This is a genomic window from Enterobacter sp. UPMP2052, from assembly GCF_053709675.1.
Genome location: NZ_JBSKJR010000001.1, coordinates 1,036,453 through 1,093,542, shown reverse-complemented (window position 1 = coordinate 1,093,542; position 57,090 = coordinate 1,036,453). Strand labels below are relative to the sequence as shown.

The following is a 57,090-nucleotide window of genomic DNA, read 5'->3' as shown; positions in this document are numbered from 1 at the left end:
GATCCACTGCAGTTTATGCTGGACGAAGCCCATAAGCGCGGTATGAAAGTTCACGCCTGGTTCAATCCTTACCGGGTATCCACCAACGTAAAACCGTCAACCGTTGCCGAACTCAACCGCACCGCATCGCTGCACCCTTCCAGCGTCTACGTGCAGCACCCCGAGTGGGTACGCGTTTCCGGCGATCGGTTCGTGCTCGACCCCGGCATTCCTGAGGTCAGGGACTGGATAACCCAGGTAGTGTCCGAGGTGGTCGCGCACTATGCCATCGACGGCGTGCAGTTTGATGATTACTTTTATACCGAAACGCCCGGCTCAACCCTGAATGACGCGCAGACTTACCGGCAATATGGTCAGGGATTCAGTTCGAAAGCCGACTGGCGTCGTCACAACACCCATCAGCTTATCGTTCAGGTCTCCAGAGCCATTAAGCAGCTTAAGCCGGACGTTGAGTTTGGCGTAAGCCCGGCAGGCGTGTGGCGCAACCGTTCGTACGACCCGGCCGGGTCCGACACGCGCGGGGCGGCGGCTTATGATGAGTCCTACGCTGACACGCGTCAGTGGGTGCAGCAGGGGCTGCTGGACTACATTGCACCGCAGATCTACTGGCCATTCTCGCGGGATGCGGCGCGCTATGACGTGCTGACAAAGTGGTGGGCCGACGTCGTAAAACCGACCCATACTCGCCTGTATATCGGCGTTGCGTTCTATAAGGTGGGCGCACCGTCCAAAAAAGAGCCAGACTGGACGGTGAATGGCGGCGTGCCGGAGCTGAAAAAACAGCTCGATTTGAACGATTCGCTGCCTAACGTCAACGGTACCATTCTGTTCCGCGAAGACTATCTCAATCAGCCTCAGACGCAGGACGCGGTGACGTACCTCAGGGGCCGCTGGGGACGTTAAGACAAAAATTAAGCCAAAAAAGGCAGGCAGAAACGTCCTGTTTCTGCCTGAGTTGATTAGGGTTTAGGCCCGAACATCGCCTCCAGCTGTTTCTCGTCCGGCATTCCTACCACCTGCTGTAGCTCGTTATCGGCGTTGAGATAATAAATCGCGGGCGTGGCATTCGCCCCGAGGCTGTCCATTAACTGCTGATGCTGCTGTAACAGCGCAACGGTCTCACGCGACGCCTTGCCCTCGTTTTTCGGTAATTTTTTGCCACCGGAAAGCTCATACTCTTTCCAGGCGTTGACCGGGTCACTGGCATTGAGGATCAGGGACGCGTTACGCCCGCTTTGAGGATTGAGAAACGCAACCAGCAGCGTATTCAGCTGAACCTTGTCCGCCTTCACCCACGGCTGCGCGGCAGACCAGAAGGCTTTGCAGTACGGACAGAACGGATCGGCGAACACGAATACTTTGCGCGGCGCGGTATCCGCCCCCTCTTTCAACGGCTGCGCGGCGTTCAGCTTCTTCCACATCTCCCGGCCCAGCGGAGCGTAGATCTCCTTCTGGAAATAGTCCTCGCTGAGGTTTTTGCCCTTATCATCATACAGATAACCGGAAATCACGTGCCTGCCGTCGGGCGTTAAAAAGAGGGTCACGCCCATATCCTGATATTGCCCAAGCCAGGCCGGTGCCCCACCGGGGGCATCGATTTTCTTGATGATCGTAATGTTTTGCTGCTCGCTGAAGTGCTTAACCACCTCCGGCACGGCCTCAGCGGCCTGCGTCAGGCCGGATGCCATCAGCAGTGAAAGTAACAGTCGTTTTTTCATTTTCCTCTCCGGAGTGCGTCGCTGACGATTTCATCGAATTGTTCATAGGGAACCCAGCCGGGCAACAGGACATCACCGATGAGCGTTGCGGGCGTACCCTGAATACCGAGTTTTTCCGCAATCAACAGGCTGCGTTTGATCGTAACCAGGCTTTCGTCATCCGGGGCCGTGATGTTGACCCCCGCCCGTTTCTGGGCCTCCTGAATACTGGCGTCGTCGTGGTAACCCTTTTTCGCCATCAGAGTATCGTTAAATTTCATAAATTGCCCGGGATGGCTGCGCCAGAGGGTTAAGGCGTCACGAGCCGCCGTAACGGAACTCTCAGCGCGGTATGGCAGAAACTTATACACCACTGCCACCTCCGGATGTTTTTCTACAATCTTTTCCAGATAAGGATCGAATTTTTTGCAGTAGGGGCAGTTGTAATCAGTGAACACCACCAGCGTCAGCTGAGGTTTTGTAGCCCCGATGCGCGGGGAATTCGGATCGTTAAACAAGAAGTCAAAGACGATCTTCTGCGCGCGCTGCTCCTGCGCCTGCTCCGGCGTAAGCGCATCTGCGGCCATCGCCTGAACGGAGGTAAAAAGCAGCAGCAGCGTAATCACTAATTTTTTCATCATGTTAACCTTTGGCGTTATTCAGCGTGGCGATCAGGTCGCGTTTATCGAGCAGCGGCGAGAGGATCACGCCGTCGGGCTTGCCGGGGCCGGAAATCTCGTTGAACGGGATGGCGTAGCGGTTTCGTCTGGCGAGGAAATCGGCAATCAGCGGCGAAGGCTTGCTCCAGTCACCGCGCAGGGCCACCACGTCCGGCTCACTCAGGGCGGCAATCACCTCAGGCTGATTTAAAACCCGATGTTCGTTGACCTTGCAGGTCACGCACCAGTCGGCGGAAATGTCCACGAACACGCGTTTCCCCTGCGCCAGCGCGCGCTGAATAGCCTCCTCGGTTAAGGGTTGCCACGGGATCGCTGCTCGGCTGGCCTCGCTCCGGGAAGCAGGCTCAGCGAGCACCAGCCCACGCAGCTGGTAGCCGCCAAAGACTGCCAGCGACATCACCACCAACCAGAAGATCGGCGCGTTTTTTTGCCCAATTCGGGCGTAAATCACGATCGCTACCACGATCATGACAAGCATGATGACGTGGTTTATAACGTTACCTAAATGCTGCTGGAGCAGCGTCGCCAGCCAGAGACTGGACGCCAGCATCATCGCCCCGAGAATGATCTTGAGCGTATTCATCCAGCGACCCGGATGTGGCAGCAGCATGGCGGTTTTCGGGATCAGCGCGACAAACAGCCACGGCAAGCTCATCCCCACGCCAAGCATCAGGAAGATCAGCCACAGCGTCGGCAGGGGTGACGCCAACGCAAAGGCCACGGCGGTCCCCAGGAATGGCGCGGAGCACGGCGTGGCGAGCAGCGTGGCGAACACGCCCTCACAAAAACTGCCCGTTAAGCCTGAGCCACCCGCCGTTGCCAGCCGACCGGCTGCGGCAGAAGGCAGCAGCATTTCAAACGCGCCAAACAAATTCATCGCAAAAATGAATGTCACCGCGACCATCAGGCCGATAAACCAGGGATTCTGGAACTGAATGCCCCATCCGAGCGATGCGCCGGTCAGCTTCAGGGCCGTCACCATCGCGGCCAGCAGCGCAAAGGAGGTCAGAATACCGGCGGTCGTCGCCAGGAAACGTACCCTGATCTTGCGCCTGTCGGAGCCAGCGTGCAGCACGCTGCTCAGCTTCATCCCCATAACCGGCAGTACGCAGGGCATCAGGTTCAGGATCACCCCGCCGAGCAGTGCAAAGGCCAGCATGCTGAAGAGGTTCGTCGAACGGCCCTGAGCGGCGGGTTCCGCGCCCACGGTCATCACGGTTTCCTGAGCCTTGTCGCCGTTGGTCAGCACAAACGACAGTTTTTTTCCCTCAAGCGTAGCGGGCTTATCTCCCCACTCATCGGTCACCGGCACCGTGACGCGCAGCTGATTGCCGGTGTGCTTAATCACCGGCTCGCCGGGCAGGATATCGCCCTCCAGCGGGTCAAAGTAGATCCCAGGATTATGCCACTCGCCGTCCGTCGTGCCCGTCACCACCAGTTTGTCGCCGGATAGCCAGGCCTCAAGATGGGAAGAAACGCCCGAGTCCCCCGGTATGGCGCGCATGGCATCGTCAAATGCGTCCTGGAACCCCGCATCAACGGGCGCGTTGAAATCCAGGTGCAGCTTGTAGTCCGTCAGCAGACAGACATTGCTACAGGTAGAGAGCGTCAGCGTGCCATCCAGCGTGTCGCTGTTCAGGCCGGTCAGGGTCATCGGGATGACGACTTTATCGTGGAAACCCTGGGTGGTCAGGCCCGAGATGTCAAAGCGCGAGGGAACGGGCCAGTGCCAGGTGTCCTGGACGCCTTTCGGCCAGTTAATTTGCGGGGCAACGCCGCCCTCGCCCGGCGAACGCCAGTAGGTTTTCCAGCCGGGCTGCAGCTCGACGGTAAGTAATGCCACTGTGTCGTGCTGGCGCTTTTCCGCCTGGACGCGAACCCGGGCGTGATCGTTTTGTGGGGAGGTTAACCAGCCTGTGTCTGCCGCATGGGCGATGCCAATGCAGGACAGCAACAGGAGGACAAAGCCCCTGAAGACGTTAAACATGTTTTACTCCGTGATTAGTGAAAATTATCGTGTGGTCACGATGTTTTCACTCACGGAAGACGCAGTTTTTGAGGTGTATTCGGGGAGGCGGGGCCTGAACAGGCTGTTCCCGGTAAACCCACGCACGCGCCTGGGTAACCAGATACAGCAGCGCGAAGAAAATCACGATGGCGGGCAGCGCGCCGTCGAAGAACAACGGCTGGGCGCACAGCAGTGAGTGTGCGCCAAGCTGACACGGTGATGGGCCAGACTGCTCTGAGTCGGAGGTGTTATCCGCCCCGTCAGTCATCAGTACCGTTTGCGCCTGCTGATCCAGCCCCTGCAAAAAATGGTTGAGATAGACCGCCCGCTGAACCAGGCAAAGCGCCATCGCCAGACAGGTGATTATCAGAAGCCATTTACCGAGAAGCGGACGGTTGCGCATAAGTTTCCATAATGATTGAACGCTTGGATCATAAACGATAGCGATGAATCTACAAGCCCCGGTGTGTAAGGTTTTGTCTGGCGACGCGTTTATGTACGCGTCAGCGCATCATATGCGGCCAGTGAATGTCCCCTACGCCGTTCAGCTGAGGGCGGGCAAACAAGAACCCCTGGAAACGGCGAATGCCCGCCGATTCGAGCCAGCACCACTCTTCCAGCTTCTCGATGCCTTCCGCCACCAGGGTGATTTCCAGATCGGTGCAGCAACTGACAATCGATTTCACGATGGCCTGCTTCGGGCCGCTAAGGTGGATATCGCTGACAATCTCGCGGTCGATCTTGAGTTTATCCGGCTGGAATTTCGTCAGCAGTGACAGCCCGGCATACCCGGAGCCAAAATCGTCAATTGCCAGACCAATGCCCTCTGCCCGGAGCTGTTTGATGGCGCTGTTAAACTGGTTGAAACCGGAAATGATCTCGTTTTCCGTCACCTCAATCACCACCTGCTCCGGCTGAAGCCCGTGGATCTTAATTTGATCCACCAGAAATTCGACCGCGCCGGGCACTTTGACGAGTGACATGGGCAGCAGGTTCACGGCGATTTTATGCCCGCCTATTCCCAGCTTTTCCGCCAGCGCAAACGCATAAGCTTTTGTCTGGAGGTCAACTTCGTAGATTTTTTCCGGATCGAGCGTCTGAAAGAAATGTTCCGGGCTGCCGCCGTCGTTGCCGCGTATCAGGGCCTCGAGGGAGCTGATTTTACCTTCGGCAGGCTCCACGATCGGCTGGAGAGCAAACTGGCAGGACTGATCGGCCAGCAGGCCCACGTCGGTGGCAAACGGGGCGCGCTCCCGGGACAGCGTCCATTGGCTGGCATCAAATGTCGTGCCGGGATTTGCCGTCCCTTTTCGGTTTATAAATGACTGGATGAACTTAAAGACCCGGTCCCCGGAGGCGAGATAGCTTTCCAGCTTGCTGTAGTGCAGCACCGACTGGAGAACGTCCTTCGGGGATTGCACCTGCAAATTAAACAGCAACATGCCGACATGCTCGAACCGTCTGCGCGGACCATAGTCACGCATCAGTTCCACAACATCGCAGTGGCGTTTGTCCTCCCGAATCTTGAGGAAAAGCGTAACGACGCTCTCTTCCTTTCCTTCAAGGATTTGCAGAATTTCATGCCCGCTGGAGAGCAAAATGCCGGTGATGTTCAGACCCGTATTGCGGATCTTAGCCTGCTCAACCAGCGTGCCCAACTGAGCGGCATCACAGGATGAATGTAACCGGCTTCGATAAATGAGTGTAGTCAGCACAGCAACGGGTCCCGATAGTTAAGAAACGCTGAAAGCGAAGCTCCAGCATACTGCAAGCGGCTGAACTAATACATATACATAAGTCAGGCAAATGTTTAATGACTTTTCGCCGGCTCGCTCAGCGTATCAATGCGCCCCTGCATATAGCTGTAGAACGGATTAGAGGTGACGCGCATCAGCGCCTCTTTACCCACGCTCAGCACCGAGGTTTCGCCCCACAGCGCAATGGTCCCGAGGCTGATGCCATAGCGGTTCTTCACCTCAGGCTGACGGCCATAGAGATCGTCATCCGGCGGGAACGGCACCGCCACGTGCGACAGCGAGTAGACGTCTTGCGGGTAAGGCAGCGACAGCGCCACGGACGTTTCAGCCGTACGGCCTGCTGGCGTGGTTTTCGCCACGGTATTGAAACTGTGCGGGCCGTCATTCGTGATAACTGTGACAGTGTAACGCCTTACTGCCGGAGGCAGGAGTTCAGAGACAGCGGTCCAGGACGAGGGTTTGAACAGTGGACGGAAGCTCGCGGCCTGGTTGATGTCAAACATCACCAGCTCGCTGCCGTTAGCCGGAAGCCGATCGAACAATTCGGTCACCACGGCGAGGGTACTGACCGTGGAATCCATCACCGACTGAAACGCCAGCACGGGCGGCAGTGCATCAAGCCTGTTCTCTTTGCTGGCGCGGGTCAGCTGCTGCTGCAGAGCCTGGGTCAGCAGCCAGGACTGACGCGCGGCGTTAACCGGAAACGAGTTGTATTTATAAGGATTATATTCCGGCGCTATGTTAAGCCAGGCCGCCTTGGCAAAGGCGGGGAGCATTGCCGGTAGCCCGGCTAATCCGGCAAATCGGGCAAACGCGGTCACGCCAATCATCGGCGACAGCAGGACCAGTTGCTGGGGTTTACGAAGCTGCGGGTTGTCCAGCGCGTCGAGGGCGTATTTCATCGCCAGCGCCCCGCCGTTGGAATAGCCCACCAGATGCAGCGGAACATCGCCACCAAGACGGGTAGCCTCACGCACGGCAAGGCGCGTGGCGGCCAGCCACATCTCCCAGTCCACATTCGTCAGCGCGCCGGGGGCCGTGCCGTGACCGGGCAGACGCGGCACCACCGCCACAAAGCCGTGCTGCTGGTAGCGAATGGCCAGATGCCTGACGCTATAGGGCGAGTCCGTCAGCCCGTGCAACAGCACGACGGCTCCGCGAGGCTTCCCGGCAGGCATCAGAACCATGGAACGGTTGGCATCAGGGGTGAACTGCCCGGGCCAGACAAGGCTCTGGCGGGCGTAGCGGTTAAGCGGCGTGCGCTCTGTCGCGTCGGTCTTCGACGTTACCTCGGCATCCAGGCTGGCGAAAATGGCGTTTTCGCGGGTGAGGTACTGCGCAAATGTGGCCTTATCCATCTCAGGGGCTGACAACTCATCGGCGCGCCAGGTATGCCAGAGATGCAGCGCCGGGCCTTGCTGCGAGAGATAAACCCGCACCGCGAGGAGCACAATCAGCACGATCCCCAGCACCAATGCCACTTTTTTTGCAAAAACGATCAGACGCACGCTGACACGCCAGGGCAAATTCGCCATGCCGATATCCCTTTGATAATCACAGTTTTACTATCTTAACAAAAAAGCGAAACGTCTGGAGTATTGATGAGGTGTATGAAAGGCGGATGAGAGACAGGAAAAAGCCGGGCATCGCCCGGCTCTGACTTAGTTCAGCGTGTAATCAAGGGTGATTTCCGCTTTCAGCACCTGCGATACCGGGCAGCCAGCTTTGGCTTTCTGAATGATGCCGTCAAACTGCTGAGGATCGATGCCAGGCACCGTGACTTTGCTTTTCAGCGCGATTTTGCTGATTGCGAAACCACTGTCGGTCTTGTCGAGCGACACGTCCGCCGTGGTGTCAATGGAATCCGCCGTGTAGCCGCTTTCGCCCAGCATCAGCGACAGCGCCATGGAGAAACAGGCCGCGTGTGCCGCGCCAATCAGCTCTTCCGGGTTTGTGCCCTTTTCCCCTTCAAAACGGGTATTAAAGCCGTAAGGTTGCTGGTTAAGGACGCCGCTCTCTGTGGAAACCGTCCCTTTGCCGCGCTTAATGTCGCCAGACCAGTGTGCTGAACCGTGCTTATGAATCGTCATTCTTGCTCTCCTTTTGGCTTACAAAGAGATAAGTATAGGACGCTACGCGTTTTCTGCAGGAAAGACAGACGAGTCTGACAGGGGTGCCAGATATGCAGCCAGCGCATCGAGGAACACCCGCTGCGCGGCGGGCTGGTAGTCACGCGACTGATAAATACCGAAAATCCCGATCGCTTTGGGCGTGTAGGCGCTCAGCACTGGCACCAGTTGCCCCGTCTGTAAGACGTCTCGCGCCTCACGCTCCGGCAGCATCGCAATGCCGCAGTGGTTAATGGCCGCCTCCATCAGCAGCGACGAAATGCTGGCACTCAGATTGCCGCTTACCGCTGTTGAAACCAGCTCCCCCTGTGGGCTGACAAAGCGCCACGACTGCCCGGCGAAAAAGCTGTAGTGCAGGCAGTTGTGCTGCATCAATTCCTCAAGCTGTTGCGGCGTACCCGCCTCTGCGAGATAACGTGGAGAGGCGCAGAGTACCGAATCGCACTCCCCCAGCCGGCGGGCGATCATGCCTGGCTCAGGATTATCGGTGATGCGGATCGCCACATCGATACGCTCGCCCACCAGGCTTACCGGATGGTTGTTGACATCCAGCTCAATACGCAACTGGGGATAACGCGCCAGCAGCCCGGGTAGCACCGGCGAAATGATTTGCATGGCGGTAAAATGCGCGCAGGCCACCCGCAGCGTGCCCGCGGGGGAATCTTTCGCAGACTGATCCTCAATCTCCTGGGAAATTTGCGAGAGCGTGCGGGTTTTTTGCAGCACTTTTTCACCCGCCGCCGTCAGCGTCAGTTTGCGGGTTGAACGGTTAACCAGCCGTGTTCCCGCCCATTTTTCCATCTGCTCCAGATAACGGCTCACCATCGGACGGGAGATCCCCAGCGCACGTGCCGCCGCGCTCAGGCTCCCCAGTTCGCAAATGCGGTTATAGACCTGAGCGGCAATAACGCGATCCATCTTATGCTCCATCTGCTCGATTTATGAAACTAAGCATGTCTTGTTTCAGGAATTCTGGCAAATGGTGAAATCCGTACAATAGAGTCTTTCCCGAATAACAGAGACAACATGATGAAGCTCACTCGCCTTGCATTGCTGTGCACCCTCTTCACCCCAGCGGCTTTTGCCGCACCGTTAACCATTGATACTTATAACCCGCAGGAGAAAGGTATTTTCGCGGTCTCCTCGACGCTGGTCTCCGGGCCGACAGAGGCTGTGCTGTTTGACGCACAGTTCAGCGTGAAAGACGGTGAAGCGCTGGTGGAAAAAATCCGCCGCACCGGCAAGACCCTCAACAAGATTGTGATCACTTCTGGCGATCCGGATTTCTACTTCGGCCTGCAACCGCTGGTCAGCGCTTTCCCGAATGCCAAAGTGGTTGCCACGCAACAGGTCGTTGATCATATCAACGCCACGAAAGAGGCCAAGCTCGCCTTCTGGGGACCCCAGATGAAAGACGGCGCGCCCGCTAAACTTGTGGTGCCGCAGGTCATTGCCTCAAACACCTTTATGATCGACGGCGAGAAAGTCGAAATCGAAGAGCCTGAAAGCTACGCGGCGTACGTGTGGATCCCGTCGGCCAAAACGATTCTGGGCGGCACCGGCGTCTCCTGGGGGATTCACGTCTGGACGGCGGACACGCAAACCAAAGCCAGCCGTCAGCAATGGCAGCAGACGCTGGATAATATGGCCGCGCATCAGCCAGAGCGCGTGATTCCGGGGCATTATCTCGGTACGCCGCCAGCCGGTACGGGGGCCATAGACTTCACCAAAGCTTATCTGGCCCAGTTTGAGAAAACCCTGGAGGAGCATAAAGACTCCGCAGGCGCGATCGCTGCAATGAAAAAAGTGTACCCCGCGCTTGCAGAAGAGAGTTCGCTTGAGCTGAGCGCCAAAGTGAATACCGGCGAGATGAAGTGGTAATGAACTGAATACCTCCTGCTATATTTATTTTTTTATAGCAGGAGGTAATGATGACTTCGTCAGTTCGCGGTATTGATCACATTGGTATTACGGTTCCTGATATTGAACAGGCCACCCTCTTTTTTAAACAGGCATTCGACGCAACGGTTTTATACCACTCGGTTGACCCCGGCAGTGAAAATATTGACCATGACGCGCAGGAAAAAACATTAAGGTTATTTCCCGGCACAAAAATCCGCGCCATCCGTATGCTGGCTATGCCACACGGCCCGGGCGTTGAGCTGTTCGAAATGCACGGCCCTGAACAGGGGCATCCCGCCCGCGCCAGCGACTTTGGCCTCCAGCACGTTTCCGTGTATGTGGATGATTTTAAAAAAGCCATCTCCGCCTTCACCGCCGCAGGGGGAGAAATGTTTACCCAACCCAAGCCGCTTACGTTCCCGGCTGAACAGGGCGACGGCAATGCTTTCTGCTATGGCCAGACTCCGTGGGGAAGCGTGGTGGAATTGATCTCCTGGCCCTCTCCCATGCCTTATGAAAAAACGACAAAATTACGTCGCTGGAAACCCTAAATTTTAATTCTGTGCTATGGGAAATGATATTTTTATTTCCAGGACGAATCTGAGCCACAACGCGAAAAATATTTGTCACTCTGTTTGTGAATTAAGATTTTGCAAGCCGTAACATTAAACAGACAACGACACGGAGGCAGCATGTTTACTTATTATCCGGCACACACCACAGCAGCTCAGCCAGAACTGGTCAACGCAATCGCGCAGGGTCTTCACGCCGAGCACGGTGCTGTTACTGAAGATGACATTTTGATGGAACTGACCCGGTGGGTGGAAGCCACAGACAATGACATCCTCAGTGACATCTACCAGCAGACCATTAACTATGTTGTCAGCGGGCGTAATGCCCCGTTGTAAAAATCTGCTATGCTGGATCTGCAACCTAAGGGGTTACATTTCGTTTGCGAAAGCAAACTTGTCCTTAAAACTATCAACAGGATTGAGGAGTAAATATGAAATCGAACCGTCAGGCACGCCACATTCTGGGACTGGACTACAAACTCTCTAACCAGCGTAAAGTGGTGATTGAGGGCGACAGCGAGAAGCAAGTCACCCACGCTACCGGCAGAAAACGCCACGCAGGTAAGTAAGTCCCGTTAAGGATCCACAACACCATCGGTCACCCCGGTGGTGTTTTTTTTATGGTTTGCGGTAATTACCATTTACCTCCTTTATAATACCGCCCGACCCCACCCCGCAGCACAGGCCAGAAAGATGACAAACAGCAGTGTCAGGGACGGATCTTCAAAAAAGAGTGAGTGACATGGACAACAAACTGAAAAAACATCGTTCCTTATATATCCCTTATGCCGGACCGGTTTTACTGGAATTCCCCCTGCTGAACAAAGGCAGCGCTTTCAGCATGGAAGAGCGCAGCAGCTTTAACCTGCTCGGTCTGCTTCCGGAAGTGGTAGAAACCATTGAAGAACAGGCGGATCGCGCCTGGATCCAGTACCAGGGTTTCAAAACGGAAATCGACAAACATATCTACCTGCGTAATATCCAGGACACCAACGAAACCCTTTTCTACCGTCTGGTACAGAACCATCTCGAAGAGATGATGCCGGTGATCTACACCCCAACGGTGGGCGCGGCGTGTGAACGCTTCTCCGAGATCTACCGCCGCTCGCGTGGCGTCTTTATCTCCTGGCCGAACCGTCACAATATGGACGACATTCTGCAGAACGTGCCGAACCACAACATCAAAGTGATAGTGGTGACCGACGGCGAACGTATTCTGGGCCTTGGGGACCAGGGCATCGGCGGAATGGGGATCCCTATCGGGAAACTCTCGTTATATACCGCCTGCGGGGGCATCAGCCCGGCGTATACCCTGCCGGTCGTACTGGATGTCGGCACGAATAACCAGCAACTCCTGAGCGACCCGCTGTATATGGGCTGGCGTCATCCGCGTATTACCGATGACGAGTATTATCAGTTTGTTGACGATTTCATTCAGGCCGTGAAGCATCGCTGGCCGGACGTGCTGCTGCAGTTCGAAGACTTTGCGCAAAAAAACGCCATGCCGCTGCTCAACCGCTACCGCGATGAAATCTGCTCGTTCAACGACGACATTCAGGGCACGGCGGCGGTCACCGTCGGCACGCTGATCGCCGCCAGCCGCGCGGCTGGCAGCCAGCTGAGCTATCAAAAAATCGTCTTCCTCGGCGCGGGTTCTGCGGGCTGTGGTATCGCCGAGCAGATCATCGCCCAGACGCAGCGCGAAGGCTTAAGCGAAGAGCTGGCCCGCTCGCGCGTCTTTATGGTCGACCGCTTTGGCCTGTTGACCGACGGCATGCCAAACCTGCTGCCGTTCCAGACCAAACTGGTACAGAAAAAAGACGCGCTGAAAAACTGGGATACGGACAACGAAGTGCTCTCCCTGCTGGACGTGGTGCGCAACGTTAAGCCGGATATTTTGATCGGCGTGTCCGGTCAGACGGGTCTCTTCACGGAGGAGATCATTCGCGAGATGCATAAACACTGCGAACGTCCTATCGTCATGCCGCTGTCCAACCCGACGTCCCGCGTGGAGGCCACCCCGCAGGACATCATCGCATGGACCGAAGGCAATGCGCTGGTTGCCACCGGCAGCCCGTTCGAGCCGGTGCTGTGGAAAGACAAACTTTACCCCATCGCCCAGTGCAACAACTCCTATATCTTCCCGGGGATTGGCCTTGGCGTTATCGCCTCGGGCGCGTCGCGCATTACCGACGAGATGCTCATGTCGGCGAGCGAAACGCTGGCGAAGCACTCTCCGCTGGTGAACAACGGCGAAGGCCTGGTGCTGCCGGAGCTGAAGGACATTCAGACGGTGTCACGTGCCATCGCATTCGCGGTAGGCAAAATGGCGCAGCAGCAGGGTGTGGCGGTAAATACCTCTGCCGATGCGCTGCAGCAGGCCATCGACGACAATTACTGGAAGCCGGAATACCGCAGCTATCGTCGTACTTCAATTTGATCTGCGCTCCGACCTGATCCTCTCCCTGTGGGAGAGGATCAGGGTACCCGATCGCAGTGCAGCCTAATCACCCGGTGGCGCTTCGCTTACCGGGCCTACGGGCCAGGTGTTCTCCCTACCCCTGTGGCAGAGATCCCCACTAGCCAAACGTGCGTTCCCCCGCTACACTCCTCTCATCCATTAACCAACTGAATATATAAGGAGGCCTGTTATGCTGTACTGTGAAATTTTTAATTTTTCACATACTCTTGGTGATCGTACTTGCTCAGGCGTTATCGATATCGTGCTGCGATAACTTCGGCTTGAGCGAAGACACTACCCCCCTGAATCCCTTCTCTCGGGCTTACTGAGTTATCGTCAGCGATGTTTGACGAGGCATAAACATGCCTGTAACTCCTGGGTAAGCAACAATGAGCACACTACTCACTGCACAATCTTTACGTGTTGATACGGCGTTTGGCACGCTCTTCGACGCACTCTCCTTTACGCTGAAAAAAGGCGACCGCATTGGTCTGCTGGGCGATAACGGCTGTGGCAAAAGCACGCTTTTGAAGATCCTCGACGGCACGGATTCCCCTGCCGCTGGCAGCGTCTCTCTGGCCGGGCATTGCCTGGTGGCGCGCATCGAGCAACATCTTCCTGAGAGCCTGTTTCCGCTGACCATGCTGGACGCGGTTCTGGCGCAGCTTGCGCAGAGCGAGCGCGAAAGCCTGCGCTGGAGGGCCGAAACGCTGCTGGCCAGCATGGGTTTCTCTGCGCAGGATATGGCCTTGCAATCCGCCACGCTGAGTGGCGGGCAGCATACCCGCCTGCTGCTGGCGCGGGCGTTGATACGCGAGCCGGACCTGCTGCTCCTGGACGAGCCGAGTAACCACCTCGATCTGCCCACCATGCTGTGGCTGGAACAGTTCCTGCAAAACTGGTCCGGCAGCTTTGTGCTGGTCTCCCACGACAGACAACTGCTGGATGCCGTCACGAACGGCAGCTGGATCCTGCGGGATAAAACGCTCCACCATTTCGCGCTTCCCTGCACCGCCGCGCGTCGGGCGCTGGTAGCAAAAGACGAAAGCGATGCACAGCGTTTTAAGGCGGAACAAAAGGAGATCGACCGCGTCGCCGCCAGCGCTAAACGGCTGGCGACCTGGGGCAAGGTGTACGACAACGAAGATCTGGCCCGTAAAGCGAAACAGATGGAAAAACAGGTCGAGCGGCTGAAAGAGAGCCAGACGGAGGTCACGGCGGGCAGCCAGTGGACCTTGACCCTGCGCGGCGACGCGCTGCGGGCTGACCGTCTGCTGGAGATGGAAAACCTTGAGGTACCGCCTGCACCGGGGCTTCCGGCGCTGTTCAGCGTCGAGGCGGCCAGGCTTAAAAGCGGCGACCGGGTGGCGATTGTGGGACGTAACGGCTGCGGTAAATCATCGCTGATGAAGCTTATCTGGCGGCATTTTCGCGGTGAACTGACGGACGCGAGGCTGAAAATTCATCCCCGCGTCTCGCCAGGTTACTACGACCAGACGCTGCATCAGCTGCCGGACGCGTCATCCCTGCTGGATGCGCTTGAGCCGTTTGCGCCCGATCCCCACAACCGCAAAATGGCGCTCATCAGCGCCGGGTTCCCGTGGGCGCGTCACGGACAGAAAGTCAGTACGCTGAGCGGCGGCGAGCGTTCTCGCCTGTTGTTCGTTGGCCTGACGCTTGCCCGCTATAGCCTGCTGATGCTGGATGAGCCGACCAACCACCTGGACATGGAAGGCAAAGAGGCGCTTGCCGACACCCTGCAACAGTTTGCAGGCGGCGTGCTGTTAGTCAGCCACGATCGTCAGTTAATCAGTCAAAGCTGCAACCGGTTCTGGCTGATTGAGGACGGTATGCTGACCGAATGGCACGATGCCGACGCGGTGTTTGCGCGTCTGCGTGAAGCGTCGGGTATCGCGCCTCAGGCGGCGTCATCCCGGCCTGCGGAACAGACGCTTTCATCAGCAGACGATCTGCTTGAACGGCTGGTTACGCTGGAGACGCTGCTTGAAGAGGATCTGGCCCGTAAGCCAAAGCATCAAAAGCCGCAGCTACAGGCACAGTGGCGTAAAGAAATTGAGGTGATAGAAGCACAGCTGTAAGTCTTCGCCCGGCGGTAGCCTCGCCGGGCCCATTTTTTATTGCGGGTTTTTCGCTTTCCAGGCATCCCACGCCTGTTTGATCTCCTGCTTCGCGGTGGCGGCATCGTTGAAACCGCTCAGCTCCACCTTTTTACGCCCTTCCGGTAATTGCTTGTAGACCCTGAAAAAGGCCTCAAGGCGCTGTACCTCGATTTTTGGCAGATCGCTTAGCGCGTGAATATCGTCGTAGGTAGGGTCAATCTTGCTCGCCGGTACCGCAACGATTTTGTCATCCTTATCTCCGCCATCCACCATCTTCAGCACGCCAATCGCCCGCAGCTTGATCAGCGTGCCCGGTGCCATTGGCGCACGGGTATAGAAAATGACGTCCAGCGGATCGCCATCCCCCGCCAGAGACTGGGTCAGCGAGCCGTAGTTTGCCGGATAGGCCACAGGCATCGACTGAAAACGATCGGCCACGATAAAGCCGGTTTTAGCGTCGGTTTCATATTTAATGGTCCCGCCCGCCGGAATTTCGGTCACGGCGTAGAATTCTTCGGGGGCGTTTTCCGGCTGAGGAAATTCGAGAATATTTTGTGCCTGAACGGAGGCAGACAGAAGAACGCTGATTGCGATAAGTTTTTTCACCAGATGCATTGTCTTTTAACTCTTCGGTTATCAAGAAGACAACACGTTACGTTTGGTACATGACAGAACCATGACGTTTTTTGGCACTTTTTTGGCCCCCTGATTATGGGTGGATCGCTGTATTCTTAATCTGAAATCGGATGAAAGTATGACAATCTGTTGCGGCCGCCTTGCATTACCGCGCTAAACTATTAATCCTTAATGGGTATCACACCTGGAATGCAGATGCACATCATGAACAAGGAGAAACAGATGAAAGCTGCTGTCGTAACTCAGGATCATCAGGTAAACGTCACCGAAAAAACCTTACGCCCTCTCAAGCACGGCGAAGCGCTGCTGAAAATGGAATGCTGTGGGGTGTGCCATACCGACCTTCACGTTAAGAACGGTGATTTTGGCGATAAGACCGGCGTCATTCTCGGCCATGAAGGAATTGGTATCGTCAAAGAGATTGGCCCGGGCGTGAACTCGCTTAAGGTTGGCGACCGCGCGAGCGTGGCATGGTTCTTCGAAGGCTGCGGGCACTGCGAATACTGTAACGCCGGCAACGAGACCCTGTGCCGCAGCGTGAAAAATGCCGGTTACTCGGTTGATGGCGGTATGGCAGAAGAGTGCATCGTCACGGCGGATTACGCGGTCAAAGTCCCGGACGGACTGGATTCCGCTGCGGCCAGCAGCATCACCTGCGCGGGCGTCACTACCTATAAAGCCGTGAAAATTTCGACAATCAAACCCGGCCAGTGGATTGCGATTTACGGCCTGGGCGGTCTGGGCAACCTTGCGCTGCAGTACGCTAAAAACGTCTTCAACGCGAAGGTGATCGCCATTGATGTGAATGACGAGCAGCTGAAGCTGGCTGCCAGCATGGGCGCAGACCTGACCATCAACTCGCGTAACGAAGACGCGGCAAAAGTGATTCAGGAGAAAACCGGCGGCGCACATGCTGCGGTGGTGACGGCGGTCGCGAAAGCGGCGTTTAACTCTGCGGTTGACGCCGTGCGTGCCGGTGGCCGCGTGGTGGCCGTTGGCCTGCCGCCAGAAGCGATGAGCCTTGATATTCCTCGCCTGGTGCTCGACGGCATTCAGGTCGTGGGCTCGCTGGTTGGTACCCGTCAGGACCTGGTTGAAGCCTTCCAGTTCGCGGCGGAAGGTAAAGTGGTGCCAAAAGTAACGATGCGTCCGCTGGAAGATATCAATGCCATCTTCAAAGAGATGGAGCAAGGTCAGATCCGTGGCCGTATGGTAATTGATTTACGCGCGTAAGCGTCTGATGCCGGGCGGCGGCCTCGCCTGCCCGGCCTGTTACGAAGACCGTCTGTCGGAAATCCACTCCTGCACTTCAATCTGAAACGTGTCCGGCGCTTTGCGGTACATCTTGCGCGCAAGATCCAGAATGGTGTGGCGCGATAACTCCTCCTCCATCCTCTGCTGCGCGCTGTCCATCACAGAACGCACGCCGCAAGGACCGTCGCACACCCACGCGGGCGGCGTTTCGTCAAACACGGCCAGCCGCTGGCGTACTTCGCGGCACTCAAACATGTTTTTTTCACCATCGATGGCGTGCGCCACATCCAGGACGGAGATCAGCTCTGCGGGCCGCGCCAGCTTAAATCCCCCGCCCTTGCCTTCCGTACTGATCACCAGCCCGGCGCGCGACAGGCGCGTAAAGATTTTACCGAGATAGTCATAAGGAACGCCCTGCAGGGCCGCCATCTCCCGGACGCTCATCTCTCGCTCGCACCCTTTCGCATCCACCATACACATCAGGCTGTGAATGCCGTATTCCACACCGGAACTGTAAAACGCCATGATTAACTCCGAAGTCATCTATCCGGGTCATTATAGCGGCGTTCGACATGATAAACACCGCCATCGTCACCGCATCTGATTAACCTACTGATTTCAGGCACCATTTAAATTTAACTCAGAAAGAAGTTGTCGCAGTTAACTCCGACAAGTATAGTTGCAGTTATGTCAGACACCCAGCCTGATGACCAAAAGGATCGAAGATGAAAAAGCAGATTTTAATTGTGGGTAGTGGTTTTTCCGGTATGTGGGCTGCGGTCAGTGCCGCTCGCCTGTCCGCGCTAACGGGGAATAACGCTCTGTCGATTGCCGTTCTGGCGCCCGTCGCGGAGTTGCGCGTTCGTCCCCGCTTTTATGAAGAAAAGGTCGCCACGCTGGTTGCGCCGCTGAGCGATCTCTTTGCCGAACTGGACATTGAATTCATTGCGGGTAGCGCAGAACGTATTGATGCAAATAATAAAAGCGTTGTCTGGCGCGATGCGAATGGCCAGGAAATGACCCTGAGCTATGAGCGCCTGGTGCTGGCAACGGGTAGCCAGACCAAACGCCCACCGATTGCCGGGCTGGCTGAATATGCGTTTGATATCGACCAGCTGGAATCCGCTCAGGTCTTTGAGCAGCACCTTGATTCACTGGTTGCGCGCCCTTCGACGCCCGAGCGTAACACCGTTGTGGTCTGCGGCGGTGGTTTTACCGGTATTGAGCTGGCGACCGAACTGCCTGCCCGTCTTCGCGCCCGTTTCGGTAACGAGACAACGACTAAAGTTATCGTAGTTGAACGCGGCGCGGCGATCGGCGGGCGCTACAGCGAAGCCCTGCGCAATACCATCGAAGCCGCCAGCGAGGAGCTGGGCATTGAGTGGCGTTTGAACAGTGAAATTGAAGCCATCGACGCTGGTGGCGTCACGCTGAAAAACGGCGAGCGTATCGCATCTGCTACCGTTGTCTGGACGGCAGGCGTAGAGGCAAACACCCTTAGCCAGCAGATTGACGGCGAGCGCGACAGCCAGGGGCGTCTTGTCGTTAACGAAAACCTTCAGGTTCCCACCCACCCGGATATTTACGCCACGGGCGATATGGCGCATGCCAAAACCGACGACGTGGGCAACACGGCGCTGATGACCTGCCAGCACGCCATTCAGCTCGGCAAGTTTGCGGGCCATAACGCCGCGGCCAGCCTGCTTAATCAGCCGCCGCTGCCTTACCGTCAGGTGAACTATGTGACCTGTCTTGATTTAGGGGGCTGGGGCGCGGTCTACACCGAAGGCTGGGAGCAGGAGGTAAAATCCGTGCGTGATGAGGCGAAGAAGATCAAAATCGCTATCACTAACGAGCTGATTTATCCGCCTGCGGCAGACCGCAGCGTCGCGTTTGCGGCGGCCGATCCGCTGGCGAAATTTGTGTAGGGAGTATCCCGTCAGGCTAGCGCTCGCGCGTTAGCCTGCGTACGTTTGGCCTTCTGATAGCCGTAGAGCAACAGCGACACCATCGCGGAGAACGACAGCAGCGCCGCAGGTAGCGTAACGTAGCTCCAGCTAAAGCCGAGCGTGATCATCATCCCGCCAAAATATGCGCCAATTGCGCTGCCCAGATTGAACGCCATCTGGCCTCCCGCCGCCCCGAGCAGTTCGCCCCCCTTCGCATTTTGCAGCAGCAGGATCTGCAGCGGCGCAGAGAGCGCAAACAAACCGGCACAGCAGATGAACCCCATCGTCAGCGAAGCGGTCTGATGCTCGCCAAACGCGAAGAGCAGCAGCAGCGAGGCGACAATCACCAGATCGGTTGTAGCAGCAATCCGTAACGGGCTAAAGCGGCCGGAGAGTTTCCCGCTCATCAGGTTGCCCAACACCATCCCAAGCCCCATCAGCATCATAATCGCCGTCATTCCCCCTTCAGAAAAGCCGGAAACGTTGAGCATAAAAGGCTTCACGAAGCTAAACCAGGCAAACACCCCGGCGTTGCCAAACATGGTGGCGGCAAAAATCAGCCAGGGTTCCGGGCGCTTCAAAAAATGAAACTGTTCGGTCAACCGGGCAGCGGTTTTATCGTGGATTGTGGGCACCCACAGCAGCACGGAGAGAATAACCAGCGCATCGAACAAGGCAATCAGGAAGAAGGTATAACGCCAGCTGAATGCATGTCCGAGCCAGGTTCCCAGCGGTACACCCACCAGGTTGGCAACGGTCATCCCGGCAATCATCCCCGCGACCGCGACCGTTACCTTCCCCGGTGGCGCGATTTTCGACAGCACAATCGCCCCCACGCCAAAGATGGCGCCGTGAGGGAAACCGGAAATCAAACGTCCCATCGCCAGACCATACCAGGAGGATGAGAACGCAAAAATGGCGTTGCCGATTGCGCACATCGCCACCAGAAACAGTAGTGTGGATTTCAGCGAGAACTTGCTGGAAAAGAGCGCCACAATCGGTGCGCCAATCACCACGCCGAAGGCGTAAAACGAGATCATGTTTCCGGCGGACGGAATGGATATCCCGGTGTCGTGCGCCAGTTCGGTGAGCACGCCCATAATGCCAAACTCGGCCATCCCCAGACCAAACGTACCCAGTGCCAGCGAAAATATTGTTTTTTTCATACCGCAACCGCAAATAAATGAGAGGCAACGGGCATTATTGACCAAACTGGTATGGTGAGCCAGTTCAAAACCGATCTCTGACACGTTAATCCATTTATTCAGGTCGATTACACTTCAGGTGGGTCCGCAAGAGGATGACAAGTATGGTCAGCAAAAAGAACGCGAGCAAAGTGGTTGATGGCACGACGAAAACACCGCTTAAAACGAAAGAGTATGAAAAAGAGCTGCGCCGCCTGCACGTAGAGCTGGTGAAGCTTCAGCAGTGGGTGGTGAGCAAAGGGTTGAAAGTCTGTATCGTGTTTGAGGGGCGAGACGGCGCAGGCAAAGGGGGAACCATCAAGGCCATCACCGAGCGCGTTAGCCCCCGGGTCTTCCGGGTTGTCGCCCTGCCGGCTCCCACAGAAAAGGAGAAGAGCCAGCTCTACTTGCAGCGTTACGTCTCCCACCTGCCCTCGGCGGGTGAAATCGTCATCTTCGATCGCAGCTGGTATAACCGCGCGGGCGTTGAGCGCGTGATGGGTTTTTGCACCCCGGAACAGGTGGGAAAGTTTCTTGATGGCACGCCGGTTATGGAAAAAGCGATGGTTGATGCGGGGATCATCTTACTGAAATACTGGCTTGAAGTGACGCCAAAAGAGCAGGAGCGCCGCCTGCGCGACCGTATTAACGACGGACGGAAAACCTGGAAACTGTCGCCGATGGACATTAAATCGTTCAATCTATGGGATGAGTATACGGTCGCGCGCGACGAGATGTTCAAAGCCACCGACACCGCCTGGGCACCGTGGTTCGTCGCCCGGTCGGAGGATAAAAAACGCGTTCGGTTAAATATTATTTCGCACCTGCTTTCCCAGATCCCCTATAAAGACCTGCATATCGAAACGCTGGATTTACCGAAGCGTAAAATAGGTAAAGTAAAGCCGACAAAATACCCGTTCAGGTATGTAGAAGAACGATTTTAACCACGGTCTGAAAGCAAAACGCCGCCGGTCGAAACCGGCGGATCGCTTTCCCTTATGAGAAGCAGATTGGAAAGTGAATGACCCTGAAAATCACGGCTGACGTTGTCTCCCATCACTGGTACGATATCAATCTCTTTGCCAGCCCCTTATACGCACATCGCTATGAATGACATTCACATTGGCTATGCCCGATGTTCAACTGACTGCCTGCATTTGACCTTACAGCAGGACGCCCTGCTCAGCCTGGGGGAGCAATCATGAGGTTCAGATATTTAGCCCTGACGGGAATCATTATGCTGACCGGTGCCTCAGCGATCTTACTTCCTGGTATATTTTCACGACTCAACGACACACCTGAAATAAGTTATTACAAAGATCATCCCGATCTGACTTATAGCGTATTTAGCGGTTGTAAGTCTGACCCGGCCAATATAGATGAGTGTTATGCGGCTTATAATGCGGCTGTGTTTCTGGCCGACTCAGCAGATTGCAGCGCTCAGGGGAAAGAGATAAAACGTAGATTTAAGCGGCTTGTCGAACATGCTAAAGCAGAAATTATCACAAACGAAATTAACGCTGACTGTCATACGAACAAAACGAAATCTTTTTTTGCACAATTGATGGCGGGAAGTAAATAACGCAAAACGCCGCCGGTCGAAACCGGCGGCGTTTAATACTATTTGAGCCCTTTCGTGCTCTCTTCTTTCGCTTCCTGACGTTCAACGTCGCGGTACCAGCGCGGGTGGTGTTTCTGCGCCCAGCGGCGACTCACCTTCCCTTCAATCATCCCCTTAATCGACCCTTTCACCCAGAAAGCCATATACATATGGATCAGGATGGCGTGGATCAGGATGATGGCCGAGGTCGCGTGGATTAGCAGCGCATAGCGAACCCACTGGATCGGGAAATAAGGCGCAAAGTACGGACGCCAGATGATCACGCCGGTCACCAGCAACACGAAAATCATGCTCATGATGGTCCAGAACATCATCTTTTGTCCGGCGTTATATTTGCCGACTTTGGCGACCTTATGCTCGTTGCCTTTCAGAACTTCGATAATCCCCTTCACCCACGGAATGTCCTGCTTGTCCGGGATGTTGTGGTGTACGAAGCGGACGAACATAAACATCAGCACCACGAAAATCAGCACGCCAAAGAACGGGTGCAGAATGCGCCCCATCTGCGGAGTACCAAAGGTTTCCGTCAGCCACTGCAGCGTCGGGAAGAAGAACGAAATCCCCGATACTGCCACCAGGAAGAAGCAGATCACCACCGTCCAGTGACAGGCGCGGTCGATAAATTTCGTGCGCACAATCATCTTTGACTTACTCATGATGCTCCTCCTCGTCGTCATCCACCTCTTTGTTCGGACCAATGCCGATATAGTGATAAATCAGCCCGGCAAAGGTGGCGATAAAGCCCGCCGCGGAGAGCGGCTTGAGCGCCCCTTTCCACAGGTTGATCGAGGTGTCGATCGCCGGATCTTTCGGCAGATTGTGGTACAGCTCCGGCTGGTCATTGTGGTGCAGTACATACATCACGTGCGTTCCGCCTACGCCCTGCGGGTTATACACGCCTGCGTTTTCGTAGCCGCGCGCTTTTAACTTATCGACGCGCTGCTGCGCCACTTCCAGCATCTCGGTTTTGGTCCCGAAGTGAATGGCCCCGGTCGGGCAGGTCTTCACGCAGGCAGGTTCCTGCCCGACGCTGACGCGATCCACGCACAGGGTGCATTTATAGACCCGGTTATCCTCTTTATTGAGGCGCGGGACGTTAAACGGACAGCCCGCGATGCAGTAGCCGCAGCCGATACAGTTGTCCTGCTGGAAATCCACGATGCCGTTGGCGTACTGAATAATCGCACCGGCAGACGGGCAGGCCTTAAGGCAGCCCGGATCTTCACAGTGCATACAGCCGTCTTTACGGATCAACCACTCCAGCTTGCCGTTCTGTTCGGTTTCGCTAAAGCGCATCACCGTCCAGGATTTGGCGCTCAGATCGGCCGGGTTATCGTAGACCCCAACGCAGTGACCCACCTCATCACGAATGTCGTTCCACTCTGAACATGCCACCTGGCAGGCTTTACAGCCCACGCAGGAGGAGACATCGATAAGCTTGGCAACTTCAGCCTTGTAATCCCGCCCGCGAGGCGCGGGCGTGATAGGGTTAGTCGCGGAGCGTTTGATAATGTCTTGTGTTTCCATCGCCATTTAATCGCTCCTTACGCTTTCTCGATGTTGACCAGAAACGCTTTGTACTCCGGCGTTTGCGAGTTGGAATCGCCGACGTTAGGCGTCAGGGTATTGGCGATGTAGCCCTTCTGCGCTACGCCTTCAAAGCCCCAGTGCAGCGGAATACCGACGGTTTCCACCTGCTGGCCATGCACGTTCAGGCTCTGCAGACGGCGGGTCACCACCGCAACGGCGCGAATAAAGCCGCGCTTGCTGCTGACCTTCACGCGATCGCCGTTGGCAATCCCCTTCGCTTTCGCCAGCGTCTCGCTGATCTCCACAAACTGTTCCGGCTGCGCGATGGCGTTAAGCCGCGCGTGCTTGGTCCAGGTGTGGAAATGCTCGGTCAGGCGGTAGGTAGTCCCCACGTAAGGGAACTTGTCCTTCTTGCCTAAACGCAGCACGTCGTCTTCGTAGATACGCACCACCGGGCTGGACACCACGTTCGGGTGCAGCGGGTTGGTGCCCAGCGGCGTTTCCATCGGCTCGTAGTGTTCCGGGAACGGCCCTTCAGCCAGCTTGTCGAGGGCAAACAGACGCCCCAGCCCTTCCGGCTGCATGATGAACGGCCCGGTTTTGCTGCCCGGCGCGGCGGTGTTGAAGTCCGGGATATCGTTCCCCGTCCACTTCGAACCGTTCCACTCGATCAGCATACGTTTTGGATCCCACGGCTTGCCGTTGATGTCCGCAGACGCACGGTTGTAGAGCACGCGACGGTTAAGCGGCCACGCCCATGCCCAGCCCAGCGTATTGCCAAGGCCTGACGGGTCGGCGTTATCGCGGTTAGCCATCTGGTTACCCTGTTCGGTCCAGCTGCCGGCATAAATCCAGCACGAAGAAGCCGTGGTGCCGTCATCACGTAGCAGCGCGAAGCTGTTCAGCAACTGGCCTTTCTTCGCCAGCAGGTTGCCGTTAGCGTCATAGAGATCCGCCAGCGCAACGCCGTTGTTCTCTTTGGCCACTTCCTCTGACTCAGGATGGTCCGGCTGCTTGTAGTTCCAGCTCATTTTCAGCAGCGGCTCGGCGCCTTTGCCGCCTTCCGTGCGATACATTTCGCGCAGACGATGGTAAATGCCCGCCAGAATTTCGCCGTCGTTACGGGCTTCACCCGGTGCATCCTGGCCTTTCCAGTGCCACTGCAGCCAGCGACCAGAGTTGGCAATAGAGCCATCCTCTTCCGCGAAGCAGGTAGACGGCAGGCGGAACACTTCGGTCTGAATCGAGGCCGGATCGACGTCGTTGGATTCCCCATGGTTCTGCCAGAAGGTCGAGGTTTCGGTCACCAGCGGATCGATAACCACCATGTACTTCAGCTTGCTCAGGCTGCGGACCACTTTGTTTTTGTCCGGGAACGACGCAACAGGGTTAAAGCCCTGGCAGATGTAGCCCGTGACGTTGCCTTTATCCATCATGTTGAAATACTTGATGACATCGTAGGCCTGGTCCCATTTCGGCAGCCACTCAAAGCCCCAGTCGTTCTCTTTCTGCGCCGCATCGCCGTAGAAGGATTTCATCAGGCTGACGGCGAACTTCGGATAGTTACTCCAGTAGTTCACCTGATCCGGCAGCGTGGCTTTTGGCGTATTCGCTGTGAGCCAGGTCTGGAAATCAGTCTGTTTTTCTGACGGCAGCGTCAGATAGCCCGGCAGGCTGGTCGACAGCAGGCCGAGATCGGTCAGGCCCTGAATGTTGGAGTGACCACGCAGCGCGTTCACGCCGCCACCGGCCATCCCCATGTTGCCGAGCAGCAACTGGATCATCGCCATGGTGCGGATGTTCTGCGCGCCCACGGTGTGCTGTGTCCAGCCAAGCGCATACAGGAACGTGGTGGTTCTGTCTGCTGCACTGGTAGACGCCAGCACTTCACACACTTTCAGGAAATCTGCTTTTGGCGTACCGCAGATATTTTCAACCACATCCGGCGTGTAGCGGGACACGTGCTGTTTCAGCATATTCCACACGCAGCGCGGATCGGTCAGGGTGTCGTCGCGTTTCGCATAGCCGTTTTCGTCGAACTGGTAGTTCCAGGAAGACTTATCGTACTGGCGTTTTTCCGCGTCATAGCCGCTGAACAGGCCGTCTTCAAAGGCAAAATCTTCCCGCACCAGCAGGCCGGCGTTGGTGTAATGCTTAACGTATTCAGCGTTAATTTTGTTGTTTTCGATCAGGTACAACAGCACGCCAGACAGGAACGTAATGTCCGTACCGGAGCGGATTGGCGCATAAATATCGGCCACCGATGCCGTACGCGTAAAGCGCGGATCGACGACGATAAGCGTCGCATCGTTGTTGTTTTTCGCTTCCATCGCCCAGCGGAATCCCACCGGATGGGCCTCAGCGGCGTTACCGCCCATAACCACGACGACGTTGGCGTTTTTGATATCAACCCAGTGGTTGGTCATCGCACCGCGACCAAATGTTGGAGCAAGACTTGCTACCGTTGGTCCGTGTCAGACGCGCGCCTGGTTGTCTACTGCCAGCATGCCGAGAGAGCGCACAAATTTTTGCGTCAGCATGCCGGTTTCATTGCTTGCCGCGGATGCGCAAAGCATCCCGGTGGAAAGCCAGCGGTTAACCGTGACACCCTGCTCGTTCTTTTCAATAAAGTTGGCGTCGCGGTCGGCTTTCATTAATTTTGCAATGCGGGTGAACGCGTCATCCCAGGAGATACGCTGCCATTTGTCAGAACCTGGCGCGCGGTACTCCGGATAGCGCAGACGGTTTTCGCTGTGAACGTAGTCCAGCAGCCCCGCGCCTTTCGGGCAAAGTGCCCCACGGCTCACCGGATGATCCGGATCCCCTTCAATATGATAAATCGCTTCTTTGGCGTTTTTTGCGCCATCACCCAGGCTATACATCAATAGCCCACAACCCACGGAGCAGTATGTGCAGGTGTTACGGATCTCTTTGGCGCGCAGCAGTTTAAAGTTGCGCGCCTGAGCCAGTGCCATTTTGGGAGCGAATCCCAACGCAGCGACTGTTGTCCCGGCCATACCGCCCGCGCAGATTTTGAAAAATTGTCTGCGGCTGACGTCCATTGCTGTCCTCGTTTACTTTTGAGAATTCGCGCCGCAAGCTAACAGCAAAGTCCCTGTTTTTTTTGCGTCAAATCAAGTACACCTTATTTAGCCCCCTAAATAGTCATGGCCGCTGGGTTTATGTACTCCTTAGGGGCTACTTTGCGCGCACATTATTCGCAAGGTGAATGGAATCAATGTTATAACTTTTCCCTTTGAATATAAGAACACTGGCGAAGAAATGGACAGAAAGAGAGCGACGCTCACAGGACTGGCGGCAATACTGTTATGGAGCACCATGGTCGGGCTGATTCGCAGCGTAAGCGAAGCGCTGGGGCCGGTGGGCGGCGCGGCAATGATTTACACCGTGAGCGGTCTGTTATGTCTGGTCACGGTGGGTTTTCCCGATGTAAGACGCTTTTCCCCGCGCTATCTTATTGCCGGGAGCGTGCTGTTCGTCAGCTATGAAATTTGCCTGGCCCTGTCGCTGGGTTACGCCGCCACGCGTTCGCAGGCCATCGAAGTGGGGATGGTCAATTATCTGTGGCCGAGCCTGACGATTGTGTTTGCGATTTTGTTCAACGGCCAAAAATCGACTCTGTGGGTGATCCCCGGCCTGGCCCTCTCCCTGCTGGGCGTGAGCTGGGTATTAGGCGGCGAACAGGGATTACAGGTAGATGAAATCCTCCGCAATATTACCTCCAGCCCGCTGAGTTATGCCCTGGCCTTCTCCGGGGCATTTATCTGGGCGGCTTACTGCACCGTAACCAGCAAATATGCCGGCGGGAAAAACGGTATTACCCTTTTCGTGTTGCTGACGGCGCTCAGTTTGTGGATCAAATATGCCCTCAGCGATCAGCCAGAAATGATGTTCAGCGTACCGGTGGTGGTGAAGCTATTACTCTGTGGCGTCGCGCTGGGTTTTGGCTACGCTGCCTGGAATGTCGGTATTCTGCACGGTAATGTTACCCTGCTCGCCGCCGCCTCCTATTTTACGCCGGTATTATCCTCCGCGCTGGCGGCCGCCCTGTTAAGCGCGCCGCTCTCCTTCGCCTTTTGGCAGGGCGCGGTGATGGTATGCGTCGGGTCATTGTTGTGCTGGCACGCCACGCGAAAATGAGCCGCTTTAATGCTGCCGGGCACAACACTTGCCCGGCAGAACAGGTACGGAAATATGAATACTATCGCAAGTGCGCTTACAGATAATCGAATGACGCAGGTAGGACATGCTTACCCTACTCAGGATCGGTATGACGATCCTGAATAGCGTTATCTTCAAAACCCGATTAAGTAATTTGACGACAACACAAACACATTCATACACGAATGAATTGCAATAGGATAAAAAAGGCCTCTACTTTTTATCCTGACCATCAAAAGCAATATTGATATCATAAAAAGAATCGCCTGATCTAACACATTATAATACTGTCCATGCATCAGGCAAAAAATCAGTGAAGTCAGTATGCAGGGAATCACATAACTTTTATTAAAGACGGAGTATAAGCAACCGAAGATACATCCCCTGTAAATGATCTCCTCATAGTAGGGCACGATGAAGGAGGCGACCATGAAAGCGATCAAATTTATCTGTGCAGGCTCATAATGATATAAACTCTCTCTGTAAACACAAATAGCATACTGCACCAACAGTATGATAAGCAATACAATAGCTGAAAATATGAGTGACGATACATTTGTCATTGGCGTTATTTTAAAGCCATCGACACTTCTTAAATAAAAGAAGTATACAAAAAGAGCGATTAAAAAATTCGCAATAAACACTAAAAGAAATGACTCATCGAAAGAAAGATAGCTGAGCGTGATGGCTGGTGATAACGTTATAGCTATTGCAATAACAGACACAATGAAAAAAACGAGTACGTTTTTTTTGCTATAAGTGAATGGACTGACATGTCTCAACATGATCATGTTCAGCATGGTATATTTCATGGTTTAAACATTTTCTCTATAAAATCAATTAATAGGGTTACGATACTCAAATCATTTTTAGTTTTGCATTTTGTGCTAAAAAAATATCTTATAATACCCATGTAAATGATAGTGAATATATGTAAGTAAATGTAAGGCTGCCATTGTGCATGTTAAAGCAGTCTGCTCGACGACGACACCTTTATTGTCTGCTATACCCCGGGCTGTTCGCCCCCTGCGGCACGGCGCAGCCAGTTTTGCAGCAGCCTGCCGTCTTCGGTCATGTCCGTGTCAGACCGCACACACAGGTAGTAATCCCGCCCGTCGTCGATCGGCGCATTGAAAATTTTCACCAGTTCACCGCTCTCAAGATAAGGCGCAATCAGCGGCTCGCGCATCAGCGCACAGCCCAGCCCGGCCTGCACGCCCGCAAGCGTCAGCAAGCCATCTTCAAACATCGGGCCACTGCGGCGCGGGGGACGTTTCACCCCCTGCTGCACAAACCACTGCTGCCAGGTGGATCGCTCCTCATCGTGCAGTAACGGCATTTGCAGAAGCTGCTCCGGGGTGTCGATATGCCCGTGAATGCGTAAAAACGCGCGGCTGCACACCGGAACCATCTGCCCTGAAATCAACTTTTCACTCTGATAGCCCGCCCACTGCCCGTTGCCGAAGCGGATTGACATATCTGAGGCATCGCTCAGGTAGTTGCGATGGTTGGCATACACCACGTTGATTTCAGTTTGCGGATTCGCCCGCATAAACGCTGGCAGGCGTGGAATAAACCAGCCCATGCCGAACAGCGGGATCAGGCTGATGGTGACCTGACGCGTTTGCGACTGTTCTACCAGATGTTCCGTCGCCTGACGCAGCACGTTAAAAGCCGCGCGGATGGAACGGTAGTAATCGCGTCCCTGCTGGCTCAGCACCAGCTTCCTTCCCTGGCGCTCGGTCAGCGGCATCTGGAGATACCCTTCCAGCACCTTCAACTGATGGCTCACGGCGGAGGGCGAAATATCCAGCTCCTGCGCGGCCTGCGTTACGCTTCCCAGCCGGGCAATGGCTTCAAAGGCACGAACGGCACGCAGCGGCGGGTCATTTGCCAGGCGGCTTTCACCATAGGCGGACGCAGCGTTCGATTGTTCTGTTTTATTCATATATTGATTTCTTTAGGCTTTTTACCCCGTCATGGGCTTTCAATATAGTTATGCAAATCATAAAGATAAAACAATACCGGTTTATCATAAGAAATAATTTATCTGTATTTTACAATTTTATTCATTTGTTGGATGGTAGCCGCTGAAAGAGCAATTTGTCGGGTACGAACGTTGGACACACTCATACAACAATTGATCAACGGGGTGATGCTGGGAAGCATCTACGCGCTGATCGCGCTGGGCTATACCATGGTGTATGGCATTTTGCGCATTATTAACTTTGCCCACGGCGATATTCTGATGGTTGGCGCGCTTACCACGCTCTCCGCCCTCAACGCCCTGAACACAACCTTCCCGCACATGCCGCAGCTGCTGCAGCTCGGCTTTGCCCTGTCGATTGCCATGGCGGTTTGCGCCCTGCTGGCCATGGCGGTAGAACGCTTCGCCTATCGCCGCCTGCGCAACGCGCCGCGCCTGGCGCCGCTGATCTCCGGGATTGGCGTCTCCGTATTACTGCAAACGGTGGCGATGATTATCTGGACGCGTAATCCGCTGATGTTCCCGCAGATCCTGCCCATGGACCCCATTGCCATCACCGCCGGTAGCGAAGCGCATCCCCCTGCCATTATCACCGTAACGGGGATTGTCACCGTCGCACTGGCGCTGATCGTGATGATCGGGCTGTGGCTGCTGGTGGAATACACCCGGCTCGGGCGCGGCATGCGGGCGGTTGCTGAAAACCCACGCGTCGCCACGCTGATGGGGGTCAATCCGAACGCCATTATTACGCTGACTTTTGCCATCGGCGGGATGTTTGCCGCACTAGCGGGCGTGATGATGGCCAGCAACTACGGCAACGCCAGCTTCTCGATGGGCTTTTTGCCGGGCATAAAAGCCTTTACCGCGGCGGTACTCGGCGGGATTGGCAATATACGCGGCGCGATGATCGGCGGGATCTTACTCGGCGTCATCGAAGCGCTGGGTGCAGGCTACCTCGGTGAACTCACTAACGGCGTGTTCGGCAGTAATTATCAGGACGTGTTTGCCTTCATCGTGCTGATTCTGGTGCTGGTCTTCCGCCCGGCCGGTTTACTTGGTGAGCGCGTGGCGCACAGAGCGTAAGGGAAACGATGACAACCATACCACTACCTACACCCGCCGCGACGCGCAAATTCTGGTCCGGCATGACGCTGTTCTGCCTTGCCCTGCTGGTGGCGCCCGTCGTTGCCACCCAACTCGGCGGTAACTACTGGGTGCGCGTGATCGACTTCGCGCTGCTCTACATCATGCTGGCGCTGGGGCTGAATATCGTCGTCGGCTACACCGGCCTGCTGGATATGGGCTTTATTGCCTTTTACGCGGTCGGGGCGTATCTCGCCGCGCTGTTGGCTTCTCCACATCTGCTGGAGGTGTTCCCGATCCTCGCCGTCTGGTTCCCCGACGGGCTGCACACATCCTATCTGCTGATCATCCCCGTCGCCGCACTGGTTGCGGCGGTGTGCGGCATCGTTCTAGGCGCGCCGACGCTGAAGCTGCGCGGCGACTATCTGGCCATCGTGACCCTCGGCTTCGGGGAGATCATCCGTATCCTGATGCGCAACCTTGACCGCCCGGTGAACATCACCAACGGCGCTAAGGGCATTACCGGCGTTGATACTCTGAACCTGTTTGGTCTGAAGTTCAGCGGCGTATACCACTGGTTCGGCGTGAAGGTGCCTGCCCTGTGGCTATGGTACTACCTGCTGATGCTGGTGATCGTGGGGATTATCTTCGTCTGCCTGCGTCTGCAGCATTCGCGCATTGGCCGCGCCTGGCACGCCATCCGTGAAGACGAGGATGTTGCCCGGGCGATGGGCATTAACGTGCGCAACTACAAGCTGCTGGCCTTTGCGATGGGTGCCTCGTTTGGCGGCGTGGCGGGCGCGCTGTTTGGCGCGTTTCAGGGATTCGTCTCACCGGAATCCTTCACCCTTCAGGAGTCCATTGCCGTGCTGGCGATGGTGGTGCTCGGCGGGATGGGACACATCCCGGGCGTGATCCTCGGCGCGGCACTGTTAACCGCCCTGCCGGAGCTGCTGCGCAGCCAGGCGGCACCGGTGCAACAGGCGCTGTTCGGAACGGTACTCATCGATCCCGAAGTGTTACGCCAGCTCTTTTACGGACTGGCGCTGGTGCTGGTCATGCTCGTTCGTCCGTCCGGCATCTGGCCGGTACGTCATAAGGAGGTGAAAGCATGAGCCTGTTAACCGTGCGCAACATGTCCAAACGTTTTGGCGGCCTGACCGCGGTCGATAACGTCTCGCTCTCCATTAACCGGGGCGAGATCTACGGCCTGATTGGCCCTAACGGCGCGGGAAAAACCACCTGTTTCAACCTGATCACCGGGCTTTACCCGGCCGACAGCGGTGAATTTTTCATTGCGGACAAACCCTATTACCCGAAACAGATCGAGAAAGTGACCGCCGCCGGGATCGCCAGAACCTTCCAGAACGTGCGCCTGTTTAACGACATGTCGGTGCTTGAAAACGTGATGGTCGGGCGGCATGTGCGCACCCGCAACGGCCTGTGGGCGGCGCTGAGCCGTCACAAACGCGCCCGCGCGGAAGAAGCACAAACCCGTGAACAGGCCTGGCACTGGCTGGAATACACCGGTATTGCGAAGTATGCCCACTACCGCGCCTGCGATCTGGCCTATGGACACCAGCGTCGGCTCGAAATCGCACGCGCCATGGCAACGGACCCGCAGTTGCTGGCGCTGGATGAACCCGCCGCCGGAATGAATGCGGCCGAAAAAGTCGCTCTGGGCGAGCTGTTAATCCGCATCCGCGACGACGGCAAAACGCTGCTGATTATTGAACACGACGTCAAGCTGGTCATGGGCATCTGCGACCGCCTGACGGTCCTCGACTATGGCAAAACGCTCGCCAGCGGTACGCCGGAAAGCGTGCGACGCGATCCGGCAGTTATTGCGGCCTGGCTTGGAGGCAACGCCCATGTCTGAACTTCTTAAGGTCGAACGCCTCGACGTGCATTACGGCGGCATTCAGGCAGTACGCGATGTCTCCTTCACCTTGCACGACGGTGAGCAGGCCACGCTTATCGGCGCAAATGGCGCCGGTAAAAGTTCCACCGTTCGCGCCATTACCGGGCTGGAACGCTTTACCGGCACCATCACCTTTAATGGCAAAAATGTCCGCAAACAGAAACCCGAAGCCCTGCTGCGCGACGGCCTGGTGATGGTTCCCGAAGGGCGCGGCATCTTCGCCCGAATGACGGTACTGGAAAATTTGCAGATGGGTGCCTGGCTGAGAAGTGACAGCGTCACCGTTAAGCGCGAAATGAACGAGATTTTTGACCGTTTCCCGCGTCTCGGTGAGCGCCAGCACCAGCTGGCAGGCCTGCTCTCCGGCGGGGAGCAACAGCTGCTGGCGCTGAACCGCGCCCTGCTCAGCCGCCCGCGGCTGCTGATCCTCGACGAGCCGTCGATGGGGCTTGCGCCGAAGATGGTTGAACACATTTTTGCCGTCATCGCCGGGCTGCGCGAACGCGGCGTCGCCCTGCTGCTTATCGAACAGAATGCCCGTCTGGCGCTTGAGGTCACGGACAGCGCCTGGGTGATGGACAGCGGCAGCATTGTGCATCGCGGTGAGTCTCACGCGCTGCTCAATGATGACCAGATTGCACACATTTATTTGGGCGAAATGCCCGTTTAACAACACCAACCAACATCAGGGAAAACAATGAAAACAGTAAAAATCAGTGCGCTTAGCGCCGCTATTCTGCTCAGCGGTTTTGCCTCTACCGGCGCATGGGCAGCAGACAGCGAAACCGTGGTCATTGGCCTGGCGGGGCCGTTAACCGGGCCGTCTGCCCGTATCGGGAAAGATCTCGAAAACGGCGCGCAGCTGGCTATTGATGATATCAACAAACAGCACCCGACCATCGGCGGCAAAGCCGTGACCTTTAAGCTGCAGTCCGAAGATGACCAGTCCGACCCGCGTACCGCCGTTGCCGTGGCGCAGCGTCTGGTCGACAGCGGCGCGGCGGGCGTGGTCGGCCACTGGAACACCGGCACCAGCATTCCGGCAGCGCGGGTCTATCACGACGCGGGTATCGCGCAGGTTGCCCCGGTCGCAACCGGTCATGCCTATACCAAACAGGGCTTTGACACCAGCTTCCGCGTGATGGGTCACGACGATGACGGCGGCCAGTTTGCCGGTCAATACGCGGTCAATACCCTGAAAGCGAAACGCATTGCGGTGATCGACGACCGTACCGCCTTTGGTCAGGGTCTGGCGGACGAGTTCATTAAGTCGCTGGATGCACAGGGCGTGAAGATCGTTGACCGCCAGTATGTCGACGATAAAACCGTCGATTTCAGCGCCGTGCTGACCGCGATTCGCAGTAAAAATGCCGACCTGATCTTCTTCGGCGGCGTGGACAGCCAGGCCGCCCCGCTGGCGCGACGCATCAAACAGCTGGGCATGAAGGCCACCCTGATGGGCGCGGGCGGCTTCGTCAGCCAGACCTTCCTGCAGCTGGCGCAAAAAGAGGGTGAAGGCGTTGTGGCGCTGGAGCCGGGCCTGCCGGTCGAGCAGATGCCGGGCGGTAAAGCCTTCGAGCAGGCGTACCAGTCCCGCTATCACACCCATATTGAACTGCATGCGCCGTTTGCCTATGACGCCACCCGCGTGCTGGTTGCCGCCATGGAAAAAGCGGACTCGGTCGATCCTGCCGACTATCTGCCTGCCCTGCGCGCCATCAGCTATTCCGGCGTAACCGGACAAATCGCGTTTGATAAAGAAGGCAATCTGACCTCGCCGTCGTTCACCGTTTACAAAGTTGTCGACGGGAAATGGCAGCCGCAAACCGTGCTCGGCGGCGCGAAATCCAGATAACCGCAGTGAGGCAATGTGATGAGTGATAATAATGAGCTGGGCATTCTTGCCCGCCGCAAAATTGAAGCAGAAATTATTAAGCCAATTTATGAAATCCTGGTGCGCGAGATTGGTAAAACCCGCGCGCAGGCCGTCATTGGCGAGGCCATTGAGCAGGCCGCCATCAACGCGGGCAAAGAATTTGCCAGCAAGGAACCGCACGGCGCAGATGTGAAAAGCTTTATCGCCCTGCAGTATCTGTGGGAGAAGGACAACGCACTGGACGTGAAGGTCCTCGACGCCGACGACACGCAGTACAACTATAACGTCACCCGCTGCCGTTACGCCGAGATGTATCACGAGATGGGGCTGGGAGAGATTGGTCATCTGCTCTCCTGCGCGCGCGATGAGAAGTTTATCGTCGGCTATGCGCCGGACGTGGAGCTGACCCGCACCACCACCATCATGCAGGGCGGCTCGTGCTGTGACTTCCGCTACCGCAGCAAAAAGGACAACGCATGATCCGGGTTAACGCCGAACGACTCTGGTCGACGCTGGAGATGATGGCGCAGATCGGCGGCACTCCCGCCGGAGGCGTCACCCGCCTGGCGTTAAGCGAGGAGGATCGCATTGCGCGCAACCTGCTGCGCGACTGGGCGCTGGAGGCGGGCTTCACCTGTGACGTTGACAGCATGGGCAACATGTTTATCCGTCGCGCGGGTAAAAACCCGTCGCTTGCCCCGGTAATGACCGGATCGCATGTGGATTCGCAGCCGCTCGGCGGCAATTACGACGGTATTTACGGCGTGCTGGCCGGGCTGGAACTGCTGCGCACCCTGAACGATAACGCGATTGAAACCGAGCGCGACATCGTGCTGGTAAACTGGACCAACGAAGAAGGCGCGCGCTTCGCCCCGGCGATGCTGGCCTCCGGCGTCTGGGCAGGCCAGCTCTCGGAAGACTTTGCTTACGCCAGGATGGACAACCAGCGGGTCACCGTTCGCGAGGCGCTGGAAGCGATTGGCTATCGTGGCGAACGCCCTGCCCGCGCGTTTCCGGTTCACGCCTGCTATGAGCTGCATATTGAGCAGGGGCCGATTCTCGAAGAGGAAGAGATCGACATCGGCCTGGTGCGGGCGGCCATGGGTCAGCGCTGGTTTACGGTAACGCTCGACGGTTTTGCCGCCCATGCGGGAACGACGCCGATGCACAGCCGCCGCGATGCGGTCATCGCCTTCGCCGGGCTGGCGCTGAACGTGGAGGAGATCGGGTATCAATTTGCACCGGACGGACGCGCCACCATCGGCATGGTGCAGGTCACGCCGAACTCGCGTAACGTTGTCCCTTCACGAGTAGTGTGCAGCGTGGAGTTTCGCCACCCTTCACAGGACGCGCTCGACGCTATGGAAGCCGGGCTGTATGAGGCGACGAAAAACCTGGCCGCACGCGGCGTGACGGCCAACGTCGAGCGCATCTTCGACTACGCGCCTATCGCCTTTAACGAAGCCTGTCTGGCCCGTACGGAAAACGCCGTCGCCGCGCTGGGCTATTCGTCAAAATCGATGGTCTCCGGCGCCGGACACGACACCTGCTACGTCAGTAAGGTGGCCCCCGCCAGCATGATTTTCATTCCGTGCGTGAAAGGCATCAGCCATAACGAAGCAGAAAAGATCCTGCCGACGTGGTCAGAGAAAGGGGCCAACGTGCTGTTGCACAGCGTGTTGGCCGCCGCGCTGGAAAAATAAGCCGGGTGACGGCTTCGCCTTATCGGGCCTGTATTCACACGTCAGGCCCGGTAAACGCAGCGCCACCGGGCTTGTTTTACGCCTTCGGCACCTTCGCCAGGCTAAACCAAATCCCCACCGCCAGAAGCAACAGCATGCCCCCCGCGCTGCCGAGCGCCACGCTGTGTGAGGTGATAAATGCCGTCTTCGCTGCCTCGATGACCGACTCCGCTAACGCAGGCGACAGATCCTGCGCCGCCTTCACCGCTTCGCCGATAGATGAGGACGCTTTATCCGCCACGGATGCGTTCAGCCCCTGCGGCAGAACAATCGACGCCGAGAAGCTGCGGGTCAACAGCAGGCCAAAAATGGCGATTCCGAGACCCGCGCCCAGCTCGTAGGACATAGTCTCGATAGCACCCGCCGCCGCCGCTTTCTCTTTCGGTGCCGCCGCCATAATCGCCGAGGTGGAGGCCAGCAGCGCGCTCGCCGCGCTAAAGCCTAACAGCACCATCAGGCACCACGCCTGCCACTGCTGGGTACTGAAATCGAGCATCGACAGCCCGATAAAGCTCACTGCACTCAGCCCCATACCGCCAGCCGCCACGATGCGCAGCCCCAGACGCCCCACCAGCACACCGGCAATCGGGCCGCTGAATCCGCTGGCAACCATCACCGGCAGCATAAACATACCGGCGTCAAACGGCGTGAAACCGTGAACAAACTGCAGCTCCTGCGCCATCAGCAGTTCGAAGCCGACCAGGGCGATCATGGCGGTCATCGCCATCACCACCCCGCTCAGGATGATGCGATGGCAGAACAGCCGCATATCGATCATCGGCACGCGGGCGCGCAACTGGATACGCACGAAGATAAACAGCATCACCGCCCCGACAACCAGCGCAGAGGCCACCAGCCACGGAGAGAGATCGCCTTTCAGCGCCGTTTTCGCGCTATAGACCAGGAGTAAAATCGCCACAATCAACATGATCGCATGGCCGATATTCAGCGGCTGCTCGGGCCGCCCCTGCTGGGCAGGCACAAACCGGGCGGCGAGGGAAACCACCACCAGCACGATCGGCACGTTGATCAAAAAGACCGAGCCCCAGTAGAAGTGCTCAAGCAAGATGCCGCCAATCAGCGGGCCAAAGGCCGCGCCGCCGGACCCAACGGCCGCCCAGACGCCAAGCGCAATGTTGCGGTGACGGGCATCGGTAAATAGCGTGCGGATCCCGGCAAGCGTTGCCGGAATGATCATCGCCGCACCGATGGCCAGCGAGGCACGAGCAGCAATCAACCACCCTGCCGTCGGCGCAAAGGCCGCCGCCAGGGATGACAGGCCAAACAAGGTACTGCCGATCATCAGCAGTCGCTTAAAGCCGATGCGATCCCCCAGCGCGCCCATGGGCAGCACCATCCCCGCCATCACCAGCGAGTAAATATCAATAATCCACAGCAATTCATTGCCGCTGGCACCCAGCGTCATGCTCAATGTCGGCGCCGCCACGTGCAGCACCGTCGCGTCAATCGCTACCGGGATATAAACCAGCACGATAATCACTAACGCTAACCACTGACGAAACATAAATATCCTTTTTATTCTGAAAACTGGACACATGTCCAGGCTGCGATCCTACGTAAAGTTGAACACTTGTCCAGTGCTTTGTTACACTTGTTTCATCCCCATTGAGAGTGAGAAAAAATGCGTTATCTGAGCAAGGATGAGCGACGGGAAGAGATTTTACTGGCAGCCATGCGCGTCGCGCTGAGCGAAGGACTGGCGGCCATGACGGTACGGAGGATTGCAGCGGAGGCCGGGGTCGCCACGGGACAGGTGCATCACCATTTCACCTCCGGTGGCGAACTCAAATCGCTGGCGTTCGTTCGGCTTATCCGCGAGCTGCTGGACGCGGAAGTGGTCGGTGAAGACGCAAGCTGGCGCGAACGGCTGCGCGCCATGCTCGGCAGCGATGAAGGTGGCTTTGAACCCTATATCCGCCTGTGGCGCGAAGCGCAGATTTTGGCGAGCCGTGACAACGATATCAAAGGCGCGTACGTGCTGACGATGGAGATGTGGCACCAGGAGACGGTCGCTATTATTAATGCAGGTGCAAACGCCGGAGACTTTACCCTGACCGACCGCGCCGAAGACGTCGCCTGGCGCTTGATCGGCCTGGTCTGTGGTCTCGACGGCATTTATGTTTTAAATATGCCTGAAATAGACGACGCCGCCTTTAATAAACATCTGGATAAAATGATTTCGCTGGAATTGTTTTAATACTCCCTCGGTGGTAGTAATTCCCACAAAAAGTTACAATTGGTAACACATAAAGCGACCCTGCTTTCCCTTCTCCTTCTCCCGGGGTCGCTTTTTTATCTATCCTTTCAGAAGTATCCCAAAACATCCAAAAAATATATTTAACATCCTTCAGGCATCTGACTGTTTTCACTTAATTTTTTCTTCATTTAATTAAGCAAGAGGGCGCTATGTCACAACAAAATGAGAAAAATAATCATTACCTTTTGAGTAACTGGAAACCGGAAAACGCGCAGTTTTGGGAAAATAAAGGGAAACATATTGCGCGACGAAATTTGATTATCTCCGTGGCCTGTCTGCTACTCGCCTTTTGCGTATGGATGTTATTTAGCGCCATTGCGGTAAATCTTAATAAAGTCGGATTTAATTTCACTACCGATCAGCTGTTTATGTTAACCGCGTTACCCTCTCTTTCGGGGGCGATATTGCGCGTCCCCTATTCCTTTATGGTGCCGATATTTGGCGGGCGTTACTGGACCGTCTTCAGCACCGTAATTCTGATTATTCCCTGCGTGTGGTTAGGCGTTGCGATTCAGAACACCGCCACGCCCTACTGGGTATTTATCGTGATCGCCCTGATGTGCGGTTTTGCGGGCGCAAACTTTGCCTCCAGTATGGGCAACATCAGCTTCTTCTTCCCGAAATCCCGCCAGGGTAGCGCGCTGGGCATCAACGGTGGGCTGGGCAATCTCGGCGTGAGCGTCATGCAGCTGATCGCCCCGCTGGTGATCTTCCTGCCAATGTTCACCTTCCTTGGGGTTCACGGCGTGCCCCAGGAAGACGGCTCAACCCTGTGGCTGGCGAATGCCGCCTGGATTTGGGCGCCGCTGCTGCTGCTGGCGACTATTGCCGCGTTCTTCGGCATGAACGATATCGCCAGCTCTAAGGCCTCGATTGCCAGTCAGCTTCCGGTTCTGAAGCGTTTTCACCTCTGGCTGCTGAGCCTGCTCTATCTCGCGACCTTCGGCTCGTTTATCGGTTTTTCGGCGGGTTTTGCCATGTTGTCGAAAACCCAGTTCCCGGACGTCAATATCCTTCACCTCGCCTTCTTTGGCCCGCTGATTGGCGCTCTGGCGCGCTCGGCGGGCGGCATGATCTCCGACAGGCTGGGCGGCGTACGCGTGACGCTGATTAATTTTATCTTTATGGCCGTGTTTAGCGCGCTGATCTTCCTGACGCTGCCCGGTAGCGGGTCCGGCAGCTTCATCGCGTTCTACCTGGTCTTTATGGGGCTGTTCCTCACCGCAGGCCTCGGCAGCGGCTCGACGTTCCAGATGATTGCGGTTATTTTCCGCCAAATCACCCTAAACCGCGTTAAGCAGGAAGGCGGAACGGACGAACAGGCGCAGCACGAAGCGGTAACCGAAACGGCCGCGGCGCTGGGCTTTATCTCTGCGATTGGCGCGGTGGGCGGGTTCTTTATTCCCAAGGCCTTCGGTACTTCGCTGGCGATGACCGGTTCGCCGGTGGGCGCCATGAAAGTGTTCCTCGTGTTTTACATCGTTTGTGTCTTTGTCACCTGGCTGGTTTATGGCCGTAAATCCTCACAAAAATAACAAAATTGTCTTTTGCCGGAGGGCGGTGCAGTGCTGTCCGGCAATGTTATCGGAGCAGGAGAAATGTCATGAGTAAACTGTTGGATCGCTTCCGTTACTTCAAAACAAAAGGCGACAGTTTCGCCGATGGTCACGGTCAGGTGTATCACACCAACCGCGACTGGGAGGACAGCTATCGCCAGCGCTGGCAGTTCGATAAAATCGTGCGATCCACCCACGGCGTGAACTGTACCGGCTCCTGTAGCTGGAAGATTTACGTCAAAAACGGCCTGGTGACCTGGGAGACGCAGCAAACCGACTACCCCCGCACCCGCCCCGACCTGCCTAACCATGAGCCGCGCGGCTGCCCGCGTGGCGCAAGCTACTCCTGGTACCTTTACAGCGCTAACCGCCTGAAGTATCCGCTGGTGCGCCGCAAACTGATTGAGCTGTGGCGCGAGGCGCTCGCCCAGCATATCGACCCGGTGCTCGCCTGGGATGCCATCCAGAGCGATCCGCAGAAAGCGCAGAGCTACCGCCAGGCGCGCGGACGCGGCGGGTTTATCCGCTCGAACTGGAAAGAGCTGAACCAGCTGATTGCCGCCGCCAACGTCTGGACCATCAAAAACTACGGCCCCGACCGCGTGGCGGGCTTCTCGCCGATCCCGGCGATGTCGATGGTCTCTTACGCGGCGGGGACGCGCTACCTCTCCCTGCTGGGCGGCACCTGCCTGAGTTTTTATGACTGGTACTGCGATTTACCGCCCGCCTCGCCGATGACCTGGGGCGAGCAGACCGACGTGCCGGAATCCGCCGACTGGTACAACTCCAGCTACATCATCGCCTGGGGCTCCAACGTGCCGCAGACGCGCACCCCGGATGCCCACTTCTTTACCGAAGTGCGCTACAAGGGCACTAAAACCGTTGCCATCACGCCGGACTTCTCCGAGGTGGCGAAGCTCAGCGATCAGTGGCTGGCCCCGAAACAGGGCACCGACAGTGCGCTCGCCATGGCGATGGGCCACGTGATCCTCAAAGAGTTTCACCTCGATAACCCGAGCGACTACTTCCTCAACTACTGCCGTCGCTACACCGATATGCCAATGCTGGTGCTGCTTGACGAGCAGGCAGATGGCCGCGTGGTGCCGGGCAGAATGCTTCGCGCCTCCGACCTGGCCGACGGCCTGGGTGAAGCCAATAACCCCGAGTGGAAAACCATCGCCTTTGACGCCACCGGGGATCTGGTTGTGCCGAACGGATCGATCGGTTTCCGCTGGGGTGAAAAAGGCAAATGGAACCTTGAGTCGCTGTCTGCCGGTCAGGAGACCGAGCTGACGCTCTCTCTGCTCGACAGCCACGACAGCATTGCGGACGTAGCCTTCCCCTATTTCGGCGGCAATGAAAACCCGCACTTTCGCAGCGTGAAGCAGGAGCCGGTGCTCTTGCGCCGCGTGCCGAGCAAAACCCTGACGCTTGCTGACGGCAGCCAGAAACGCGTCGTCAGCGTGTACGATCTGGTGCTGGCGAACTATGGCCTCGATCGCGGTCTTGAGGACAGCAACGCGGCGGTAAATTATGCCGACATCAAAGCTTATACCCCGGCATGGGGCGAGCAAATTACCGGCGTGCCCGCCTGGCTGATTGAAAAAATCGCCCGCGAGTTTGCCGACACGGCGCACAAAACTCACGGACGCTCGATGATCATCCTTGGGGCCGGTGTGAACCACTGGTACCACATGGACATGAACTACCGCGGGATGATCAACATGCTGGTCTTCTGCGGCTGCGTCGGGCAGAGCGGCGGCGGCTGGTCGCACTATGTCGGCCAGGAAAAACTGCGGCCGCAGACCGGCTGGCTCCCCCTCGCCTTCGCGCTGGACTGGAACCGCCCGCCGCGCCAGATGAACAGCACCTCGTTCTTCTACAACCATGCCAGCCAGTGGCGTTACGAAAAGCTGACCGCGCAGGAGTTGCTCTCGCCGCTGGCGGACGCCACCAAATTCACCGGCCACCTGATTGACTTCAACGTCCGCGCCGAACGCATGGGCTGGCTCCCGTCGTCGCCGCAGCTGAACCTCAACCCGCTACACATCAAGGCCCGCGCCGACGCGGCCGGAATGACGCCGCAGGAGTATACCGTTCAGGGGCTGAAATCGGGCGACGTCCGCCTTGCCTGCGAACAGCCCGACAACGGCAAAAACCATCCGCGTAACCTGTTCGTCTGGCGCTCGAACCTCCTCGGCTCGTCCGGTAAGGGCCACGAGTACATGCTCAAGTACCTGCTGGGTACCGAAAGCGGCATTCAGGGGGAAGATTTAGGTTCAACCGACGACGTGAAGCCGGAAGAGGTAGAGTGGCAAACCGCTGCCATCGAAGGGAAGCTGGATCTGCTGGTCACGCTCGATTTCCGTATGTCCAGCACCTGCCTCTTCTCCGATATCGTCCTGCCGACCGCCACCTGGTATGAAAAAGACGATATGAATACCTCGGATATGCATCCGTTTATTCACCCGCTCTCCGCCGCCGTTGACCCTGCCTGGGAATCACGCAGCGACTGGGAGATCTACAAAGGCATTGCCAAAGTGTTCTCGGAGGTCTGCGTCGGCCATCTGGGCACCGAAACTGACGTGGTGTTGCAGCCTTTGCAGCACGACTCCCCCGCCGAGCTGTCGCAGCCGTTTGATATTCAGGACTGGCGCAAGGGTGAATGCGATCTGATCCCGGGTAAAACCGCGCCGGGCATCGCCGTTGTCGAACGTAACTATCCGGAAACCTACGAGCGCTTTACCGCCCTCGGTCCGCTACTGGATAAACTCGGCAACGGCGGGAAAGGCATCTCGTGGAATACCCAGAAGGAGGTCGAATTCCTTGGCAAGCTCAACTACGTCAAGCTCGACGGCCCGGCCAAAGGCCGCCCACGTATTGAAACGGCAATTGACGCCTCGGAAGTGATCCTCGCCCTCGCCCCGGAAACTAACGGTCAGGTGGCGGTGAAAGCCTGGGAAGCGCTCGGGGAGATGACCGGACGCGACCACACCCATCTGGCATTGAACAAAGAAGACGAGAAGATTCGCTTCCGCGATATTCAGGCCCAGCCGCGCAAAATCATCTCCAGTCCAACCTGGTCCGGGCTTGAGAGCGAACACGTCTCCTATAACGCCGGGTACACCAACGTTCACGAGCTGATCCCATGGCGGACCCTGTCTGGCCGTCAACAGCTGTATCAGGACCATGTCTGGATGCGCGCCTTTGGTGAAAGCCTGGTGGCCTATCGCCCGCCGATAGACACCCGCAGCGTCACCCACATGCGCGAGATCCCGCCGAACGGCTTCCCGGAGAAAGCGCTGAACTTCCTGACGCCGCACCAGAAATGGGGCATTCACTCCACCTACAGTGAAAACCTGCTGATGCAGACGCTGTCTCGCGGTGGCCCGATTGTCTGGATAAGCGAAACCGACGCCCGTGAACTGGGCATTGAGGATAACGACTGGATCGAAGCCTTCAACGCCAACGGCGCATTAACCGCCCGAGCGGTGGTCAGCCAGCGCGTGCCGCCGGGCATGACCATGATGTACCACGCCCAGGAGCGCATCCTGAACATTCCAGGCTCTGAAGTGACCGGGCGGCGCGGCGGGATCCACAACTCGGTGACGCGCATCTGTCCTAAACCGACGCACATGATTGGCGGATACGCGCAGCTGGCCTACGGCTTTAACTATTACGGAACCGTTGGCTCCAACCGCGACGAGTTCATCATGATCCGCAAAATGAAAAACATTAACTGGCTGGACGGCGAAGGTCGGGATCAGGTTCAGGAGGCGAAAAAATGAAAATACGCTCACAGGTTGGAATGGTACTGAATCTCGATAAGTGCATCGGCTGTCACACCTGCTCGGTCACCTGCAAAAACGTCTGGACCGGGCGCGAAGGGATGGAATATGCGTGGTTTAACAACGTTGAAACCAAACCGGGTATTGGCTATCCGAAAAACTGGGAAGATCAGGACGAGTGGCAAGGCGGCTGGATCCGCGGCATTCACGGCAAGTTGACCCCGCGCCTCGGCAGCAAGCTTGGCGTCCTGTCGAAAATCTTTTCGAACCCGGTCATGCCGCAGATTGATGATTATTATGAACCGTTCACTTTTGATTATCAGGATCTGCACCGCGCGCCGGAGGGCGATCACCTCCCTACTGCCCGCCCGCGCTCGCTTATCGACGGCAAGCGAATGGATAAAATCGTCTGGGGGCCAAACTGGGAAGAATTGCTCGGCGGCGAGTTCGAGAAGCGCGCCCGCGACCGCAACTTCCAGAAGATCCAGAAAGAGATGTACGGCCAGTTTGAAAACACCTTCATGATGTACCTCCCGCGCCTGTGCGAGCACTGCCTGAACCCAAGCTGTGCGGCCACCTGCCCAAGCGGCGCGATCTACAAACGTGAGGAAGACGGGATTGTCCTGATCGACCAGGACAAATGCCGCGGCTGGCGTCTGTGCATCAGCGGCTGCCCGTACAAGAAAATCTACTTCAACTGGAAAAGCGGTAAGTCCGAGAAATGCATCTTCTGCTATCCGCGCATTGAGTCCGGCCAGCCAACGGTCTGTTCGGAAACCTGCGTGGGACGAATCCGCTATCTTGGCGTGCTACTGTACGACGCGGATCGGATTGAAGAAGCGGCCAGCACCGAGCACGAAACCGATCTGTACGAGCGTCAGTGCGACGTCTTCCTTGACCCGCACGACCCGGCAATCATTGAAGAAGCGCTGAAACAGGGTATTCCTCAAAACACAATCGACGCCGCGCAGCGTTCGCCGGTCTACAAACTGGCGATGGACTGGAAGCTGGCCCTGCCGCTGCACCCGGAATACCGTACCCTGCCGATGGTCTGGTACGTTCCGCCGCTGTCGCCTATTCAGTCTTATGCCGATGCGGGCGGTCTGCCGCAAAGCGACGGCGTTCTGCCGGCGGTGGAAAGCCTGCGCATTCCGGTGCAGTACCTGGCAAACATGCTGAGCGCCGGTGACCCGGCTCCCGTGCTGCGCGCCCTGAAGCGCATGATGGCGATGCGTCACTACAAACGCTCCCAGACCGTGGAAGGCGTGACCGATACCCGCGCCATTGAAGAGGTGGGGCTGACCGAAGCGCAGGTTGAGGAGATGTACCGCTATCTGGCCATTGCCAACTACGAAGACCGCTTCGTGATCCCGACCAGCCACCGCGAAATGGCGCGTGACGCCTTCCCGGAGAAAAACGGCTGCGGATTTACCTTTGGCGACGGCTGCCACGGCTCCGACACCAAATTCAATCTCTTCAACAGCAGCCGCATTGATGCCATCAACATCACCGAGGTGCGCGAACACGGGGAGGGAGAATAATGCAGATCCTGAAAATCATCGCGCTACTGATTGAGTATCCCGATGAGGTGCTGTGGGAAAGCCGCGAGGAGGCGCTTTCCCTTATCGAACAGGATGCCCCCGCGCTGCTGCCGTTTGCCCGGCAGCACCTTGGGGCTGCTCTGCTGGATAAACAGGCCGAGTGGTGCGAGGTGTTTGAGCGGGGTCGCGCCACCTCGCTGCTGCTGTTCGAACATGTGCACGCCGAGTCCCGCGATCGCGGGCAGGCGATGGTCGATCTGATGGGCCAGTATGAGAAAGCCGGGCTTGAGCTGGACTGCCGCGAGCTGCCGGACTATCTGCCGCTCTATCTGGAGTATCTCAGCATTGTCAGCGACGCGGAGGCGCGCGAAGGGTTGCAAAACGTCGCGCCGATCCTGGCGCTGATTGGCGGACGCCTGAAGCAGCGCGGCGTGGCGCATTATCAGCTTTTTGATGCGCTACTGCGTTTTGCCGACAGTCGTCTCTCCAGCGACAGCGTGGCGCAGCAGGTTTCCGGTGAAAAAAGGGATGATACCCGCCAGGCGCTGGACGCCGTCTGGGAAGAGGAACAGGTGAAGTTTATCGAGGACAACGCCACATCGTGCGACAGTTCGCCGATGCAGCAATATCAACGACGCTTTAGCCAGGACGTTGCACCGCAGTATGTGGACGTCGGCGCCGGAGGCCCAAAATGACGCACTACCTCAACGTGTTTTTCTATGACATTTACCCCTACATCTGCGCCACCGTCTTTTTCATTGGCAGCTGGTTGCGCTACGACTACGGACAGTACACCTGGCGCGCCTCGTCGAGCCAGCTGCTCAGCAAGCGCGGCATGAACTGGGCGTCGAACCTGTTTCACATCGGGATCCTCGGGATTTTCTTCGGGCATCTGTTCGGGATGTTAACCCCGCACTGGATGTACGCCTGGTTTTTGCCCGTGGCCGTTAAGCAGCAGCTGGCGATGATCGCCGGGGGGATTTGCGGCGTTCTGACGCTGATCGGCGGCTCCATGCTGCTGGTCCGCCGGCTGTTTAACCAGCGCGTGCGCGCCACCTCGACCACGCCGGATATCATTATCATGAGTATCCTGTTGATTCAGTGCATTCTCGGGCTGACGACGATTCCGTTCTCGGCGCAGTATCCAGACGGCAGCGAGATGATGAAACTGGTGGGATGGGCGCAGGGAATTGTAACCTTCAAAGGCGGATCGTCGGAAATGCTGAGCGGCGTAGCGCCCATTTTCCGCATCCACCTCGTGCTGGGCATGACCATCTTCCTGATCTTCCCATTCACCCGTCTGGTACACGTCTGGAGCGCGCCATTCGAGTATTTCACCCGTCGCTACCAGGTGGTGCGCTCGCGCCGCTAATCGGTGTTTTTCCCCCTCTCCCTGTGGGAGAGGGCCGGGGTGAGGGCATTAGCCCGCACAGGAATATTTTGCCGGGTGGCGGCTACGCCTTACCCGGCCTACTTCCCCGCCGTTCCGGGCTATTTTCCTGCCTGCGGATGCGTATCAAACCCCGCCATCACCGCAGTCAATTCTGCTAGCGTAAAGCCGTGCTTCGGATCGTCAACCCCGAGACCAAACCGCGATTGCATCAGTTGATAAAGCGCCTGCGCGTCCGGCAAATGGATCTGCTCCTCCACATGGCCGTTGTGCCAGTGCGTGAAGTTAAAATTAGTCAGCGTCAGCTTGCCGCCGTCCGGGAGATGGCGACACATCAACAGATGATGACGGAAGTGCGACTGCGGCCAGTGCGCGGACCAGAAGTTACCCATCACGTAATCGTTAAAGTACTGCGTCGCCAGGTCAAAGTGGTACATCGATTGCCAGTGATCATGATGGCGGAACTGCAGCACCCAGTCGTTACCTTCGCTTAGCAGGCGGTACAGGCCGTGCGGCGTACTCTGCTCCTCGTTGGCGAGTAAGCGTATGGGCGCCGTGAGCGTTTGTCCGCCAAACCCGACATCCGCTATCCAGCGTTCGCCGTTCAGTTCGACCAGCAGTAAACGGTGGGTGCGCGGCGGCATCTGCGGCGGATTCGCCAGCACCACCCGTCCCAGCACGCTGCGCACCGTAAACCCCACTTCGCGCAATACGCGCTCGAACAGGCCATTTTGCTCAAAGCAGTAACCGCCGCGGCGCGCGGTGACCAGCTTGTCGACCAGGCTTTGATCGTCAAGATGGATCTCACGCGGCAATACCACATCGATATTCTCAAACGGGATCGCGCAGTTGTGGTGTAAATGCAGCGCACGAAGGGTGTCGATATCAACCTGCGCGGGCTGTTGCCAGCCCGTGCGGGCAAAATAAGCACTCAGAAATGGGGACATGGTTGGCTTCCTTGATGTGATATTCCTTGTTTATAAACTATTTTACCCGCCCCATATGCGCAAATGTGCTTTTTAGCGCTGCTTAGCGCGCTGCATAATACCCAGCGCGCTAAGCATCAGGAGAAGCCCCGTCACCAGCGTCAGCGTCGCCATTGCCATGCCTTGCCCTACGGAGCCTTGCTCGAACTGCCGCCAGATAAACACCGAGACCGTCTGTGTGCCCGCCGGGGCAAGCAACAGTGATGTCACCAGCTCACGCGAGGCAATCGCAAACACCATCAGCATCGCCGCCAGCAGCGCGGGAGAGACGAGCGGCATCACGATATAGCGCAGTGCCTGAAACGCCGAGGCTCCGTGAACCCGCGCCGCAGGCTCCAGACTTCCGCCCAATTGACGCAGCGCGCTGCCAACGTAGCGCACGGGCCACGGCAGCAACAGGCAGCAATACGACAGCATCAAAATCACCCAGCTGTTATACGGCGAGACTGGCCAAAAGGACCGGTTCCAGAGCAGAATCAAACCGACGCCCACGACAATGCCGGGCAGCGCGGCGGGCATCAGCGAGAGCGCGTCAAGTATCGCGCGCCCTTTTATCTTTTGCATTACCACCAGCCACGATGCCAACAGCCCCAGCAGCCCGGTAATGCACGCCGTCCCGAGCGCCAGCGACAGGCTGGTTCCCAGCGCCGACAAAGCCTCTCCCTGCTGGCTGAACAGTGCCGCATAATGTGACGTTGTCACATTATCAAGCGTCACACCTCCAGATAATGTACCGAGCACGCCGGAGAGCGCCATCGATGCGCCGGGTAACAGCACCGCGACCGCACTCACCACCATCATCAGCACAACCATCGGCAGCGTGTAGAGACCGGCGTTTGCCCCGCTGTTTTCGGTCGGCTTGCCAGTAATGCTGGTGACATCATGATGGCCGGTCAGTTTTTTCTGCATCGCCCAGGCGCCAAGGGCAATAGCCACAAGCACCACCGAGAGCATCGCCGCCCCGGACAGATCCACCGGCCAGTCGGCCAGCTTCTTCTCGATATCGGTGGTTAACATCAGCACGCCCGCTCGCGCCCCCAGCGCCGCCGGAACGCCAAACTCCTCAATTGCGAGGGTAAACGCCAGCAGCATTCCTGCCGCCAGCGACGGGGAGAGCATTGGCAGCGTGATGTGCCAGAACGCCCTGCCCGCGCTTGCGCCGTGCACCCGGGCAACCTGCGCCAGCCGCTGACCGCTCGCCAGCAGGCTACGCGAAACGGCGAAATAGACTACCGGGAAAATATTCAGCGCCATCACCAGCACGATCCCGGTTTTGCTGAACAGCAGATCGTTGAGGTTTATCCCGGTCAGCTGTTGCAGATACCCGTTGGTTTGCAGCACCAGCATCCATGAGAGCGCCGCGATATAGGGCGGCGTCAAAAACGGGATCAGGAAAAGCAGATCCCACAGACGCGGCCACGGCAGGTTGAACATCCCCCGCGCCACGCCCAGCGGAAAGCCGATCAGCGCGCTGACCAGCGCAACGCCTAACCCGACCTGCAGCGTTCCGCCCAACATGCGGGGCAACTGCGGCTCTGCCAGCAGCGCCTGTACCCCGCTAAACGCGCCGCTGAAATTGCCAGCGCTGAACTGAGGAAATATCGCCTGCAAGGCGATGAACAACAGCGGAGACGCCACGAGGACAACCAGCAGCGTCAGCGTCATGGCCGATAACATTCGTTGATTCACAGGAGCTTCCTGAAGACGGGGTTGCCCCCGTCACTTGCATTACAGAGAGAACAGCGTCGTAAAGCGCTTGAGGATGTCGCTGCGCGAGCCCGAGGACTCGCTTTTCGTGGGCAGCACCGTCAGCTCGTTCAATAGCGGACGTTTCGCCTTGACGTCTTCGCGCGCGGGCATCAGCCACGCATCGGCGACCATCGCCTGGCCTTCCGGGGAGAGGACGTAATCGACAAAAGCCTTAGCCTCGTCGGCGTGCCGGGTCGATTTAAGGATCATCATCGGACGCGGCGCAATCACTGTGCCGCTGGCCGGGAAGATCACCTTAAGCGACTCCCCCTGGCTGATGTTGCCATAGGAGACATAATCCACCGCACCAAACACCGCCGCTTTTGCCCCCTGCATCACGGGCGTTACCGCCTGCGCGTTCGGGCCGCTGACTACCATGCCGTTCTTTTTCAGCGCATCGAACAGCGCCCAGGCATTGTCGCCCATGCCGTTTTGTAGCCCGATCAGCAAATCCAGCGACGCGCCGGAGAGCGCCGGGTCCGGGGTGGTGACCTTGTCCCTGAAGGCGTCGGTGGTGAGATCCCGCCACTCCTTCGGCTCCGGCGTACCGCTTTTAGTATTCCAGACAATCCCTAACGCCGAGACGCCCTGCGCCACGTAATCCGCCGATTTCAGATCCGCCGGAACGTGTTGCGCATTGACGCTTTGATAAGGCAGCAGCCAGCCGCGGTCGTGGAGGTCTTCCGCCGTGTCCCAGGAGGCGGAGATCAGGATATCCGCCTGCGGGTTGGCCTGCTCTGCCTCCAGGCGCGCCATGACTTTTCCGGTGGTCGCCTGGAAGATATCGACTTTCACCCCGGTTTTCTGTTCAAACCCGTTAGCCAGATTTTTCGCGAGGGAACCCGGCCCCGCGGTGTAGACCGTCAGCGCATGGGCGCTGGAAAACGTGACAGTAGATAGCGCCATTGCGAGCAGGACTCCTTTTTTCACAGACATGGTGGCTTTCATGCAAACTCCCCTGAGGTTGAAATCAAACGATCGGCAGCCACGCTGCCAGCAGATAGATGCACGATGCGATCGGCGAGAATTTCAGCCTCCCGGCGGTCGTGAGTGACATACACGGCGGTGGTCCCGAGCTGGCGCAGCAGCGTGGCCATCTCCTGACACAACGATCCACGCAGTTCGCTGTCGAGGTTAGAGAGCGGCTCGTCAAAGAGCAGGACGCGAGGTTCAGCGACTATCGCCCGGGCCAGCGCCACGCGCTGCTGCTGCCCGCCCGATAGCCCGGCAGGTTTGCGGTCAGCAAAGGCCGCTAACCCGACGCGGGAGAGCGCCTGCGCGACGCGATCCTCACGTTCCTGACGCGGGACATGGCGCATTTTTAACGGGAACGCGACGTTCTGCGCCACCGACATGTGCGGCCACAGGGCATAGTCCTGGAAGACCATGCCGATATCCCGCGCCTCGGGCGGCAGCGACCAGCCCGCTTTCGCAACCTGACGATCGCCAAAATGGATGTCACCGCCGGCAGGCTGGGTTAATCCCGCCAGCAGCCGGAGTAACGTGCTTTTTCCGCAGCCTGATGGCCCCAGTAGCGCAACGACGCTGCCGGCCTCGATATGCAGATCGATTTGATTCAAAACGGTGTGCGCGCCAAACGCGTACGAGACGCGGTTGAGCGTGATGGAGGTGAGCATAGTGTGATCCTCTTTGGGATTTACTGCCCGCCACTGTAGGGTGCGAGTATGACGAACGCATGACGGTAGCGTTGCGGCTTGATTTCGACCGCCTTTCAGTCGTTTAATGCCGGAAAGCCTGCGCAGAGGAAATCCCATGAGCCCGTTTCGCCCCGTCGAGTTAACACACGCCAGCCGCCTGCTGAACCACGGTCCTACCGTACTGATTACCAGCCGCGATGAAACCATTGACCGCCGCAACGTTATGGCCGCCGCCTGGTCGATGCCTGTCGAATTTGATCCGCCCCGCATCGCGATTGTTGTCGACAAAAGCGCCTGGTCACGGGAGCTGATTGAGCGCAGCGGGACATTCGGCATCGTCATTCCGGGCGTGGCGGCCGCCAACTGGACCTGGGCCGTGGGCAGCGTCAGCGGACGCGACGAAGACAAGTTCAACTGCTACGGCATTCCGGTCATCAACGGCCCGGTGCTGGGCCTGCCGGTAATAGAAGAAAAATGCCTGGCGTGGATGGAGTGCCGGTTATTGCCCGCCACCGCCGCAGCCGAGAAATATGACACGCTGTTCGGCGAGGTGGTATCCGCTGCAGCGGATGCACGCGCCTTTGTCGCCGGGCGCTGGCAATTTGACGGGGATAAGCTGAATACCCTGCATCATCTGGGGGCCGGAACCTTCGTGGCGAGCGGTAAAATGGTGAAGGCACCGGAGTGAGCGCGTGGAATATATCAGCCTGAAATATAATGATTTTCTATGGCATTTTATGTTTACCGACAGAGTTTAAAACAGAGGATATTTCCGGGGCTGTTGTTATAACAGCTTCTCAATAAGGAAATATCGATGTCATGGAATAAAGATGGCGCAATCTCATATGCGAAATCACATGTCCAATCTAAGAGCACGCTCATTACAGGACAAAGTGACCGAACCATCCAGCCCCATTACGAACTCTTCAGGCATGACTAATGAAAACAGGCTTACTTTTTCTTTTCCTGTTGTCCCCGTTGTCTTTCGCAGAGACTCTCTACGAACCCGACGTGACGGCGCTCAAATTTAATCAGTGGTACATCGCGCAGATGAACCTGAATAACTCACCCGTCCTTGATCCAGATAGTCTGCATGATTACGTTGCGTCCGGGACTATTGCAGCCATTAAAGAATTGTATTCAGGAGACAGTAACGAAAAAGACATGCCCGATGCGGATATGTTCCTTAAATCGCAGGACTGGGATGAGGACTGGGATCAGATAAAGGTCCTGTATTCTGATTTTGATGCTGTGTGCACAAACGTGTATGTCGCATTTGGCAAGAAACAGGATCACGTTGTCGCAGATTGTCTCGTTCAGGAAAATGGGAAATGGAAAGTCCGATCGGCAACCCTGATCAAGTAATACGATGCGTCGAACCCATCCTGGCAATAAAAACGCATGGTAGCCTCAAGGCTACCATGCAATGATCTAACTCTTCGCACGCCGTGCAATGATTTCATCCGCTACATTTCGCGGCGCTTCGGCGAAATGGTCGAATTCCATCGTATAGGTCGCGCGTCCCTGGGACATCGAACGCAGCGTGGTGGCGTAGCCGAACATCTCTGCCAGCGGCACATCAGCACGAATGATCTGGCTGCCGTACTGCTCGGCCATTCCCTGCACCATACCGCGACGAGACGAGAGATCGCCCATGATGTTTCCGGCGTACTCTTCCGGCGTTTCCACCTCGACATGCATCACCGGCTCAAGAATAGCCGGGTCCGCCCTGCGAGCGCCCTCTTTGAACCCGAGGATCGCCGCCATGCGGAACGCCATCTCCGAGGAGTCCACGTCATGATACGAACCAAACGTCAGGGTCGCCTTCACATCGACAACCGGATAACCGGCCAGCACGCCGCTGTTCATGGCTTCACGCAGCCCTTTCTCAACCGAAGGGATATACTCACGCGGCACCACGCCGCCCTTGGTGGCATCTTCAAAGGTGAAACCACTTCCGGGTTCAGACGGCTCAAGGCTCAGCACAACGTGGCCGTACTGCCCTTTCCCGCCGGACTGCCGGACAAACTTACCTTCAATATCCTTCACCGCTTTACGCAGAGTCTCACGGTAGGTGACCTGCGGACGCCCGATGTTGGCTTCTACGCCAAACTCGCGCTTCATGCGGTCGACAATGATCTCCAGATGCAGCTCGCCCATGCCGGAAATAATCGTCTGCCCGGACTCTTCGTCCGTGTGCAGGCGGAACGAGGGATCTTCCGCAGCCAGGCGCTGCAGCGCCAGCCCCATTTTTTCCTGATCGGCCTTGGTCTTCGGCTCGATCGCCAGCGAAATCACCGGGTCCGGGAACTCCATCCGCTCAAGGGTGATCACCGCATCGGGATCGGTCAGAGTGTCACCCGTGGTGACATCTTTCAGCCCCACGCAGGCGGCAATATCCCCGGTACGCAGTTCGTCCACTTCATGACGGTCGTTGGCATGCATCAGCACAATACGCCCGATGCGCTCTTTTTTACCTTTAACCGGGTTATACACCGCGTCGCCTTTTCTCAGCACGCCGGAGTAAACGCGTATAAAGGTCAGCTGGCCCACGTACGGGTCACTCATCAGCTTGAATGCCAGCGCTGAGAACGGTTCTTCATCGCTCGGATGACGCTCGGCGTGCTGCCCTTTTTCATCAATACCATCGATGGCGGGCACGTCCAGCGGAGACGGCATCAGTTCGATCACCGCGTCCAGCATGCGCTGCACCCCTTTATTTTTAAAGGCGCTGCCGCACAGCATCGGCTGGATTTCACCGGCAATCGTCCGGATACGCAGCCCCTGGATAATGTCAGCTTCGTCCAGATCGCCCGTTTCGAGGTACTTATCCATCAGCGCGTCGTTCGCTTCCGCCGCCGCAGAGACCATGTTATCCCGCCACGTCTGCGCGGTGCTGAGCAGATCGTCAGGAACGGGCGCGTAGCTAAACGCCATCCCCTGGGTGGCATCGTCCCACACGATGGTACGCATCTTGATGAGATCGACCACGCCGCTGAAATGCTCCTCGGCACCCACCGGAATAACGATCGGCACCGGGTTGGCCTTCAGGCGCTCCTGCATCATTCGCACCACGCGGAAGAAATCGGCTCCCGGGCGATCCATCTTATTGACGAACGCCAGGCGCGGAACGTGATATTTGTTGGCCTGACGCCAGACGGTTTCCGACTGCGGCTGCACGCCGCCCACCGAGTCATACACCATCACCGCGCCGTCGAGCACGCGCATGGAACGCTCAACCTCAATGGTGAAGTCAACGTGCCCGGGGGTGTCGATGATGTTGATCCGGTGCGGTTCAAACCCACGGTCCATACCCGGCCAGAAGCAGCTCACGGCTGCGGAGGTAATAGTTATCCCGCGCTCCTGCTCCTGCGCCATCCAGTCGGTTGTTGCCGCGCCATCGTGTACTTCGCCCAGCTTGTGGCTCATCCCGGTGTAAAACAGGATGCGCTCGGTAGTGGTCGTTTTGCCGGCATCGATATGCGCGGAGATACCGATGTTGCGATAACGTTCGAGAGGGATGGGTCGGGGCATGATAAATCCTTAGTCATTAAGACATTTATGAGACGACCAGGATGGTCGTGGGTAACGTCGTTTGTTATAATAGTCCTATTGTACGAGTATTATCGAACTATTTTTTAACGGTTCACCTATTGTTCATATAGCTCAATCTGACATCAGATGCAGGAAAACGATGATCCCAAACCACCCGGAACCTGAACAAATACAGCTGGAAAATGTGCTCTTCGCCCTTGGCAATCCGCTACGTCTGGCGATCGTTCGCCGCCTCGCCGACGGCAGCGAACTGAGCTGTAACGCGCTGCGTCCGGCGGATGTGGTGAAATCCACCATGACCCACCACTGGCGCGTATTACGCGATAGCGGCGTTATCTGGCAGCGGGCACAGGGACGAGAAAATATGATTTCACTGCGACGAGAGGATCTTGACGCCCGTTTTCCAGGGCTGATGGCGATATTGCTGAAGAAAAACTGACGTTATTATTTTATCAGCAATGTCGAAAGCCAAAACAGACGTTTTGCAGAACTACCGTGTGGGGAAATTACGTTGCCAAATGAGTCAGGCTTTACTGTCGTTGCTGATCATCTGGCAGGTGCGGGCGTTTAGAGTCGCTGCGTTGATTTAAATAACGTGCTGCAGTGCGGGCAAACAAGTTGGGCACCTTTTTGAACTCGACTAAAGCTGTGTTCAGAATCTTTTGAACAATTTGGGCATGGGCATTTAACTAAATAATTACGACGAGCTAGCGTGTTTTTACGTCCAGACATAGGCATCTCCTGATTTAAGGGACTGCCACCATACACGTTTACGCCACCCGTTGCTTGCTTTTATTTTCCAGTGACTTGCCGTTTCGGACAAACCGGACGAGAGGGTTAATGAATATTGCCGGGCGGGATCCCGCCACTGCCCGGCAGAATAATTACATCGAGTAGCCCGGTTTCTTAATCAGTTCATCCATCTTCGGGCCAATCTCGGTATCCCAGACCTGCGCCTTCCAGTCATCCTGCTGCACCTGATTAAGCGCAACCGATATGGAGCCGTCTTTGCTGTTCAGATGGCGAATAATCACGTCGGCAATATCCGCTGCCAGCGCGGTTTTTTGCTCGTCATTTAGCTCGCGGGGAAAACATTTAATATCAACGTGTGGCATGGGCTGACTTCCTGTTGTGAGTGAGATTCCACGTTATCAGATAATTTCGTTAGCCTTTAACACCTTGTGCAGTTCAGGACGCTGACACATCGCGTCGGCAATGGCCGTAATCTTTGGCGTATTGGCTGCAAACCAGTCATGACGCGGCCCCCAGGTGCGCATTACCACAATATAGGCGTCAATTAGGGTCATCTGCTCGCCAAAGGCATAGGGCGTGGCTTTCAGGTGATTATCCAGCCACGCGTACAGCGTTTTGCGGTACGCGATACAATTGTCCTTCAGCTGTTCAGGAGCGTCCGGTGCCCAGCGTTCAGGATAATCGGCAAAGGTAAAAGTGGGATAGACATTGGCGACCAGCCAGATCAGCAGTCGCTGAAACTGCGGGCGATCGGCGTGCCCGACGGGTGGCGCAAGATCGGGGCATTTGTCGAGCACCATCAGCGCTATCGCCGCCGTTTCGGTCAGGATCGTACCATTTTCCAGCTCCAGCGTCGGGACCTGGCACAGCGGGTTACGCTTTTGCAGCAGGTCGCGCTGCGGGCCGGGCCGATCGAATCCGTCCACGTTGATCAACTGGTAGGGAATGTCGGCCAGCGTCAGCATGATTTCACCGATCGCCGACCCCCAGCCGGGTACACCATAAAGCGTGATCATGTTGCCCCCTCAGGGTTCAAAACCCTAAGTGTAGAGCATGCTCAGTAGGTTATCCCTGGCGGATTGACCTGTGAATGGTCCACCGCTTCGCCCTCCTCACCCCAGCGTGCCAGCACCTTCTGATATTCCCCTCGCGTAATTGCCCCATCCAGCGCGGCCTGCAGGGCATATACCAGCCCGTTGCCTTTTTTGGTGGTGGTGGCGACGTAGGCTTTTTTGGGCCCCAGACCCACAACGCGGGTTTTACCCGTTAGCGCCGCTTTATAGGCCGAGACGGACTGCGGCCCGAAGAAAACGTCCGCCCTGCCGGACTGAATATAGAGATTGGCCGAGGCGTCATCCGTCAGATAAAGCGGCAGGGCTGGTGCGCGTCCGGCTCGCCTGTTCTCGTCGTTCCAGCCGAGCAGAATGCGTTCCTGATTGGTGCCGGAGCCAACGATCACTTTCTTGCCCGACAAATCCCTTGCGCCTTTGATAGACTGAATGCTGCTGGTGGATTTCACCGAAAAGGCCAGGGAATCGACGCGGT

Annotated in this window: 53 protein-coding genes and 1 pseudogene (2 of these 54 cut by a window edge); 28 read left to right on the top strand and 26 right to left on the bottom strand. The window is 57.0% G+C overall.

The genetic code is table 11. The features are described from left to right. Window positions 1–903, top strand: the 3' portion of a protein-coding gene (locus ACWKX3_RS05015; protein WP_088209114.1) for a glycoside hydrolase family 10 protein. Its footprint begins 390 nt before the window's first position; the window shows 903 of its 1,293 coding nt (coding positions 391–1,293); its start codon lies off the left edge, out of view; the stop codon is at window positions 901–903. 56 nt (window positions 904–959) lie between these two features. Here the strand turns inward: ACWKX3_RS05015 and dsbG are convergent, their stop codons facing one another. From dsbG to ACWKX3_RS04975, 8 genes are all read right to left on the bottom strand, one after another. Then, entirely contained in the window at window positions 960–1,718 is a 759-nt protein-coding gene (dsbG, locus tag ACWKX3_RS05010) for a thiol:disulfide interchange protein DsbG (RefSeq protein ID WP_454541378.1), read from the bottom strand. Beyond that, the gene (locus ACWKX3_RS05005; RefSeq protein ID WP_454541377.1) at window positions 1,715–2,335 is read right to left on the bottom strand and encodes a DsbA family protein; all 621 of its coding nucleotides are present in this window, start codon (window positions 2,333–2,335) and stop codon (window positions 1,715–1,717) included. The genes dsbG and ACWKX3_RS05005 overlap by 4 nt, the downstream gene beginning before the upstream one ends. 4 nt (window positions 2,336–2,339) lie before the next feature. Continuing rightward, a complete protein-coding gene (locus ACWKX3_RS05000; protein WP_454541376.1) occupies window positions 2,340–4,364 on the bottom strand; it encodes a protein-disulfide reductase DsbD family protein in 2,025 nt (674 codons plus the stop codon). A gap of 46 nt (window positions 4,365–4,410) precedes the next feature. Next, the gene (locus tag ACWKX3_RS04995; RefSeq protein WP_454541375.1) at window positions 4,411–4,788 is read right to left on the bottom strand and encodes a hypothetical protein; all 378 of its coding nucleotides are present in this window, start codon (window positions 4,786–4,788) and stop codon (window positions 4,411–4,413) included. 100 nt (window positions 4,789–4,888) lie between these two features. Beyond that, the gene (locus ACWKX3_RS04990) at window positions 4,889–6,100 is read right to left on the bottom strand and encodes a diguanylate phosphodiesterase (protein ID WP_454541374.1); all 1,212 of its coding nucleotides are present in this window, start codon (window positions 6,098–6,100) and stop codon (window positions 4,889–4,891) included. A gap of 95 nt (window positions 6,101–6,195) precedes the next feature. Continuing rightward, a complete protein-coding gene (locus ACWKX3_RS04985; protein ID WP_454541373.1) occupies window positions 6,196–7,677 on the bottom strand; it encodes an alpha/beta hydrolase in 1,482 nt (493 codons plus the stop codon). 126 nt (window positions 7,678–7,803) lie between these two features. Beyond that, the gene (locus tag ACWKX3_RS04980; RefSeq protein ID WP_006175342.1) at window positions 7,804–8,232 is read right to left on the bottom strand and encodes an OsmC family protein; all 429 of its coding nucleotides are present in this window, start codon (window positions 8,230–8,232) and stop codon (window positions 7,804–7,806) included. Window positions 8,233–8,274: 42 nt separating this feature from the next. After that, entirely contained in the window at window positions 8,275–9,189 is a 915-nt protein-coding gene (locus tag ACWKX3_RS04975) for a LysR family transcriptional regulator (protein WP_454541372.1), read from the bottom strand. A gap of 111 nt (window positions 9,190–9,300) precedes the next feature. Between ACWKX3_RS04975 and ACWKX3_RS04970 the strand changes: the two genes are divergently transcribed. The 6 genes from ACWKX3_RS04970 (at window position 9,301) to ACWKX3_RS04945 (ending at window position 15,305) form a co-directional block, all read left to right on the top strand. Next, window positions 9,301–10,152, top strand: a complete 852-nt coding sequence (locus tag ACWKX3_RS04970; RefSeq protein WP_454541684.1) for a Vmh family MBL fold metallo-hydrolase — start codon at window positions 9,301–9,303, stop codon at window positions 10,150–10,152. A gap of 50 nt (window positions 10,153–10,202) precedes the next feature. Continuing rightward, the gene (locus ACWKX3_RS04965; protein WP_454541371.1) at window positions 10,203–10,724 is read left to right on the top strand and encodes a VOC family protein; all 522 of its coding nucleotides are present in this window, start codon (window positions 10,203–10,205) and stop codon (window positions 10,722–10,724) included. Between the two features lie 141 nt (window positions 10,725–10,865). After that, window positions 10,866–11,081, top strand: a complete 216-nt coding sequence (gene bdm / locus ACWKX3_RS04960) for a biofilm-dependent modulation protein (protein ID WP_042319838.1) — start codon at window positions 10,866–10,868, stop codon at window positions 11,079–11,081. Window positions 11,082–11,176: 95 nt separating this feature from the next. After that, on the top strand, window positions 11,177–11,314 hold the full coding sequence (gene sra, locus ACWKX3_RS04955) for a stationary-phase-induced ribosome-associated protein (RefSeq protein ID WP_006175351.1): 138 nt from the start codon (window positions 11,177–11,179) through the stop codon (window positions 11,312–11,314). 173 nt (window positions 11,315–11,487) lie between these two features. Next, entirely contained in the window at window positions 11,488–13,185 is a 1,698-nt protein-coding gene (locus ACWKX3_RS04950) for an NAD-dependent malic enzyme (RefSeq protein ID WP_006175353.1), read from the top strand. A 410-nt stretch (window positions 13,186–13,595) separates the two neighbouring features. After that, the gene (locus ACWKX3_RS04945; RefSeq protein ID WP_454541370.1) at window positions 13,596–15,305 is read left to right on the top strand and encodes an ABC-F family ATP-binding cassette domain-containing protein; all 1,710 of its coding nucleotides are present in this window, start codon (window positions 13,596–13,598) and stop codon (window positions 15,303–15,305) included. 38 nt (window positions 15,306–15,343) lie between these two features. Here the strand turns inward: ACWKX3_RS04945 and ACWKX3_RS04940 are convergent. Next, window positions 15,344–15,941 (bottom strand): annotated as a pseudogene (locus ACWKX3_RS04940) (inorganic diphosphatase); the annotation flags it as partial. A 243-nt stretch (window positions 15,942–16,184) separates the two neighbouring features. Between ACWKX3_RS04940 and adhP the strand changes: the two are divergent. Next, window positions 16,185–17,195 carry an alcohol dehydrogenase AdhP gene (adhP, locus tag ACWKX3_RS04935; protein ID WP_088209127.1) on the top strand — a complete coding sequence of 337 codons (1,011 nt, stop codon included), beginning with the start codon at window positions 16,185–16,187 and terminating at the stop codon, window positions 17,193–17,195. A gap of 39 nt (window positions 17,196–17,234) precedes the next feature. On the opposite strand, the gene ACWKX3_RS04930 is transcribed toward adhP, so the two are convergent. Then, window positions 17,235–17,741 (bottom strand): RrF2 family transcriptional regulator, encoded by a 507-nt coding sequence (locus ACWKX3_RS04930; protein ID WP_058608824.1) that lies wholly within the window; start codon window positions 17,739–17,741, stop codon window positions 17,235–17,237. Window positions 17,742–17,941: 200 nt separating this feature from the next. On the opposite strand from ACWKX3_RS04930, the gene ACWKX3_RS04925 reads away from it, so the two are divergent. Next, window positions 17,942–19,144: an NAD(P)/FAD-dependent oxidoreductase gene (locus ACWKX3_RS04925; RefSeq protein WP_202562190.1), complete on the top strand. Its 1,203-nt coding sequence runs from the start codon at window positions 17,942–17,944 to the stop codon at window positions 19,142–19,144. 11 nt (window positions 19,145–19,155) lie between these two features. Here the strand turns inward: ACWKX3_RS04925 and araJ are convergent, their stop codons facing one another. Continuing rightward, complete coding sequence (araJ, locus tag ACWKX3_RS04920; RefSeq protein WP_058608758.1) at window positions 19,156–20,331, bottom strand: MFS transporter AraJ; 1,176 nt, start codon at window positions 20,329–20,331, stop codon at window positions 19,156–19,158. Between the two features lie 143 nt (window positions 20,332–20,474). Between araJ and ppk2 the strand changes: the two genes are divergently transcribed. Beyond that, window positions 20,475–21,293: a polyphosphate kinase 2 gene (gene ppk2, locus ACWKX3_RS04915; RefSeq protein WP_454541369.1), complete on the top strand. Its 819-nt coding sequence runs from the start codon at window positions 20,475–20,477 to the stop codon at window positions 21,291–21,293. Window positions 21,294–21,586: 293 nt separating this feature from the next. Continuing rightward, on the top strand, window positions 21,587–21,931 hold the full coding sequence (locus ACWKX3_RS04910; protein WP_127463522.1) for a hypothetical protein: 345 nt from the start codon (window positions 21,587–21,589) through the stop codon (window positions 21,929–21,931). Window positions 21,932–21,969: 38 nt separating this feature from the next. On the opposite strand, the gene fdnI is transcribed toward ACWKX3_RS04910, so the two are convergent. The 3 genes from fdnI to fdnG are packed head-to-tail and all read right to left on the bottom strand — an operon-like array spanning window position 21,970 to window position 26,562. Beyond that, complete coding sequence (gene fdnI, locus ACWKX3_RS04905; RefSeq protein WP_006175368.1) at window positions 21,970–22,626, bottom strand: formate dehydrogenase-N subunit gamma; 657 nt, start codon at window positions 22,624–22,626, stop codon at window positions 21,970–21,972. Beyond that, window positions 22,619–23,503 carry a formate dehydrogenase subunit beta gene (gene fdxH, locus ACWKX3_RS04900; protein ID WP_006175370.1) on the bottom strand — a complete coding sequence of 295 codons (885 nt, stop codon included), beginning with the start codon at window positions 23,501–23,503 and terminating at the stop codon, window positions 22,619–22,621. The genes fdnI and fdxH overlap by 8 nt, the downstream gene beginning before the upstream one ends. Before the next feature lie 11 nt (window positions 23,504–23,514). Further along, window positions 23,515–26,562, bottom strand: a complete 3,048-nt coding sequence (gene fdnG, locus ACWKX3_RS04895; protein ID WP_088209129.1) for a formate dehydrogenase-N subunit alpha — start codon at window positions 26,560–26,562, stop codon at window positions 23,515–23,517. 220 nt (window positions 26,563–26,782) lie between these two features. On the opposite strand from fdnG, the gene yddG reads away from it, so the two are divergent. Then, entirely contained in the window at window positions 26,783–27,661 is an 879-nt protein-coding gene (gene yddG / locus ACWKX3_RS04890; RefSeq protein ID WP_137273148.1) for an aromatic amino acid DMT transporter YddG, read from the top strand. 155 nt (window positions 27,662–27,816) lie between these two features. Here the strand turns inward: yddG and ACWKX3_RS04885 are convergent, their stop codons facing one another. Further along, entirely contained in the window at window positions 27,817–28,245 is a 429-nt protein-coding gene (locus ACWKX3_RS04885) for a CPBP family intramembrane glutamic endopeptidase (RefSeq protein WP_454541683.1), read from the bottom strand. Between the two features lie 440 nt (window positions 28,246–28,685). Then, window positions 28,686–29,630 (bottom strand): LysR substrate-binding domain-containing protein, encoded by a 945-nt coding sequence (locus ACWKX3_RS04880; protein ID WP_454541368.1) that lies wholly within the window; start codon window positions 29,628–29,630, stop codon window positions 28,686–28,688. A 171-nt stretch (window positions 29,631–29,801) separates the two neighbouring features. Here ACWKX3_RS04880 and ACWKX3_RS04875 point away from each other — a divergent pair, with 171 nt between their 5' ends. From ACWKX3_RS04875 to ACWKX3_RS04845, 7 genes are read left to right on the top strand one after another with little or no spacing between them, the layout of a single operon-like run. Further along, on the top strand, window positions 29,802–30,752 hold the full coding sequence (locus tag ACWKX3_RS04875; protein WP_454541367.1) for a branched-chain amino acid ABC transporter permease: 951 nt from the start codon (window positions 29,802–29,804) through the stop codon (window positions 30,750–30,752). Between the two features lie 8 nt (window positions 30,753–30,760). Beyond that, the gene (locus ACWKX3_RS04870; protein ID WP_454541366.1) at window positions 30,761–31,867 is read left to right on the top strand and encodes a branched-chain amino acid ABC transporter permease; all 1,107 of its coding nucleotides are present in this window, start codon (window positions 30,761–30,763) and stop codon (window positions 31,865–31,867) included. Continuing rightward, window positions 31,864–32,631 carry an ABC transporter ATP-binding protein gene (locus ACWKX3_RS04865; RefSeq protein ID WP_454541365.1) on the top strand — a complete coding sequence of 256 codons (768 nt, stop codon included), beginning with the start codon at window positions 31,864–31,866 and terminating at the stop codon, window positions 32,629–32,631. The genes ACWKX3_RS04870 and ACWKX3_RS04865 overlap by 4 nt, the downstream gene beginning before the upstream one ends. Then, window positions 32,624–33,343 (top strand): ABC transporter ATP-binding protein, encoded by a 720-nt coding sequence (locus tag ACWKX3_RS04860; protein ID WP_137273152.1) that lies wholly within the window; start codon window positions 32,624–32,626, stop codon window positions 33,341–33,343. The genes ACWKX3_RS04865 and ACWKX3_RS04860 overlap by 8 nt, the downstream gene beginning before the upstream one ends. A 27-nt stretch (window positions 33,344–33,370) precedes the next feature. Beyond that, window positions 33,371–34,528 carry a branched-chain amino acid ABC transporter substrate-binding protein gene (locus ACWKX3_RS04855; protein WP_088209137.1) on the top strand — a complete coding sequence of 386 codons (1,158 nt, stop codon included), beginning with the start codon at window positions 33,371–33,373 and terminating at the stop codon, window positions 34,526–34,528. Window positions 34,529–34,546: 18 nt separating this feature from the next. Then, window positions 34,547–35,029, top strand: a complete 483-nt coding sequence (locus tag ACWKX3_RS04850; protein WP_088209138.1) for an L-2-amino-thiazoline-4-carboxylic acid hydrolase — start codon at window positions 34,547–34,549, stop codon at window positions 35,027–35,029. Then, window positions 35,026–36,252 carry a Zn-dependent hydrolase gene (locus ACWKX3_RS04845; protein WP_202562195.1) on the top strand — a complete coding sequence of 409 codons (1,227 nt, stop codon included), beginning with the start codon at window positions 35,026–35,028 and terminating at the stop codon, window positions 36,250–36,252. The genes ACWKX3_RS04850 and ACWKX3_RS04845 overlap by 4 nt, the downstream gene beginning before the upstream one ends. Window positions 36,253–36,328: 76 nt before the next feature. On the opposite strand, the gene ACWKX3_RS04840 is transcribed toward ACWKX3_RS04845, so the two are convergent. After that, the gene (locus ACWKX3_RS04840) at window positions 36,329–37,816 is read right to left on the bottom strand and encodes an MFS transporter (protein ID WP_137273154.1); all 1,488 of its coding nucleotides are present in this window, start codon (window positions 37,814–37,816) and stop codon (window positions 36,329–36,331) included. Window positions 37,817–37,933: 117 nt separating this feature from the next. Here ACWKX3_RS04840 and ACWKX3_RS04835 point away from each other — a divergent pair, with 117 nt between their 5' ends. The 6 genes from ACWKX3_RS04835 (at window position 37,934) to narI (ending at window position 46,826) form a co-directional block, all read left to right on the top strand. Then, window positions 37,934–38,509 (top strand): TetR family transcriptional regulator, encoded by a 576-nt coding sequence (locus tag ACWKX3_RS04835; RefSeq protein ID WP_058608753.1) that lies wholly within the window; start codon window positions 37,934–37,936, stop codon window positions 38,507–38,509. A gap of 209 nt (window positions 38,510–38,718) precedes the next feature. Further along, a complete protein-coding gene (locus ACWKX3_RS04830) occupies window positions 38,719–40,104 on the top strand; it encodes a NarK family nitrate/nitrite MFS transporter (protein WP_153681631.1) in 1,386 nt (461 codons plus the stop codon). Window positions 40,105–40,172: 68 nt separating this feature from the next. Continuing rightward, entirely contained in the window at window positions 40,173–43,913 is a 3,741-nt protein-coding gene (locus ACWKX3_RS04825; protein WP_454541364.1) for a nitrate reductase subunit alpha, read from the top strand. Next, the gene (gene narH, locus ACWKX3_RS04820; RefSeq protein WP_006175398.1) at window positions 43,910–45,454 is read left to right on the top strand and encodes a nitrate reductase subunit beta; all 1,545 of its coding nucleotides are present in this window, start codon (window positions 43,910–43,912) and stop codon (window positions 45,452–45,454) included. Before ACWKX3_RS04825 ends, narH begins: the two co-directional genes overlap by 4 nt. Then, the gene (narW, locus tag ACWKX3_RS04815) at window positions 45,454–46,149 is read left to right on the top strand and encodes a nitrate reductase molybdenum cofactor assembly chaperone (RefSeq protein WP_006175399.1); all 696 of its coding nucleotides are present in this window, start codon (window positions 45,454–45,456) and stop codon (window positions 46,147–46,149) included. Before narH ends, narW begins: the two co-directional genes overlap by 1 nt. Then, window positions 46,146–46,826: a respiratory nitrate reductase subunit gamma gene (narI, locus tag ACWKX3_RS04810; protein ID WP_006175400.1), complete on the top strand. Its 681-nt coding sequence runs from the start codon at window positions 46,146–46,148 to the stop codon at window positions 46,824–46,826. The genes narW and narI overlap by 4 nt, the downstream gene beginning before the upstream one ends. Before the next feature lie 119 nt (window positions 46,827–46,945). Here narI and nhoA read toward each other — a convergent pair whose 3' ends face one another. From nhoA to ACWKX3_RS04790, 4 genes are all read right to left on the bottom strand, one after another. Beyond that, window positions 46,946–47,791, bottom strand: a complete 846-nt coding sequence (gene nhoA, locus ACWKX3_RS04805; RefSeq protein ID WP_137273158.1) for an N-hydroxyarylamine O-acetyltransferase — start codon at window positions 47,789–47,791, stop codon at window positions 46,946–46,948. Between the two features lie 72 nt (window positions 47,792–47,863). Then, complete coding sequence (locus tag ACWKX3_RS04800) at window positions 47,864–49,519, bottom strand: ABC transporter permease (protein ID WP_454541363.1); 1,656 nt, start codon at window positions 49,517–49,519, stop codon at window positions 47,864–47,866. A gap of 39 nt (window positions 49,520–49,558) precedes the next feature. Further along, the gene (locus ACWKX3_RS04795; RefSeq protein WP_137848652.1) at window positions 49,559–50,527 is read right to left on the bottom strand and encodes an ABC transporter substrate-binding protein; all 969 of its coding nucleotides are present in this window, start codon (window positions 50,525–50,527) and stop codon (window positions 49,559–49,561) included. Continuing rightward, complete coding sequence (locus ACWKX3_RS04790; RefSeq protein WP_088209146.1) at window positions 50,524–51,216, bottom strand: ABC transporter ATP-binding protein; 693 nt, start codon at window positions 51,214–51,216, stop codon at window positions 50,524–50,526. The genes ACWKX3_RS04795 and ACWKX3_RS04790 overlap by 4 nt, the downstream gene beginning before the upstream one ends. A gap of 136 nt (window positions 51,217–51,352) precedes the next feature. Here ACWKX3_RS04790 and ACWKX3_RS04785 point away from each other — a divergent pair, with 136 nt between their 5' ends. Both ACWKX3_RS04785 and ACWKX3_RS04780 read left to right on the top strand, forming a co-directional pair. Continuing rightward, window positions 51,353–51,925 carry a flavin reductase family protein gene (locus tag ACWKX3_RS04785; RefSeq protein WP_088209147.1) on the top strand — a complete coding sequence of 191 codons (573 nt, stop codon included), beginning with the start codon at window positions 51,353–51,355 and terminating at the stop codon, window positions 51,923–51,925. A 251-nt stretch (window positions 51,926–52,176) separates the two neighbouring features. After that, complete coding sequence (locus ACWKX3_RS04780; protein ID WP_454541362.1) at window positions 52,177–52,602, top strand: DUF3828 domain-containing protein; 426 nt, start codon at window positions 52,177–52,179, stop codon at window positions 52,600–52,602. Window positions 52,603–52,668: 66 nt separating this feature from the next. Here ACWKX3_RS04780 and fusA read toward each other — a convergent pair whose 3' ends face one another. Further along, complete coding sequence (gene fusA / locus ACWKX3_RS04775; RefSeq protein WP_454541361.1) at window positions 52,669–54,771, bottom strand: elongation factor G; 2,103 nt, start codon at window positions 54,769–54,771, stop codon at window positions 52,669–52,671. A gap of 160 nt (window positions 54,772–54,931) precedes the next feature. Between fusA and ACWKX3_RS04770 the strand changes: the two genes are divergently transcribed. Then, entirely contained in the window at window positions 54,932–55,231 is a 300-nt protein-coding gene (locus ACWKX3_RS04770; protein ID WP_006175413.1) for an ArsR/SmtB family transcription factor, read from the top strand. A 128-nt stretch (window positions 55,232–55,359) separates the two neighbouring features. On the opposite strand, the gene ACWKX3_RS04765 is transcribed toward ACWKX3_RS04770, so the two are convergent. The 4 genes from ACWKX3_RS04765 to ACWKX3_RS04750 form a co-directional block, all read right to left on the bottom strand. Further along, window positions 55,360–55,524 (bottom strand): YnfU family zinc-binding protein, encoded by a 165-nt coding sequence (locus tag ACWKX3_RS04765; protein ID WP_216647794.1) that lies wholly within the window; start codon window positions 55,522–55,524, stop codon window positions 55,360–55,362. A gap of 152 nt (window positions 55,525–55,676) precedes the next feature. Continuing rightward, window positions 55,677–55,907, bottom strand: a complete 231-nt coding sequence (gene pptA, locus ACWKX3_RS04760; RefSeq protein ID WP_006175415.1) for a tautomerase PptA — start codon at window positions 55,905–55,907, stop codon at window positions 55,677–55,679. Between the two features lie 36 nt (window positions 55,908–55,943). Next, window positions 55,944–56,561, bottom strand: coding sequence for a glutathione S-transferase family protein (locus ACWKX3_RS04755; RefSeq protein WP_400443905.1), 618 nt, complete (start codon window positions 56,559–56,561; stop codon window positions 55,944–55,946). A 41-nt stretch (window positions 56,562–56,602) separates the two neighbouring features. Further along, window positions 56,603–57,090, bottom strand: partial view of a transporter substrate-binding domain-containing protein gene (locus tag ACWKX3_RS04750; protein ID WP_454541360.1) — the 3' portion only. The gene runs 400 nt beyond the window's last position; only the last 488 of its 888 coding nucleotides appear in the window; its start codon lies off the right edge, out of view — the gene reads right to left on this strand; it ends in the stop codon at window positions 56,603–56,605.

Excerpts from the sequence above, each read along its gene's own strand:
- ACWKX3_RS04975 (WP_454541372.1), bottom strand. The coding sequence starts at position 9,189 with ATGGATCGCGTTATTGCCGCTCAGGTCTATAACCGCATTTGCGAACTG.
- narH (WP_006175398.1), top strand. The coding sequence starts at position 43,910 with ATGAAAATACGCTCACAGGTTGGAATGGTACTGAATCTCGATAAGTGC.
- ACWKX3_RS04880 (WP_454541368.1), bottom strand. The coding sequence starts at position 29,630 with ATGAATAAAACAGAACAATCGAACGCTGCGTCCGCCTATGGTGAAAGC.
- fdnI (WP_006175368.1), bottom strand. The coding sequence starts at position 22,626 with ATGAGTAAGTCAAAGATGATTGTGCGCACGAAATTTATCGACCGCGCC.
- ACWKX3_RS04825 (WP_454541364.1), top strand. The coding sequence starts at position 40,173 with ATGAGTAAACTGTTGGATCGCTTCCGTTACTTCAAAACAAAAGGCGAC.
- ppk2 (WP_454541369.1), top strand. The coding sequence starts at position 20,475 with ATGGTCAGCAAAAAGAACGCGAGCAAAGTGGTTGATGGCACGACGAAA.
- narI (WP_006175400.1), top strand. The coding sequence starts at position 46,146 with ATGACGCACTACCTCAACGTGTTTTTCTATGACATTTACCCCTACATC.
- ACWKX3_RS04755 (WP_400443905.1), bottom strand. The coding sequence starts at position 56,561 with ATGATCACGCTTTATGGTGTACCCGGCTGGGGGTCGGCGATCGGTGAA.
- ACWKX3_RS04965 (WP_454541371.1), top strand. The coding sequence starts at position 10,203 with ATGACTTCGTCAGTTCGCGGTATTGATCACATTGGTATTACGGTTCCT.
- ACWKX3_RS04855 (WP_088209137.1), top strand. The coding sequence starts at position 33,371 with ATGAAAACAGTAAAAATCAGTGCGCTTAGCGCCGCTATTCTGCTCAGC.
- pptA (WP_006175415.1), bottom strand. The coding sequence starts at position 55,907 with ATGCCACACGTTGATATTAAATGTTTTCCCCGCGAGCTAAATGACGAG.
- ACWKX3_RS04780 (WP_454541362.1), top strand. The coding sequence starts at position 52,177 with ATGAAAACAGGCTTACTTTTTCTTTTCCTGTTGTCCCCGTTGTCTTTC.
- ACWKX3_RS04850 (WP_088209138.1), top strand. The coding sequence starts at position 34,547 with ATGAGTGATAATAATGAGCTGGGCATTCTTGCCCGCCGCAAAATTGAA.
- ACWKX3_RS04995 (WP_454541375.1), bottom strand. The coding sequence starts at position 4,788 with ATGCGCAACCGTCCGCTTCTCGGTAAATGGCTTCTGATAATCACCTGT.
- fdxH (WP_006175370.1), bottom strand. The coding sequence starts at position 23,503 with ATGGCGATGGAAACACAAGACATTATCAAACGCTCCGCGACTAACCCT.
- ACWKX3_RS05000 (WP_454541376.1), bottom strand. The coding sequence starts at position 4,364 with ATGTTTAACGTCTTCAGGGGCTTTGTCCTCCTGTTGCTGTCCTGCATT.
- sra (WP_006175351.1), top strand. The coding sequence starts at position 11,177 with ATGAAATCGAACCGTCAGGCACGCCACATTCTGGGACTGGACTACAAA.
- ACWKX3_RS04870 (WP_454541366.1), top strand. The coding sequence starts at position 30,761 with ATGACAACCATACCACTACCTACACCCGCCGCGACGCGCAAATTCTGG.
- ACWKX3_RS04910 (WP_127463522.1), top strand. The coding sequence starts at position 21,587 with ATGCTGACCGGTGCCTCAGCGATCTTACTTCCTGGTATATTTTCACGA.
- ACWKX3_RS04970 (WP_454541684.1), top strand. The coding sequence starts at position 9,301 with ATGAAGCTCACTCGCCTTGCATTGCTGTGCACCCTCTTCACCCCAGCG.
- ACWKX3_RS04840 (WP_137273154.1), bottom strand. The coding sequence starts at position 37,816 with ATGTTTCGTCAGTGGTTAGCGTTAGTGATTATCGTGCTGGTTTATATC.
- ACWKX3_RS04860 (WP_137273152.1), top strand. The coding sequence starts at position 32,624 with ATGTCTGAACTTCTTAAGGTCGAACGCCTCGACGTGCATTACGGCGGC.
- ACWKX3_RS04790 (WP_088209146.1), bottom strand. The coding sequence starts at position 51,216 with ATGCTCACCTCCATCACGCTCAACCGCGTCTCGTACGCGTTTGGCGCG.
- ACWKX3_RS04765 (WP_216647794.1), bottom strand. The coding sequence starts at position 55,524 with ATGTCTGGACGTAAAAACACGCTAGCTCGTCGTAATTATTTAGTTAAA.
- ACWKX3_RS04930 (WP_058608824.1), bottom strand. The coding sequence starts at position 17,741 with ATGGCGTTTTACAGTTCCGGTGTGGAATACGGCATTCACAGCCTGATG.
- ACWKX3_RS04795 (WP_137848652.1), bottom strand. The coding sequence starts at position 50,527 with ATGAAAGCCACCATGTCTGTGAAAAAAGGAGTCCTGCTCGCAATGGCG.
- adhP (WP_088209127.1), top strand. The coding sequence starts at position 16,185 with ATGAAAGCTGCTGTCGTAACTCAGGATCATCAGGTAAACGTCACCGAA.
- ACWKX3_RS04770 (WP_006175413.1), top strand. The coding sequence starts at position 54,932 with ATGATCCCAAACCACCCGGAACCTGAACAAATACAGCTGGAAAATGTG.
- ACWKX3_RS05005 (WP_454541377.1), bottom strand. The coding sequence starts at position 2,335 with ATGAAAAAATTAGTGATTACGCTGCTGCTGCTTTTTACCTCCGTTCAG.
- araJ (WP_058608758.1), bottom strand. The coding sequence starts at position 20,331 with ATGAAAAAAACAATATTTTCGCTGGCACTGGGTACGTTTGGTCTGGGG.
- ACWKX3_RS04785 (WP_088209147.1), top strand. The coding sequence starts at position 51,353 with ATGAGCCCGTTTCGCCCCGTCGAGTTAACACACGCCAGCCGCCTGCTG.
- yddG (WP_137273148.1), top strand. The coding sequence starts at position 26,783 with ATGGACAGAAAGAGAGCGACGCTCACAGGACTGGCGGCAATACTGTTA.
- nhoA (WP_137273158.1), bottom strand. The coding sequence starts at position 47,791 with ATGTCCCCATTTCTGAGTGCTTATTTTGCCCGCACGGGCTGGCAACAG.
- ACWKX3_RS04945 (WP_454541370.1), top strand. The coding sequence starts at position 13,596 with ATGAGCACACTACTCACTGCACAATCTTTACGTGTTGATACGGCGTTT.
- ACWKX3_RS04835 (WP_058608753.1), top strand. The coding sequence starts at position 37,934 with ATGCGTTATCTGAGCAAGGATGAGCGACGGGAAGAGATTTTACTGGCA.
- ACWKX3_RS04885 (WP_454541683.1), bottom strand. The coding sequence starts at position 28,245 with ATGACAAATGTATCGTCACTCATATTTTCAGCTATTGTATTGCTTATC.
- ACWKX3_RS04845 (WP_202562195.1), top strand. The coding sequence starts at position 35,026 with ATGATCCGGGTTAACGCCGAACGACTCTGGTCGACGCTGGAGATGATG.
- ACWKX3_RS04830 (WP_153681631.1), top strand. The coding sequence starts at position 38,719 with ATGTCACAACAAAATGAGAAAAATAATCATTACCTTTTGAGTAACTGG.
- dsbG (WP_454541378.1), bottom strand. The coding sequence starts at position 1,718 with ATGAAAAAACGACTGTTACTTTCACTGCTGATGGCATCCGGCCTGACG.
- ACWKX3_RS04865 (WP_454541365.1), top strand. The coding sequence starts at position 31,864 with ATGAGCCTGTTAACCGTGCGCAACATGTCCAAACGTTTTGGCGGCCTG.
- ACWKX3_RS04925 (WP_202562190.1), top strand. The coding sequence starts at position 17,942 with ATGAAAAAGCAGATTTTAATTGTGGGTAGTGGTTTTTCCGGTATGTGG.
- ACWKX3_RS04950 (WP_006175353.1), top strand. The coding sequence starts at position 11,488 with ATGGACAACAAACTGAAAAAACATCGTTCCTTATATATCCCTTATGCC.
- narW (WP_006175399.1), top strand. The coding sequence starts at position 45,454 with ATGCAGATCCTGAAAATCATCGCGCTACTGATTGAGTATCCCGATGAG.
- ACWKX3_RS04980 (WP_006175342.1), bottom strand. The coding sequence starts at position 8,232 with ATGACGATTCATAAGCACGGTTCAGCACACTGGTCTGGCGACATTAAG.
- bdm (WP_042319838.1), top strand. The coding sequence starts at position 10,866 with ATGTTTACTTATTATCCGGCACACACCACAGCAGCTCAGCCAGAACTG.
- fusA (WP_454541361.1), bottom strand. The coding sequence starts at position 54,771 with ATGCCCCGACCCATCCCTCTCGAACGTTATCGCAACATCGGTATCTCC.
- ACWKX3_RS04985 (WP_454541373.1), bottom strand. The coding sequence starts at position 7,677 with ATGGCGAATTTGCCCTGGCGTGTCAGCGTGCGTCTGATCGTTTTTGCA.